Annotated in this window: 46 protein-coding genes and 1 tRNA gene; 22 read left to right on the top strand and 25 right to left on the bottom strand. The window is 67.2% G+C overall.

Annotated features, from left to right (window positions below):
• Positions 1-142 precede the first annotated feature (142 nt).
• On the bottom strand, positions 143-1,993 hold the full coding sequence (locus F6X53_RS26250) for a chloride channel protein (protein WP_151003906.1): 1,851 nt from the start codon (positions 1,991-1,993) through the stop codon (positions 143-145).
• A 133-nt stretch (positions 1,994-2,126) separates the two neighbouring features.
• Here F6X53_RS26250 and F6X53_RS26245 point away from each other — a divergent pair.
• From F6X53_RS26245 to F6X53_RS26215, 7 genes are all read left to right on the top strand, one after another.
• Positions 2,127-2,203, top strand: a tRNA-His gene (locus F6X53_RS26245).
• A gap of 282 nt (positions 2,204-2,485) precedes the next feature.
• Complete coding sequence (locus F6X53_RS26240; RefSeq protein WP_151003904.1) at positions 2,486-2,704, top strand: hypothetical protein; 219 nt, start codon at positions 2,486-2,488, stop codon at positions 2,702-2,704.
• Positions 2,705-3,013: 309 nt separating this feature from the next.
• Positions 3,014-4,171: a transglycosylase SLT domain-containing protein gene (locus F6X53_RS26235; protein ID WP_151003902.1), complete on the top strand. Its 1,158-nt coding sequence runs from the start codon at positions 3,014-3,016 to the stop codon at positions 4,169-4,171.
• A 237-nt stretch (positions 4,172-4,408) separates the two neighbouring features.
• Positions 4,409-4,948, top strand: coding sequence for a response regulator (locus tag F6X53_RS26230; RefSeq protein ID WP_151003912.1), 540 nt, complete (start codon positions 4,409-4,411; stop codon positions 4,946-4,948).
• Positions 4,949-5,108: 160 nt separating this feature from the next.
• Positions 5,109-6,029 carry a transglutaminase family protein gene (locus F6X53_RS26225; protein WP_151003900.1) on the top strand — a complete coding sequence of 307 codons (921 nt, stop codon included), beginning with the start codon at positions 5,109-5,111 and terminating at the stop codon, positions 6,027-6,029.
• Between the two features lie 132 nt (positions 6,030-6,161).
• Positions 6,162-6,980 carry a transglutaminase-like domain-containing protein gene (locus F6X53_RS26220; protein ID WP_151003898.1) on the top strand — a complete coding sequence of 273 codons (819 nt, stop codon included), beginning with the start codon at positions 6,162-6,164 and terminating at the stop codon, positions 6,978-6,980.
• A gap of 186 nt (positions 6,981-7,166) precedes the next feature.
• Entirely contained in the window at positions 7,167-7,832 is a 666-nt protein-coding gene (locus tag F6X53_RS26215; RefSeq protein WP_151003896.1) for a L,D-transpeptidase, read from the top strand.
• A 113-nt stretch (positions 7,833-7,945) separates the two neighbouring features.
• Here the strand turns inward: F6X53_RS26215 and F6X53_RS26210 are convergent, their stop codons facing one another.
• A complete protein-coding gene (locus F6X53_RS26210; RefSeq protein ID WP_151003894.1) occupies positions 7,946-8,266 on the bottom strand; it encodes a hypothetical protein in 321 nt (106 codons plus the stop codon).
• Positions 8,267-8,425: 159 nt separating this feature from the next.
• Positions 8,426-8,914, bottom strand: a complete 489-nt coding sequence (locus tag F6X53_RS26205) for a phasin (protein WP_151003892.1) — start codon at positions 8,912-8,914, stop codon at positions 8,426-8,428.
• Positions 8,915-9,119: 205 nt separating this feature from the next.
• On the opposite strand from F6X53_RS26205, the gene F6X53_RS26200 reads away from it, so the two are divergent.
• The 3 genes from F6X53_RS26200 (at position 9,120) to F6X53_RS26190 (ending at position 16,905) form a co-directional block, all read left to right on the top strand.
• On the top strand, positions 9,120-11,990 hold the full coding sequence (locus F6X53_RS26200) for a sensor histidine kinase (RefSeq protein ID WP_151003890.1): 2,871 nt from the start codon (positions 9,120-9,122) through the stop codon (positions 11,988-11,990).
• 605 nt (positions 11,991-12,595) lie between these two features.
• Positions 12,596-14,542, top strand: coding sequence for an acetate--CoA ligase (gene acs, locus F6X53_RS26195; RefSeq protein ID WP_151003888.1), 1,947 nt, complete (start codon positions 12,596-12,598; stop codon positions 14,540-14,542).
• A 608-nt stretch (positions 14,543-15,150) separates the two neighbouring features.
• Positions 15,151-16,905, top strand: a complete 1,755-nt coding sequence (locus F6X53_RS26190) for an MFS transporter (RefSeq protein ID WP_151003886.1) — start codon at positions 15,151-15,153, stop codon at positions 16,903-16,905.
• Between the two features lie 89 nt (positions 16,906-16,994).
• Here the strand turns inward: F6X53_RS26190 and purH are convergent, their stop codons facing one another.
• Both purH and F6X53_RS26180 read right to left on the bottom strand, forming a co-directional pair.
• Positions 16,995-18,593, bottom strand: a complete 1,599-nt coding sequence (purH, locus tag F6X53_RS26185) for a bifunctional phosphoribosylaminoimidazolecarboxamide formyltransferase/IMP cyclohydrolase (RefSeq protein WP_151003884.1) — start codon at positions 18,591-18,593, stop codon at positions 16,995-16,997.
• Between the two features lie 125 nt (positions 18,594-18,718).
• Positions 18,719-20,461, bottom strand: coding sequence for a heparinase II/III family protein (locus tag F6X53_RS26180; protein WP_373876013.1), 1,743 nt, complete (start codon positions 20,459-20,461; stop codon positions 18,719-18,721).
• A 317-nt stretch (positions 20,462-20,778) separates the two neighbouring features.
• Between F6X53_RS26180 and F6X53_RS26175 the strand changes: the two genes are divergently transcribed.
• Positions 20,779-21,006, top strand: a complete 228-nt coding sequence (locus tag F6X53_RS26175) for a hypothetical protein (RefSeq protein WP_151003879.1) — start codon at positions 20,779-20,781, stop codon at positions 21,004-21,006.
• Here F6X53_RS26175 and F6X53_RS26170 read toward each other — a convergent pair.
• Positions 21,003-22,373 (bottom strand): RsmB/NOP family class I SAM-dependent RNA methyltransferase, encoded by a 1,371-nt coding sequence (locus tag F6X53_RS26170; protein WP_151003877.1) that lies wholly within the window; start codon positions 22,371-22,373, stop codon positions 21,003-21,005. The genes F6X53_RS26175 and F6X53_RS26170 overlap by 4 nt on opposite strands.
• A 72-nt stretch (positions 22,374-22,445) precedes the next feature.
• Here F6X53_RS26170 and F6X53_RS26165 point away from each other — a divergent pair, with 72 nt between their 5' ends.
• Positions 22,446-22,676, top strand: coding sequence for a DUF1674 domain-containing protein (locus F6X53_RS26165; protein ID WP_151003875.1), 231 nt, complete (start codon positions 22,446-22,448; stop codon positions 22,674-22,676).
• An 85-nt stretch (positions 22,677-22,761) separates the two neighbouring features.
• Positions 22,762-23,073, top strand: coding sequence for a cupin domain-containing protein (locus F6X53_RS26160; RefSeq protein ID WP_151003873.1), 312 nt, complete (start codon positions 22,762-22,764; stop codon positions 23,071-23,073).
• Positions 23,074-23,145: 72 nt separating this feature from the next.
• Here the strand turns inward: F6X53_RS26160 and F6X53_RS26155 are convergent, their stop codons facing one another.
• On the bottom strand, positions 23,146-23,664 hold the full coding sequence (locus tag F6X53_RS26155) for a L,D-transpeptidase (RefSeq protein ID WP_151003871.1): 519 nt from the start codon (positions 23,662-23,664) through the stop codon (positions 23,146-23,148).
• A gap of 184 nt (positions 23,665-23,848) precedes the next feature.
• The gene (gene bluB / locus F6X53_RS26150) at positions 23,849-24,508 is read right to left on the bottom strand and encodes a 5,6-dimethylbenzimidazole synthase (RefSeq protein ID WP_151003910.1); all 660 of its coding nucleotides are present in this window, start codon (positions 24,506-24,508) and stop codon (positions 23,849-23,851) included.
• A 341-nt stretch (positions 24,509-24,849) separates the two neighbouring features.
• Here bluB and F6X53_RS26145 point away from each other — a divergent pair, with 341 nt between their 5' ends.
• Positions 24,850-25,224 carry a DUF2794 domain-containing protein gene (locus F6X53_RS26145; RefSeq protein WP_151003869.1) on the top strand — a complete coding sequence of 125 codons (375 nt, stop codon included), beginning with the start codon at positions 24,850-24,852 and terminating at the stop codon, positions 25,222-25,224.
• A 136-nt stretch (positions 25,225-25,360) separates the two neighbouring features.
• On the opposite strand, the gene F6X53_RS26140 is transcribed toward F6X53_RS26145, so the two are convergent.
• From F6X53_RS26140 to F6X53_RS26130, 3 genes are all read right to left on the bottom strand, one after another.
• Positions 25,361-26,128 carry a Bax inhibitor-1/YccA family protein gene (locus F6X53_RS26140; RefSeq protein ID WP_151003867.1) on the bottom strand — a complete coding sequence of 256 codons (768 nt, stop codon included), beginning with the start codon at positions 26,126-26,128 and terminating at the stop codon, positions 25,361-25,363.
• A 284-nt stretch (positions 26,129-26,412) separates the two neighbouring features.
• Positions 26,413-29,004, bottom strand: coding sequence for an ABC transporter permease (locus F6X53_RS26135; RefSeq protein WP_151003864.1), 2,592 nt, complete (start codon positions 29,002-29,004; stop codon positions 26,413-26,415).
• A gap of 44 nt (positions 29,005-29,048) precedes the next feature.
• A complete protein-coding gene (locus F6X53_RS26130; RefSeq protein WP_151003862.1) occupies positions 29,049-29,732 on the bottom strand; it encodes an ABC transporter ATP-binding protein in 684 nt (227 codons plus the stop codon).
• A gap of 115 nt (positions 29,733-29,847) precedes the next feature.
• Between F6X53_RS26130 and F6X53_RS26125 the strand changes: the two genes are divergently transcribed.
• A complete protein-coding gene (locus F6X53_RS26125) occupies positions 29,848-30,528 on the top strand; it encodes an arylesterase (RefSeq protein ID WP_151003860.1) in 681 nt (226 codons plus the stop codon).
• 34 nt (positions 30,529-30,562) lie between these two features.
• Entirely contained in the window at positions 30,563-31,102 is a 540-nt protein-coding gene (gene thpR / locus F6X53_RS26120) for an RNA 2',3'-cyclic phosphodiesterase (RefSeq protein WP_151003858.1), read from the top strand.
• A gap of 3 nt (positions 31,103-31,105) precedes the next feature.
• On the opposite strand, the gene coaA is transcribed toward thpR, so the two are convergent.
• From coaA to F6X53_RS26055, 13 genes are all read right to left on the bottom strand, one after another.
• Complete coding sequence (gene coaA, locus F6X53_RS26115; RefSeq protein WP_151003856.1) at positions 31,106-32,128, bottom strand: type I pantothenate kinase; 1,023 nt, start codon at positions 32,126-32,128, stop codon at positions 31,106-31,108.
• Positions 32,125-32,448 carry a phosphoribosyl-ATP diphosphatase gene (locus tag F6X53_RS26110; RefSeq protein ID WP_151003854.1) on the bottom strand — a complete coding sequence of 108 codons (324 nt, stop codon included), beginning with the start codon at positions 32,446-32,448 and terminating at the stop codon, positions 32,125-32,127. The genes coaA and F6X53_RS26110 overlap by 4 nt, the downstream gene beginning before the upstream one ends.
• Before the next feature lie 181 nt (positions 32,449-32,629).
• A complete protein-coding gene (hisF, locus tag F6X53_RS26105; protein WP_151003852.1) occupies positions 32,630-33,406 on the bottom strand; it encodes an imidazole glycerol phosphate synthase subunit HisF in 777 nt (258 codons plus the stop codon).
• Positions 33,407-33,430: 24 nt separating this feature from the next.
• Positions 33,431-34,174, bottom strand: a complete 744-nt coding sequence (gene hisA / locus F6X53_RS26100; protein WP_151003850.1) for a 1-(5-phosphoribosyl)-5-[(5-phosphoribosylamino)methylideneamino]imidazole-4-carboxamide isomerase — start codon at positions 34,172-34,174, stop codon at positions 33,431-33,433.
• A 43-nt stretch (positions 34,175-34,217) separates the two neighbouring features.
• Positions 34,218-34,868: an imidazole glycerol phosphate synthase subunit HisH gene (gene hisH, locus F6X53_RS26095; protein ID WP_373875931.1), complete on the bottom strand. Its 651-nt coding sequence runs from the start codon at positions 34,866-34,868 to the stop codon at positions 34,218-34,220.
• Between the two features lie 58 nt (positions 34,869-34,926).
• Positions 34,927-35,415: a DUF2628 domain-containing protein gene (locus tag F6X53_RS26090; RefSeq protein WP_151003846.1), complete on the bottom strand. Its 489-nt coding sequence runs from the start codon at positions 35,413-35,415 to the stop codon at positions 34,927-34,929.
• 105 nt (positions 35,416-35,520) lie between these two features.
• Positions 35,521-36,108: an imidazoleglycerol-phosphate dehydratase HisB gene (gene hisB / locus F6X53_RS26085; protein WP_151003908.1), complete on the bottom strand. Its 588-nt coding sequence runs from the start codon at positions 36,106-36,108 to the stop codon at positions 35,521-35,523.
• 122 nt (positions 36,109-36,230) lie between these two features.
• On the bottom strand, positions 36,231-37,106 hold the full coding sequence (locus tag F6X53_RS26080) for an S-methyl-5'-thioadenosine phosphorylase (RefSeq protein WP_151003844.1): 876 nt from the start codon (positions 37,104-37,106) through the stop codon (positions 36,231-36,233).
• A 159-nt stretch (positions 37,107-37,265) separates the two neighbouring features.
• Positions 37,266-38,165: a cytochrome c1 gene (locus F6X53_RS26075; protein ID WP_151003842.1), complete on the bottom strand. Its 900-nt coding sequence runs from the start codon at positions 38,163-38,165 to the stop codon at positions 37,266-37,268.
• A 20-nt stretch (positions 38,166-38,185) separates the two neighbouring features.
• Entirely contained in the window at positions 38,186-39,472 is a 1,287-nt protein-coding gene (locus F6X53_RS26070; protein WP_151003840.1) for a cytochrome b, read from the bottom strand.
• Between the two features lie 24 nt (positions 39,473-39,496).
• Positions 39,497-40,072 carry a ubiquinol-cytochrome c reductase iron-sulfur subunit gene (gene petA, locus F6X53_RS26065; RefSeq protein ID WP_151003838.1) on the bottom strand — a complete coding sequence of 192 codons (576 nt, stop codon included), beginning with the start codon at positions 40,070-40,072 and terminating at the stop codon, positions 39,497-39,499.
• 209 nt (positions 40,073-40,281) lie between these two features.
• On the bottom strand, positions 40,282-41,697 hold the full coding sequence (locus F6X53_RS26060; RefSeq protein ID WP_151003836.1) for an MATE family efflux transporter: 1,416 nt from the start codon (positions 41,695-41,697) through the stop codon (positions 40,282-40,284).
• Between the two features lie 107 nt (positions 41,698-41,804).
• Positions 41,805-43,688, bottom strand: coding sequence for an ABC transporter ATP-binding protein (locus tag F6X53_RS26055; RefSeq protein WP_151003834.1), 1,884 nt, complete (start codon positions 43,686-43,688; stop codon positions 41,805-41,807).
• 101 nt (positions 43,689-43,789) lie between these two features.
• Between F6X53_RS26055 and F6X53_RS26050 the strand changes: the two genes are divergently transcribed.
• From F6X53_RS26050 to F6X53_RS26040, 3 genes are all read left to right on the top strand, one after another.
• The gene (locus tag F6X53_RS26050; protein ID WP_151003832.1) at positions 43,790-44,242 is read left to right on the top strand and encodes a tRNA (cytidine(34)-2'-O)-methyltransferase; all 453 of its coding nucleotides are present in this window, start codon (positions 43,790-43,792) and stop codon (positions 44,240-44,242) included.
• A 149-nt stretch (positions 44,243-44,391) separates the two neighbouring features.
• On the top strand, positions 44,392-45,321 hold the full coding sequence (gene hemF / locus F6X53_RS26045) for an oxygen-dependent coproporphyrinogen oxidase (protein ID WP_151003830.1): 930 nt from the start codon (positions 44,392-44,394) through the stop codon (positions 45,319-45,321).
• On the top strand, positions 45,318-46,436 hold the full coding sequence (locus F6X53_RS26040) for an ATP-dependent DNA helicase (protein WP_151003828.1): 1,119 nt from the start codon (positions 45,318-45,320) through the stop codon (positions 46,434-46,436). Before hemF ends, F6X53_RS26040 begins: the two co-directional genes overlap by 4 nt.
• A 31-nt stretch (positions 46,437-46,467) precedes the next feature.
• On the opposite strand, the gene F6X53_RS26035 is transcribed toward F6X53_RS26040, so the two are convergent.
• Complete coding sequence (locus tag F6X53_RS26035; RefSeq protein WP_151003826.1) at positions 46,468-47,742, bottom strand: aspartate aminotransferase type Ic; 1,275 nt, start codon at positions 47,740-47,742, stop codon at positions 46,468-46,470.
• A 171-nt stretch (positions 47,743-47,913) separates the two neighbouring features.
• On the opposite strand from F6X53_RS26035, the gene hslV reads away from it, so the two are divergent.
• The 3 genes from hslV to hslU all read left to right on the top strand — a co-directional run bounded on the left by hslV (position 47,914) and on the right by hslU (position 51,800).
• Positions 47,914-48,450 carry an ATP-dependent protease subunit HslV gene (hslV, locus tag F6X53_RS26030; protein ID WP_373875932.1) on the top strand — a complete coding sequence of 179 codons (537 nt, stop codon included), beginning with the start codon at positions 47,914-47,916 and terminating at the stop codon, positions 48,448-48,450.
• A 78-nt stretch (positions 48,451-48,528) separates the two neighbouring features.
• Positions 48,529-50,199 (top strand): methyl-accepting chemotaxis protein, encoded by a 1,671-nt coding sequence (locus F6X53_RS26025; RefSeq protein WP_151003821.1) that lies wholly within the window; start codon positions 48,529-48,531, stop codon positions 50,197-50,199.
• A gap of 287 nt (positions 50,200-50,486) precedes the next feature.
• Positions 50,487-51,800 carry an ATP-dependent protease ATPase subunit HslU gene (gene hslU, locus F6X53_RS26020; protein ID WP_151003818.1) on the top strand — a complete coding sequence of 438 codons (1,314 nt, stop codon included), beginning with the start codon at positions 50,487-50,489 and terminating at the stop codon, positions 51,798-51,800.
• Positions 51,801-51,862: the final 62 nt, after the last annotated feature.

Raw genomic sequence — 51,862 nt, 5'->3', positions numbered from 1 at the left:
CGACACCCCCGAGCGCATGTATGCCGAGGCCGGCCTCGACGCCGACGCCATCGTGGCCCTCGTCCGAGACACCCTGCCCGAGCGCAAGGCCCGCGAGGTCAACGTCGTCAGCGTCGGCCGCCGTCCGCGCTGAGCCCCGGCCTCACACCGCCTCCCCCACCATGGCCTGGCGCTGGCGGTCGAGCTCCTCGCTGTAGCGCTTGAGCGTGTGGCTCTCGGTCAGGAGGCCGATCACCCGGCGGTCGGCCTCGCCGTCGACAACCGCCAGCGCCTCGCTCTCGGCCCGGTCGAAGGCGGCCGAGGCCTGCTTGGCGTTCATCTCGGCGGTCAGGAAGTCCTTCGGGTAGCGCAGCACGTCGGCGAGGCGCGGCTCCGCGCCGCTCTCGGCCTCCCGCGTCGCCGCGTGCGCCTCCGGCACCAGCACGATGCCGGCATAGCGGTCCTGCCCGTCGACCACGATCACCCGCGAGGGCGAGCCGAGGGGATGCGCCCTGAGGAAGGTCGCCATCGTGGTATCGAGGGGCACCGGCCGCACGTCCTTGCGCATCAGCCGCCCCACCGTGAGGTTGCGGATCCAGCCGACATCGTGGGCGGAGCGGATGCTCTCCCCGCGCAGGTGGAAACGCCAGGTGGCGAAGGAATACCCGAAGGTCTTGCGCACGGTGAGCGAGGAAGCGATCACCGCCACCAGCACGAGGCCGGTCACCGGGAAGCTCCCGGTCAGCTCGAGCGCCAGGAACGTCATGGTGAGCGGGCCGCCGATCACCGCGACGGCCAGGGCGCTCATGCCGATCACCGCGTAGGCGAGCGGCGTCAGCCCGAACACCGCGATGCCGGGCGCGATCTCGGGCGCGAGGGCGGCGAAGAGCTTGCCGGCGATCGCCCCGAGGAAGAGCGAAGCGAAGAACAGGCCGCCCCGGAAGCCCGCGCCGATCGAGATCGCCGAGGCGGTGGCCTTGGCGGCGAACAGCACCGCGAGGGCGCCCGCCCCGGGATGCAGCTCCTGCGCGCCGAGGAGCAGGTGGAGCGCGCCGTGCCCGCTCGAGAGAACCTGCGGCGAGGCCGCGAGCGCCAGGGCGCCGACGCAGAGGCCGCCGAGCGCCGGACCCGCCACCCGCGGCAGGCGGCTCGCCGCAACCCCCTGCTCCACGAGCGTCACGCCCCGCATGATCAGGATGCCGAGCAGCGCGCAGACGAGGCCGAGGGCGAGGCTCGGCAGGGTGTCGGCGCTGGTCAGCGTCGAGGTGGTGATCGCCCGGATCCCCTCGATCTCGACCAGCGGCGGCGTCGGCAACAGGGCGCGCGCCACCACGCTGCCGCAGAGCGCGGCCACCACCACCGGCGTCAGGGTGGCGATCGTGTAGGTGCCGATGATGAGCTCGAACGCGTAGAACGCGCCCGTCAGCGGCGCCCCGAAGGCGGCCGCGATCGCGGCGGCCGAGCCGCAGCCGACGAGGGTGCGCAGGTCCCCCCGCCGCATCTCGAAGGCGATGCCGAGCCGCGAGGCGATCCCGGCCGAGATCTGGGTGTAGCCGGCCTCCAGCCCCACCGAGGCGCCGCTGCCATTCGAGATCACGTTCTGGACCGAGACGTAGACGGAATCGCGCAGCGACATCCGCCCCCCATGCAGCGCGTTGGCCTCGATCGGGTCGATCACCGGGCGTTTGCGGCGCCCGCGCCAGCGCCCGGCCGCGAAGATCAGGAGCCCCAGCAGAACGCCCCCGAAGGCCGGGCCGAGCAGGAGGGCCAGAGGCGAGACCGCGTCGCTCGCGCTGAGACGGATGCCGGCGGGCAGCCGATAGATCGCCTCGCGCAGGGCCTGCGTGACGTAGCCCATGCCCGAGATCGCGACCCCCGCGAGGCAGCCCGTGAGGGCCGCGAGCAGCACGAGCCCGCTCTCGCTCGCGCGCACGAGGGACCTGAGCCGGCCGGGCGCCTGGATCAGCGTGCGTCCGGCCAGGCGGCGGCGCGGCGTCGCGCGGGTCGGCGTCATCGGCGGCGGTACGGCGGATACGAACTCACCCGCCATCCTTACGGCCCCACCGGCGCGGCCGTCCACAGCGGCGCGATCGGGTGCGAGAGGACGCTTGAAATGCCGGCGGCCCCGCGATAAACCCCGCCCCAGTGCCGCCGTAGCTCAGTTGGTTAGAGCACCAGATTGTGGATCTGGGGGTCCCCCGTTCGAGCCGGGGCGGTGGTACCATCGCGTTTTCGCGCGCGTTCCGGAATTGTCCGAAGGGTCGGCCGCCTGCCGGCCCTTTTTCGCGCGCAGTCCTTCCTGTGCGGCAGCCGACGCCGTGTCCGGATCGTTGCCCATCACCGGCCGCCGCGCGCGTGATCCTGATAGCGGATCGGCAGGGGCCGAATCCGATGGCGGTGCACGAGGCTTCGTGCGTTCGGGACCTACCGCATTGCGGGATCGAATGACGCCGGTGCGCAGTTCTCGTAGGGCTGGTTAAGGTTGCCGGCGCGGGAGGATCGTCGCATGTCGATGTCGCTCGAGATTGCGGTCACGGAGGTCGAGGCGTCGGCGCGCGCCGCGCGGGACGCGATCGATGCGCGCCTGGCCCGGCTGCCCGAGGACCAGCGGCCCGATTTCTGGCGGATCGTCTCCATCATCTATGCCCGCGGCATCGCGTATGCGGAGCCGGCCGCGCCGGCGCCCGCGCCGACGCCCGCGCCGATCGTCGAGCTCGCCGCCTGAGACGGGGGCGCCGAGCCGAGACCCGGCGGACGGGGTGATCGCGGAGCGAGCAAACGCCGCCGGAAAGACTGCGCGATCCTGACAACACGTGGTGGATCCGGCGCTGCGCCGGCCCGGTTCTCGGGCCCCGAGAGAATCGGCGCGCTGTCGCGCCGGGGTGACACCACGCGGGCGCCGAAGCGGGCGCCGCATTTTGCCCACAACCGTCACGCGGAGGCCACAACCTCGGCCGTGTTGTCGCCACATCTGTCAAGATACAACGGGCTCGTCGGCGTCGTTAACGGCGCGTGAAGGGGCTTCGGGTCACAGATGCAGGGTCGCACCGTAGGGTCGTCTCGGAACGCTTCCGCCGCCGCGCGCTTCGGCGCGGGACCGGCCGCTCGTCATTCGGCGCCTCGCAACGACGCCCTCACGGTCACCCCGAAGGTCGGGCGCCAGCACGGCAGCCGCCCTGCCCTCACCCGCTCGATCCTGTCCATGTCGCTGCTCGCGGGCGGCCTCAGCGCGGTGCTGATCGGGTCGGGCGTCGAGCTCGGCAAGATCGGGCTGGAGCAGGCGGTGCCCTCCGCCCAGGCCGCCACCGAGCTGGTGATGCCCCGCCCCCGGGTCCAGACCAGCGCCGTGCCGATCCTCGCCCCGCCCCCCGCCGTGCTGACGGCCTCGGCCGCCTTCGCGCCGGTCCACGACCTCGACACCGAACTCGGCTCCAACGCGGTCGACCGGGTCTCCTACGATTTCCTCCTGTCCGAGAGCGCGGTCGGCGACCCGAACGACATCATCGAATTCGGGCCGATGAAGATCCGCCGCCACCTGGTCCAGACCATCGTCAAGGCGGCCCAGGCCGTTCAGACCGATCCGGTGCTGCTGATGGCGGTGGCCGACAAGGAATCGAGCTTCATCACCGCCGTTCAGGCCAAGACCTCCTCGGCCACCGGCCTCTACCAGTTCATCGAGCGCACCTGGCTCGGCGTGGTGCGGGATTTCGGCGGCAAGTACGGCCTCGCCCAGGACGCGGCCCTCGTCGTCAACGACCCCAACGACAAGCCCTCGGTCAGCGACCCGTCCGAGCGCGCCCGCATCCTCGAATTGCGCCGCGACCCCTATCTCTCGGCCCTGATGGCCGGCGAGATGCTGAAGCGCGACGCTGGCCGCATCGCCCTGCGGATCGGGCGGGAGCTCTCCCTCGGCGAGGTCTACCTCGCCCACTTCCTCGGGCCCGACGATGCCGAGGCGTTCCTCGCCAAGGTCGTGGACAAGCCCAAGGCCGCCGCGGCGCAGCTGCTGCCCGGCCCGGCCCGGGCGAACCGTTCCATCTTCTTCGCCGCGGGCCGCGGGCGCCGCAAGGCGGCGAGCCTCTCGGTGGCCCAGGTCCACGAGAAGTTCGAGGCGATGATGAGCGCCCGCGGCGCGCGCTACCGCGACGTCCGGGCGGTCTCGGGCGTCATGGCCTACGCGGCGGCCGACTGACGGCCACGGGCCGACTGACAGCCGGCAGCCGACGAGCGGCCGCCCGAGTTGCGGAACGGCACCGTTTCACCGCCAGCGCGCAACTGACGGCCGCTTGCCGACTTTTCTCCAGGGACGAACGCGCATCCGCGCGGGTTCGGGTGGGCAGATCGGGGGCAGCGTTCGATGATCGCGAAGCATGACGGATCGGAGATCGACGGCCGCGGCAAGCGGCCGGCCGAGACGCTGACGCCCGGCATTCCCCTCGACCAGATCGGCCAGACCCTCGCGTCCTTCTACGACGCTCTGGTGGCCGAGGGCATTCCCGAGCATCTCGCGAGCCTCGTTCGCCAGGTTCGGCAATCGGAGACCGATTACGCCGCCGGCAGCGCCGCGCCCGCCCCCCAGGAGAGCGAACGGACCAACCGCCTCGCCCTCGTGGTCGAGGACGATCCACAGGTCCGCGCCCTCGCGGAGGCGCTCCTGGAGGAGACCGAGCTCGGCGTCATCGGCTGCGACAGCGCCGAGGCGGCCCTCAACGTTCTGCAGGCCCGCGGCGGCGAGGTGGCCCTCGTCTTCGCGGATGTGCGGCTCGCCGGGCAGATGGACGGGCTGCAACTCGCCCGCGCCGTCTCCACCCTGTGGCCGCGGGCGCGCCTCGTGATCACCTCCGGGCAGCCGGTGGCGCGCCCCGAGGTGCCGGCCGAGGCCGTGTTCATCCCAAAACCCTGGCGCGCCCTCGACGTCCTCGTCGAGGCCGAGCGCGCGGCCTGCACGCCAAAACCGCCCCTGCGGTGATCCCCGGCTGGCAGGTTCCAAGGGCCGGCACCGGTCTTCCGGCACGACGCTCAAGGCTCCCGCGGCCCCGCCCCGATTCCCGCCCCGGCACAATCCTCGACGGGCCTGCCTCTTGCATCCGGGCTGCGTTGCCGCGCCGGGCCGCGGCGGAGCCCGACCCTTGCCGATCCTGTCCGTCCACCACGTCACGACCTACCGCTACCGGCAGCCCGTCGCCTTCGGGGAGCACCGGATCATGTTCCGGCCCCGGGACAGCTACGATCAGCGCCTGATCGACACCAGCCTGACGATCGAGCCGCCGCCGAAATCCCTGCGCTGGCTGTTCGACGTGTTCGGCAATTGCGTGGCGGTGGCGACCTTCGAGGGCCGGGCGACGACGCTCTGCTTCACCTGCGGCATCACCCTCGACCACACCCCCGAGCACATCCCGGTCTTCCCCCTGGCGCCCCACGCGACCCATTATCCCTTCGGCTACGGCGCCGAGGACATGCCGGACCTGATCCGGACCATCGAGCGCCAGTATCCCGACCCGCGCCACGAGGTCGATGCCTGGGCCCGCAGCTTCATCCCGGCCGAGGGGCGCATCCCGACCCAGGAGCTCCTGGCCGCCATCACCCGCAGCGTGCGGCAGACCTTCACCTACCACGCCCGCAGCGAGAAGGGCGTGCAGGATCCCGTCACCACCCTGCGGATCCGGCGCGGTAGCTGCCGCGACTTCGCGGTGCTGATGATGGAAGGCGTCCGGGCCCTCGGCATGGCGGCCCGGTTCGTCTCCGGCTACCTCTACAACCCGCGCGGCGACCGCGAGCGGCACGTGGGCGGCGGCTCGACCCATGCCTGGCTGCAGGTCTACCTGCCCGGGGCGGGGTGGGTGGAGTTCGACCCCACCAACGGCATCGTGGGCAACCGCGACCTGATCCGCGTCGCGGTGGCGCGCGACGCCCGCCAGGCCGTGCCGCTGCACGGGTCCTTCTTCGGATTTCCCGCCGACGACCTCGGCATGCGCGTCGAGGTCGACGTGGTGGAGATCGATCCGGCGCAGGCGCGCTCCCGTGCGCCCGCCTTGCTGCCGACCCGCTGACGCGCCAGATTCGGCGCCGTCGCGACCCCGCCGGCCGAGCCCCTCGACGGATCCTCGGCCTAAGCCCACGAGGTGTCCCCGGCGCGACGGCCTCGCGGCAGGGGCTCCCCATCCAGAGAGGCGTTGCCCGCCATGAAGATCAGGACCGGGTTCGACATCGCCTTCGAGGCGCCGCAGCCGACGCCGATGATCCTGGCGCTGAGCGTGCACCCCTCGCGCATGCCGGACGTGCTGACCTCCTCTGAGCTCCACTTCGACCCGCCGATTCCGAGCCAGGCGTTCCGCGACGGCTTCGACAACATCTGCACCCGCATCGTCACGCCGCCCGGGCGCCTGACGATCTCGGCCGATTTCACGGTCCAGGATAGCGGCCGGCCCGACGAGGTCGCCCCGGATGCCCGACAGATCGCCGTCCAGGATCTGCCCGATGAGGTCCTGGTCTTCCTGCTCGGCTCCCGCTACTGCGACACCGACAAGCTCTCCGAGACGGCCTGGTCGCTGTTCGGCACCACGCGCGAGGGCTGGTCCCGGGTCCAGGCCATCGTCGACTACGTCCACGAGCGCATCCGCTTCGACTATCAGCGCGCCGACGCCACCCGCACCGCCTGGGACGGCTTCATGCAGCGCCACGGCGTCTGCCGCGACTTCGCGCATCTGGCCGTCGCCTTCTGCCGCTGCATGAACATCCCGGCCCGCTACTGCACCGGCTATCTCGGCGATATCGGCATCGCGCCGGTGCCGGACCCGATGGATTTCTCGGCCTGGTTCGAGGTCTATCTCGACGGGCCTCAGGGGCCGCGTTGGTACACCTTCGATGCCCGCCACAACACGCCGCGGATCGGCCGCATCCTGATGGCTCGCGGGCGGGACGCCACCGACGTCGCCATCACGACGAATTTCGGTTTCACCCACCTCGCCCGCTTCGACGTGCACACCGACGCGGTCGCCTGAGCGAAAATGCGGAATCGCTCATGATTTGTTCCATGGGCGAGGCCCTAGAGGCCGTACGTTCCCGCACTGCGGCGGGCGTTTCGGCCTTCCGTCCTGCGCGGTGATCCAAAATCTTCGATGCCGGTGGAACCGCCAGCCTATGCTTACGCTTGTATAGCAAAGGTTACTGCACAGGTAGGCTCCACGATGAAGACCCTTGCTAGCGCATTCGCGGGCATCCTCGGTGTCTGTGTTCTTGCCGCGTCCCCCGCGATGGCGGCCTCGTCCTACGACCCCTTCGGCGCGAGCAGCGCCGACGATTATTACGCGGGCGACGATCAGCCCTACGGCTATCAGCGCAGCCCGAGCCAGGGCTACTATCCGCAAGGCTACGGACAAGGTGTCCAGGCCGCGCCGCAAGCTCAGGTCCAGCCGATCCCGCGCGAGCTCGTGCAGTTCAACGCCAACTACAAGCCCGGCACCATCGTGGTCTCCACCGCCGAGCGCCGCCTCTACTTCGTGCTCCCGAACGGCGAGGCCATTCGCTACGGCGTCGGCGTCGGCCGGCCCGGATTTACTTGGTCGGGCGTCAAGACCGTGACGGCCAAGCGCGAGTGGCCGTCCTGGACCCCGCCGGCCGCCATGATCGCCCGCCGTCCCGACCTGCCGCGCTACATGGCTGGCGGAATCGAGAATCCGCTCGGTGCCCGCGCCATGTATATCGGCAACACCGAGTATCGCATCCACGGCTCCAACGAGCCGGACACGATCGGGCAGGCGGTCTCCTCGGGCTGCATCCGGATGACCAACGACGATGTCACCGACCTCTACGAGCGTGTGAAGGTCGGCGCCAAAGTCGTTGTGATGAATTGAGTTTCTGATTTCAAAACTTGAGGGCTCTTGTTGAGAGCCTGAATGAAAAGGCCGCGCCATCCTGCTGATGGAGCGGCCTTTTTCATGTCATTCACGATGCGAGCCACGCCCCCTCAGGGAACGACCCGGCCGATGGCGGTCTGCGGCGTGCTGAAGGAGGCGATCGGCAGGTCGCAGAAGCAGCGCGCGCCGAGCGGCCTGGGGCCGGGCAGCGGGCAGGAATAGGGCTGCGGACCGCTCAGTCCTTGCTGGACTGCGTCGCAATTCAGTCCTGCTGCCCGCCTCGGGGCAGGACGCGCCCGCTCTTCGTAATAGCCTCGGCGCGGCGGCGGACGATCGTAACCCTCGTCGTCATACTGCGCATGCGCGGTCTGCGATCCCAACGCGCCGGCGAGGATCACGGCGGCAAAGCCGATTCGATAGGCGGGTCGCATGGCAATTCGTCCTCTTGGATGCCGGGGTCCCACTTCGCGCGGGCCGGGCTCTGCCATTTCCGGCAATGCGGGCGAAAACGAGACGGCCCGCCCCGCGCTCTGCGGAACGGGCCATTCGTGTCGTCAGCCAGAGCCGGCCGGAGGCCGGCGTGCCGCGCCTCAGGAATTGGTGTTGCGCGCAGCCTGCTCGGCGTCCTGCGCGGTCTGACGAGCCGCATCGGTGCCCTGATCCATCGCCTTGCGGGCGTGGTCGGCACTCTCCTGCATCACGGACTTGGCCTTCTCGGCGCCCTGCTGAATCGCCGTCTGGGCGAGACCGCCGAACTCCTTGGCCTGAGCCTGGATCGCTGCGAACTGCGTCCGCACGAATTCGGCTTGATGCTGCATGGCTTCCTGAATGTCGCGGGAGCGCACGAGCTTCTGGGCGAGATCGAAAGCGGCGTTCACATTCTGCTCCGCATACTCGAACCCGCGGGAGGAGATGTCTTGAGCATTGGTCCGGGCGGCTTCGGCCGAACCCTGAACCGTGTCCGCCGTGCGACGCGCCGCACCGATGAAGCTGTCGAACGCCTTACGGGCCTGATCGACGCTCTTCTCGGCGAAGTCCCGCATCTCGCCCGGCACCTCATAATTGGGGGTATTGCTCATGTTCGTCTCCTCTCGTTCTTCGGTGTTGATGCATCGTTGTGCGCTGCACAATAACACACCTGCCGGCCTATGCCACCCTGGCCGGGGGCATTAAGGTTGACATGACGTAAACGTGTGACGGGCTCTTGAAGTGTCCAGCGCCACGAGGCAGTCCGGCCTACAATAAGGTCTCGGTAACGAAGTTTTTTCAACGATACGGGTCCGGATGACCGACGGCGGGGCTGAGGCTGCAATTTTGGAGGATCACGAGGCGGTTCATGCCGCGTTGCAGTTGTGGGCGCACGATTCCCAGTTGCGGAACCTCCTCACGGATGCCGATGCCGCCTATCTCGTGCTCGGGCACGCCGGAACACGCCTCCTCCACGCCTCAGCCGGTGCCCGAGGCCTCGCCGCCGGGCTGACACCCTCGGACGCCGACCGGACGCTACCGGGGTGGCTGAGCTCGCAGATCGACCGGCTCGGCGACTTTGCCGACAGGCCTCGGCTCGCACGCCTGCGTCTCGACGATCGCTGGATCGCCGCCCCGACGACGTGCCTTCTGGCGCGTCGTGCGATCGGCGATGACGCCTTGTTGCTCGTCGTCTTGATGGAGAAGGCACCCGGTCTGCGCGCGCGGGCGTTGCGACAGGGCCGGGCCGCAAGTCTGCATGACGCCGGCCGTAACACCGTCCGGCCTGCGGAAACGGATGTGCCACCTGCCCCGCCCCTCCTGCAGCAACCTGCTTCGGCGGAGGCCGCCGTGGGGGATCGCTTCGTCTGGCGTACCGACCACCGCGAGATTGTTGCGGAGATCTCCGGGAAAGGCGCTGACAAGGTTCGGACAATGCTGGCCGGCCGAAGCTGGAAATCCCTGGCGGCTGAAGGCCACCTCGCGGGAGCTGCGCCTTTGCTCACCGCCATCGCCGAACGCCAGACCTTCCGGGCGATCCCGGTCATTCTCGTAGATGGTGGAGGGCAGCACCGGTTCGAGCTTGACCTGTCTGGATCGCCTCGGGCACGCGCTGGCCAGCCCTTCGCGGGCTATGCGGGTTTTGGCCTGATTCGGGCGGTCTCCGTACCGAGTCCTCCACCTGCATTGCCTCGAAACGCGCCAGACCTCATTTCTTTCGGTATGGCAACGCTCGATCAGCAGGCGGCAGATGCGAGCGAGCCTGCCCCTCGGTCCGATGGAGAGGATGCTCCCGTACGGGCTAGCACCTTGGCGCCTGCAGCCCTGACCCTTGCGGCGCTTTCCCTTGTCGCTCTTGTGCCGGCGGCCCGCTTCGGGCTGACCTGGACCTCAGGAAGCCGAACGATTCCGGCCAATCGCCGCCGCGAGCGGGAGCCTGTGTCGCACGAAGGGGATGCTCCGGCGGCGGTCATCGAAGCTGCCGATCGCGCGCGCGAGAACGCGCAAGCCGCCATCGCGGATGCGCAACCGGATCTCACGCTCAACGAGCACGCAGCCTTCCGTGAGATTGCGCGTGCGCTCGGTGCCCGCTTCGAGGGCGACGAGCCTTTCCTGGCGCAGGACGCGGCTCTAGCCACAAGGGGAGCCGGTGGAGCGGTCATGCCCTTCCCGGTGCCGCGCCCGATCGATGCCCGAAGCGCCGAGCCGAACCGGACCGAGGTCGCGGCTCTCCTTGCCGGCTTGCCGGTCGCGCTTCTCGTCGCCCGCGGGGACTCGATTCTCTACGCCAACCGCTCCCTCCTCGATCTTGCGGGTTTCAGCGACCTCGCCGATCTGGAGGCACGAGGCGGCATGCCTGTCCTCTTCAAGGGCCTGCCACCGCGTCTGCACGTCGGACCTGCCGCCGACATGGCTGGGCAGACGACCGGGCCCGTCGCGCTCATGACGCGCGATGGTGGCAGCCGCGAGATCGACCTGGCCGCGTTTGCCGTGGAATGGGACGAAATGCCGGCGGAAGGTCTCCTGATTCGGGAGACCCGTGGCGACGATCCCGCCCGCCAACTCGCGGCCGAGCGCGTCGCGCAGACGTTCCGCGAAGCCCACGCCGCCGAAGCGCGCACCGCACTCGATGCCCTCGACGACGGCGTTCTGACGCTCGATGCTGCCGACCGGATCGTGACCGTCAATCGGGCGGCAGCGGCCTTCCTCGATTGCGCGGCGCGCGAGGTGGTCGGTAGCAATTTCATCGGATTGTTCGATCCAGACAGCGTCATCGCGGTGCGGGCTGGTCTGCAGGCGCCGGGAGGCCCCGCGCGCGAAGTCACCGTGCGCGGAGCGACCGGAGCGCCGAGGCTCTCGTTGCGCGTCGTGCGAAGCGACGGGGAAGGAAGCCGGATCGCGATTTTGCGCGGCCTTGGGACCGACCTCAACACCGTCGATCCGGTCGAAAATGAGCGCGGCTCCGCTGACGTTGCGGGGAGTTGGAAGGCGGACTTTCTCGCGAAGGTCAGCCACGAGATTCGGACGCCGATGAACGGCATCCTGGGTTTTGCCGACGTGATGCTCAAGGAGCAATTCGGTCCGATCGGCACGGATCGCTATCGGGATTACCTGCGCGACATCCATGCTTCGGGCGAGCAGGTCCTCGCTCTGGTCAATGATCTCGTCGATCTCGCTCGGATCGAGGCTGGGCGGTTCGAACTGGCCTTCGGCCCTGTCTCTCTCAACGATCTCGTTTCGAGTTGCGTGACGTTGCTTCAGCCGCAGGCGGCCCGCAACCGAATCGTCGTTCGGACGAGCTTTGCGGCCGACGCGACGATGCTGTTGGTCGATGAACGGTCGATGCGCCAGGCAGCACTCAACATCATCGCGAACGCTATCAAGTTCACGGAGGCCGGCGGTCAGGTGATCGTCTCCACGACAATCGCGGAGCGGGGCGAGGTTGCGTTGCGAGTGCGCGACACAGGCATCGGCATGACCACCGACGAGATCGAAGCAGCCCTCGAGCCCTTTCGCGAGGTGTCAGTTTCCGGCCCACGCAAGGGCGGCGGCACAGGTCTCGGCCTGCCGCTGACGAAAGCGCTCGTCGAAGCCAATTACGGCCGCTTCCGGATCACCAGCCGAAAGGACGGAGGAACACTCGTCGAGATGATGTTTCCGGCGGCCCGACAGGCGAGAAGCGCCTGAGTGAAACCTGCCTCTGTCGACCTTTCCGAGAAGACGGACGTGGCCAGAGTGGCTTGTGGCTTGGCGGGAGACCCAGATCGCCAGCGCCTCCGCGGCTCACAGGTTTTGAGACAGAGGCAGCGCTCTGTCAGAACGGCTCGCGCGTATCTTGCGGGAAGAACGGCCTCTCCGACGAGAGGTGGCTTCGATGATGATCCGGGTCACTTTTTGCATCGGAACCGATGCCGCAAATGAGCAGAGATGTCCTGAAGCTGGACGCGGCCCTGCGAGAATCTGTTCAAGGCGCCATGCCACTTTCGGCGACGATACGGAATCCGGTCGGTTCCTGAGCCCTTTTCGATTATGGCGGAGGGACGCGCTCGGCTGGTCGCGAGGCTTGTGGTTTGGCATGCCAAAGCATTACCGCCGAAGGATAATTCCAGTCCTCCAGTTCCCTTGACAGGGGTGGTGCGTGACGCATAGCACCCATTCGTTGCGTTCAACCGTTGTTCCACATCGGCGAGCGCTTGCCGTCAGGTTCTGGCTGCGATTAAGAAAAGTCTCGGAAGTCTCGGCTGCGCGGGCAAACCGCGATACGATCGGGCACCACTCAGGGAAGAAGCGTGATGGACGAGAAGGTAGTCGAGGTTCGTGATGCCTGGCGTCAAGGGGCACATGTCGACAATGCCCGGTACCTCGAGATGTACAAGGCGTCCGTGGGCGATGCCGCGGCGTTCTGGGCGGAGCACGGCCGGCGCATCGATTGGATGACGCCCTTCACCACGGTGAAGAATACGAGCTTCGAGCCGGGCAACATCTCCATCAAGTGGTTCGAGGATGGCCGGACCAACGTCGCGTATAATTGCGTCGATCGCCATCTCGAGACCCGCGGCGATCAGACCGCGATCATCTGGGAAGGCGACGACCCGAACGAGTCCAAGCACATCACCTATCGGGAACTGCACGCGCAAGTGTGCCGGATGGCGAACGTGCTGCGCAATCGCGGGGTCTCGAAGGGGGATCGAGTCACGATCTACCTTCCGATGATCCCGGAGGCGGCCTACGCCATGCTCGCCTGCGCGCGGCTCGGAGCGATCCATTCCATCGTCTTTGGCGGCTTCTCCCCGGATTCCCTCGCGGGCCGCATCGAAGGTTGTGCATCGAAGGTGGTGATCACCGCCGACGAAGGTCTGCGCGGTGGCCGCAAGGTCGCGCTGAAGGCCAATGTCGATGCGGCGATCCAGCGGCTCGGCACGGAGGTCGTCGATCACGTCATCGTCGTGCGCCGTACCGGATCGGATGTTCCGATGGAGCCGGGCCGCGATGTCTATTACGACGAAGCCGCGGAGCAGGTGACCGACGAATGCCCGGCCGAGGCGGTCGAGGCCGAGCACCCGCTCTTCATCCTCTACACGTCAGGCTCCACCGGGCAGCCGAAGGGCGTCGTCCACACAACGGGCGGCTACCTCGTCTACGCCTCGATGACGCATCAATACGTCTTCGATTATCGCGAGGGGGAGGTCTACTGGTGCACGGCCGATGTCGGCTGGGTCACGGGCCACAGCTACATCGTCTATGGTCCGCTCGCCAACGGCGCGACGACCCTGATGTTCGAAGGCATCCCGACATATCCCTCCAATTCGCGCTTCTGGGAGGTCATCGATAAGCACAACGTCAACATCTTCTACACCGCGCCGACGGCCATCCGCTCCCTGATGGGCGGCGGTGAGGGCCCGGTGAAGAAGACCTCGCGCGCCTCCCTTCGCGTGCTCGGCTCCGTGGGTGAGCCGATCAACCCGGAAGCCTGGGATTGGTACTTCAAGGTCGTTGGCGATTCGCGCTGTCCCATCGTCGACACCTGGTGGCAGACGGAGACCGGCGGCATCCTGATCACGCCTCTGCCGGGTGCCACGAACCTCAAGCCGGGCTCCGCCACACGGCCCTTCTTCGGGGTTCAGCCGATCGTGGTCGATGCCGAGGGCAAGACGCTCGAGGGACCCTGTGAGGGCAACCTCTGCATCAAGGATTCCTGGCCCGGCCAGATGCGGACCGTCTACGGCGATCACGAGCGCTTCGAGCAGACCTATTTCTCGACCTATCCGGGCAACTATTTCACCGGGGACGGATGCCGCCGGGATGCGGACGGCTTTTACTGGATTACCGGTCGCGTGGACGACGTGATCAACGTCTCGGGCCACCGGATGGGCACGGCGGAGGTCGAATCCTCTCTGGTGGCTCACGCGAAGGTCGCTGAGGCTGCCGTGGTGGGTTACCCCCATGACCTCAAGGGTCAGGGTATCTACGCCTACGTCACCCTCAACGAGGGTGAAGAAGGTTCGGATGCGCTGCGCAAGGAGCTCGTCGCTTGGGTCCGCAAGGATATCGGGCCGATCGCCTCGCCGGACCTGATCCAGTTCGCTCCGGGGCTGCCCAAGACTCGGTCGGGCAAGATCATGCGCCGGATCCTGCGCAAGATCGCCGAGAACGAGTTCTCATCCCTCGGCGACACCTCGACGCTCGCCGAGCCCGCAGTGGTGGATGATCTGATCGAGAATCGACAGAACCGTCGCTGATCCGCACGGGTCCAAGGACCGGGCGTGACGAGCCGGCGCCCGGTCTTTCAACATCAATGGAGCCTGCGCGTAGGATTGGGCGGGCGGGCTCCTCGGCTGAAGCCCGATTGTCTCCGCAAGGCTTGCCTCAGCGCGCTCAAGACCGGACATGGTGGCCCGATTTTCGAGAATCACCGCACTCCTAACTTCTGATCGCAATAACGTCTCAGATTTCGACTTCCAGTTCGGTGAATTTATCGCACACAGGGGCGGCATCGAGCGTTGTCGTAAGGCTGCGAGCGATGTCTCGAACCAGTGTGAAGCGATTGAGCTAAATCTGCCAAGACGTGTCAGCGCGTGCTGCTGGACTACCCAGCATTATTGAGCCGCACTGGAATACAAATCCTGTCATTAATAACACCTACGTCGTTTTTGCGCGCTGGCGCCACTTGGGTGCCGACCTGACTTGCGCTAGCGTCGCGTGTCCATCCGAGCATGGAGATGACCAGGACGGTCTGCCCAGTTCGGCCGAAGGATTGAACAAGAACAGGCCGGATCGCGTCCAGACGCTATCCGTAGCCGGCGCCGGGACCTCCGGCGACCGGTCATAATCGTGTGGAGGAACCATTATGACAGTGGGAACCGCGGTGCCGCGGGCGGATGAAGCGGCAAGACCCATGACGTCCAGCGAAAAGCGAGTGATCCTCGCATCGTCGCTCGGCACCGTCTTCGAGTGGTATGATTTCTATCTCTACGGATCTCTTGCTGCCATCATCGGCGCTCAATTCTTCTCGGTCTATCCTGAGGCGACGCGCAACATCTTCGCGTTGCTGGCCTTCGCGGCGGGCTTCCTCGTCCGGCCCTTCGGCGCTCTGGTGTTCGGCCGCCTGGGTGACATGGTCGGACGGAAGTACACCTTCCTCATCACGATCCTCATCATGGGTATCTCGACCTTCTGCGTCGGTCTGCTGCCCTCCTACACGACGCTCAATGCCTACGGTATCGGCTGGGTCGCCCCGGTGACGCTGCTCGGCCTGCGCATGCTGCAGGGCCTCGCGCTCGGCGGTGAGTATGGTGGCGCCGCGGTCTACGTGGCCGAACATGCTCCGCGCGGACGACGCGGGTTCTACACGGCCTTCATTCAGACGACGGCGACGCTCGGGCTTCTGCTCTCCCTGATCATCATCCTGTCGACGCAGGGCTACGTGAACAGCGCCTACGCGCCGACCGTCGTGACGAATGCTGACGGCACCACCACCACGCTGACGGCCTTCCAGGTCTGGGGCTGGCGCATCCCGTTCCTCGTCTCCGTCGCGCTTCTCGCTATTTCGGTCTGGATCCGGCTTCAGATGCATGAAAGCCCGGCCTTCCAGAAGATGAAGGCGGAAGGCACGCAGTCGAAGGCTCCTCTCTCGGAGGCTTTCGGACAATGGCGCAATGCCAAGTGGGCACTTCTCGCACTGCTCGGCCTCACAGCCGGTCAGGCCGTCGTGTGGTACACGGGTCAGTTCTATGCCCTGTTCTTCATCCAGAGCATCCTGAAGGTCGATCAGTTTACGGCCAACGTCATGATTGCTTGGTCGCTGATCCTGGGCACCGGCGGGTTCCTGTTCTTCGGCAGCCTGTCGGATCGGATCGGCCGTAAGCCGATCATCCTCGGCGGCTGCCTGATCGCGGCCCTGACCTACTTCCCGCTGTTCAACCTGCTCACCGCCAACGCCAATCCGGCACTCCACGAAGCTCAGGCTCGCGTGGCTGTCGTGGTCAAGACCAACCCTGCGGAGTGCTCGTTCCAGTTCAATCCGGTCGGCACGGCGAAGTTCACCAAGGAGTGTGATATCGCCAAGGCGCTTCTTGCCCGGAGCGCTGTGTCCTACCGGACCGAGGCGGTACCGGCCGGTTCGCCGACGGTGGTGAACGTCGCCGGCAAGGACTTCCCGGTCTCCGATGCGACCTTCGCCAAGTCCGTCACCGCGGCGTTGACCGAGGCCGGATACCCTGCGGCGAACAACCCGACCATCATCAAGGCCTCGAACCCGATCGATATCTTCTCAGGCCAGAAGCTCGCGGTGGTCGGTATCCTGACCATTCTCGTCCTCTACGTGACGATGGTCTACGGTCCGATCGCGGCCGCACTGGTGGAGCTGTTCCCCACCCGTATCCGCTATACCTCGATGTCCTTGCCCTATCACATCGGCAATGGCTGGTTCGGCGGCCTGTTGCCGGCAACGGCCTTCGCGATGGTGGCCCAGACCGGCGACATCTATTTCGGTCTCTGGTACCCGATCGTGATCGCCCTGGTGACCTTCGTCATCGGTCTCATCTTCATTCCCGAGACCAAGGATCGCGACATCTTCACCTTCGACGACCAGCCCGCGCGCTGACGTCAAGGCCCCGGCGAAACAAGAAGGCCCCGCCAACCGGCGGGGCCTTTCCTTTTGATGCATCGAAGCGGAGAACGCCGTGAACCGGTTCAATGCCGGAAGTGGCGGTGCCCTGTGAAGACCATGGCGAGACCGGCCTCGTCGGCAGCGCGGATCACGTCGTCGTCGCGCATGGAGCCGCCGGGTTGGATCACGGCCGTGGCGCCGGCTTCAACTGCCGTCAGGAGGCCGTCCGCAAAGGGGAAGAATGCGTCCGAGGCCACGACCGAGCCCAGAGCGAGGCTCTCGGAGAGGCCTAGGCGCTTGGCGCCCTCGGCGGCCTTCCAGGCCGCGATGCGCGAGGAATCGACCCGCGACATCTGCCCGGCCCCGATCCCGATCGTCGCCCCATCCTTGGCGTAGACGATCGCATTCGACTTCACATGCTTGGCGACCCGGTAGGCAAAGCGCAGATCCGCGTATTCCTGCTCCGTCGGCGCGCGTTTCGTGACGACATTGAGTGGCATGTCGTCGACGACCGCGTTGTCGCGACCCTGCACGAGCAGGCCGCCCGAGAGACTGCGCACAGTCTCGCCCGGCGCGCGCGGGTCCGGCAGGCTGCCGGCGATGAGAAGGCGAAGGTTCTTTTTCGCCGCGACGATCGCCCTCGCCTCCTCGGACGCGTCGGGTGCGATGATCACTTCCGTGAAGATCTCGACGATCCGGCGGGCGGCTTCCGCGTCGAGGGTGCGATTCAACGCGACGATTCCGCCAAATGCCGATGTCGGATCGCAGGTCAGTGCCCGTTCATAGGCGGCGAGCGGATCGTTGCCCTCCGCGACGCCGCAGGGATTGGCGTGCTTGATGATCGCGACCGCCGCCGTCCTGACGGGATCGAATTCCGCCACGCATTCGTAGGCCGCATCCGTGTCGTTGAGGTTGTTGAAGGAAAGTTCCTTGCCTTGGAGCTGCTGGGCGCTCGCCACACCGGCCCGCACGATGCCGGGGGCTCTGTAGAAGGCCGCCGGCTGGTGCGGATTTTCGCCGTAGCGGAGCCCCTGCGCGAGGTTGCCCCCGAAGGCGCGGTAGGCCGGCGTGGCGGCCACCCCGATCTCTCCGGCGAGCCAGTTCGCGATGGCTGCGTCGTAGGCAGCCGTGCGGGCGTACGCCTTCTGGGCCAAGCGCCGCCGCGTTTCTCCGCAGAGCGTACCGCTGCCGCTCTCGAGTTCGGAAAGGAGTGCCTGATAATCCGAGACATCGGTGACGACCGCGACATCGGCGTGGTTCTTGGCGGCTGCACGGATCATCGCCGGCCCGCCGACATCGATGTTCTCCACACATTCCGCATAGGGCTTGCCTGCGGCGATCGTCGCCTCGAAGGGGTAGAGATTGACGACCAGGAGATCGATGGCTCCGATCCCGTGCGCCGCGAGCGCCGCCTGGTGCTCCGGGTTGTCCCGGATTGCCAGGAGGCCGCCATGCACCGCCGGGTGGAGTGTCTTGACGCGCCCGTCCATCATCTCCGGAAAGCCGGTCAGGTCCGCGACCTCGGTCACCGGGAGTCCCGCCTCGCTCAAGGTCCGGTGCGTTCCGCCGGTCGAGACGAGATCGATGCCGCGCGCATTCAGGGCGCGGGCGAAATCGACGAGGCCCGCTTTGTCCGAAACGGAAAGGAGCGCGCGGGTCACCCGCACTTTGTCATGGGGCATCAGTCGTTCGTCCTGGCAATCGCGAGGTTTCGCCGGCGCGGTAACATGAATCCGGGCAAGCGGGCCAGGGTGGGGTGGACCAGGAGGCGACGGCCAGAGCCCTTTGTGCGGATGTTGGCCCGGGCTCAGGCTCCCGGACCCATCCGGCGCGCGAATGACCAGCGCACCTGGGTGGTCTCCTCGACGCGCAGGTGCAGCACGATCTGATCAGTGCGCCGCGCCCCCGAGAGTCCTGCGAAGTAGACGCTTTCCTCGATCGCGATCGCGGCGCCCTCGGCTTGGAATTCCCAGACCTCGCCGAGAGGTGACGTCAGCGTCAAGTCGTCGGTGGCCTCGCCCCGAACCACGATGGCAGGATGGAGGTGGAAGCGGATCGCGACGTCCTGTGCCCTGTGGCGGCCCTTGCCTGTCCGCACGAACGCATCCTCGCCATCGAGCCGTCCGGCAGCGCCCGACAACTGCCATCTGCGCTCATGCACGATGCCGAAATCCTCGGCGTATCCGTCGTGGCGGGCGGCCAGGATGCGGGCCTCCCCCGCATCGGTGCGCTCCGCTTTCACGTCGCCGGGACCGCGCAGAATGACTGAGCCGAGGCGGCGGCACAGCCATTCCGCGGCGAAGCGTTCGCCCCACCAGCCCCCGCCGACGAGGAAGCGGCAGGAAGAGGTGTTGGCGATCGTGGCCGTCGAGTGTGCGGTGGTGCTGCGTGCGAGGCGTCGCAACTCCGCCCCACTCGCCGGCAGGCCGCAATTGAGGACGATTCGCTGCGGGCCGCTCGACATCTCGAAGGAGAGGCAGCCTGCCGCGGCGTTGCGGGAAAAGGGCAGCGGAGGTGGCGCACCCACATCGGCCACCACGACGATCCGTCCGCTCTCCAGTCGCTCGTAGCCTGAATTCGGCGCGTGCGACATCGGCTGCGCCATCGTGCCGTCATAGACCAGGAGGGTGGCGAGGTGGTCCGCGGCTGTCGCCCCCATGCCGTTGAAATGACTTAAGGACGCGTCGGCGTGGCGCAGGAGTCTGAGGAGCGGCAGCATCCGGTCGATGGCGCGGAGCAACGCCTCTGGCGGGTCGACGCTGCGGCTCAGATAGCTCTGACGCAGGGGCAGGAGATCGAGCAGCAGCTCCATGGCGAAACGCGGATCGCGGCTGCGATGGCCGCCATCGGGCATGATCTGTCGATCGAGTTCCCGCGAGAGAATCCGGGTCGCGCGCCGGAGGATCGGCTCGATCCCTTCACAGCACAGACCAGCGTAGCAGAGCGCCACCGCCGCACTCAGCCGCCCTTGCGGAGGCAAACCCCTGCGGAGCTCCCGCTCCAACTCGCGAGCGGATCTGCCGATGGTCTTAAGGAACGACTGGTAGAAGGTTCGGTCAGCCCCCTCCAGCACCAAGGGCGACTGGCTGAGGAACGAGATCAGGCGCCGGGCGGCGACCGGAGTGGAGCGCGCAAGGTTCGGATCGCCCCGGCCCGCCATGAAGTCGGCGACGAAAGCACGGGCATTCGCACGGGCAAGGGCCGTGTCGGCGGCACGCAGGTGCCTGAGCCAGCCGAAGCCGTAGAGAATGTCGGCCCATTCCGGCGAGGGCGGCGTGTAGTCGAACGGCGAGCGTCCGCTCACCGCGAGCGAACGGCCGGCGAAGACGAAGAGCCCGGAATAGATATCGTCCGCGAAGGTCGCATCGCTGGTGCGCAGATCCTGAGGCGCGATGACAAGGCCCGTCACCCGGACACGAGCGAGGATATCGGGCGACGATGTCAGCCGTGCCGATGCACCGCGCATCGACCGCGCGATTTCGCGTCCGACGAGCCGATACAAGCGCCAGCGATCAGGCCCCCAACGCACGTAATCTCCCCGCCGGGCCATCGCGCCCGAATGCGCCCGGCCCGTTTTCACAGCGAACGAAGCTAGAGTGGGCCTCTTAACCATCGGTTAAGCATATGCCCAGTGGGCGGGGATGATTGTGCCGGTCAGGTCCTGCGCCACCGGCTCGATCCGACGGTTCGCGGTTGTGCTCTCAAAGGCAGATGTCCGGAGCATGTGGAGAGCGGTGATTGCGGGGACAACGAAGACAGAATCGCGGCCCGTAGCCGGCAATCTCTTGATCCACCTAAGACATTTACCCGTCAGGGCTTTCTCTCGGTTACCGTGATCAGCGTTCGTCACCGGGACACCGAACGATCATGCGTTTCGACCTCAGCGAAGACCCAACGGGCCTGTGGTTCTGGACCCTGTCCGATGACCGCTCCGGCGCCGTGGTCTGCTCACCATCGCGCTTTCGGACGCAGGTCCAAGCCTATGCCGACATCGCAGCCTTCAAGGCGTCCGTCTCGGGCGCCGGGGTGCTCATCGGCGATCGGCCCAAACGGCGTGAGCGGGACGACGGAAGCGGGCAACTCGGCCTCCTCTAACCCGCGCGCCGCTTGAGCCGAGTCGCGAAGAACCCGTCGAGACCCCCGCGCTCCGTCACTCCGTTGCCGTCGAGATGGGCCGGGAGCGTGCGGAGATCTCCGTTCCGATCAATCAGTTCGCCGAGCCCGCCGACCTCGTTCAGCATCACCGGAAGGCGCTCGTAATCGCCGTTGCGCGCCAGGAAGGCAGCAACCTGCTGCTCCCCTTCCTCCGGCTCGAGCGAACAGGTGCAGTAGAGAAGCCGCCCCCCCGGTCTCACCAAGAGAGCGGCCCGGTCGAGGAGGCGCGATTGGAGCGATGCGAGCCGTGCGATATCGGGCTCGGCTTTTGTCCAGGCGACGTCCGGATGCCGACGGATCGTGCCGGTGGCCGAGCACGGCGCATCGAGGAGCACCGCATCGAACGTGCCCTCGCCCGTCATCTTCAACGCGTCGCCAACCTGGATATCCGCACTCAGCCCGAGCCGGGTCAGATTCTGCCGCAGGCGCTCCAGCCGTGGCGCCGAGCGGTCGATGGCGGTGACATGTGCGCCGCGAGCGGCGAGTTGGGCAGTCTTGCCGCCCGGTGCTGCGCAGAGGTCGGCGACGCGCTCGCCGGGCGCGACATCGAGGAGCCGGGCCGGGATCGCGGCGGCCGCGTCCTGCACCCACCATTCCCCCTCGGCGTAGCCCGACAGGTCCACGACGGATGTCCGCGTATCGCGCAAGCGCAAAGAACCGATCGGCAGGGGATCCGCCCCAAGGCGCTCGGCCCAGGCCTGCATCTCCCCGCGCACGCTGAGATCGATCGCGGCGCCCCTCAGATGTGCCCTCGCGATCGCCTGAGCCAGATCCGGCCCATAGGCCGCGCGCCAGCGCGTCGCGAGCCAGAGCGGGGTGTTGTTCTCCAAGGGGTCCGTCGCCTCAGCCAGGACGGCGTCCCGCTCGCGCACGATTCGGCGCAGCACGGCATTGACCAGACCGGCCAGGTGCTGGGCTTGCGGATCGGCTTTGGCCAACCGGACAGCGAGGTCGACGGCGGCATGATCGGGCACGTTCAGATCGACGATCTGAGCCGCGCCCGTGGCAAGGAGCGCGAGAAGGCGCGGCTCCTCGGGCAGCCCCTGCGCCAGCCGCGCGGCCAGCGCACGCTTCAGGAAGCCGAAGCGACGGAAGGTGACCGTCGCGATGGCGCGCGCCAGAGCCGCGTCGGCCGGCTCGAGTTGGGCGTTCCGCCCCGCCTGCTCAAGAGCATCTTCGAGCGCGAAGGCACGGTTCTTCCCGATCAGATCGGCCACCGCGTTCTGCGCAACCCTGCGAGCCGCGAGGCCCGCCACATCGCCATCGACGGCAGGACCCTGGCCGCCCACATTGCGGCGTGTCGCCATGAAACATACTTTCCCGTGGTCACCGGCGGATATGCCGGATCACCTCCATGCCCTTTCACCTGAGCGGACACGATGCAAGACCCGATCGAGCCTGGCGACGCCGTCGAGACCGCTGCCGCATCACCGGCGCGTCCTTTGACACCTGCTGCCAAGCGGGCATTGGCCGAGGCCGCCGAACGGCGTGCCGCCGTGGATGCGCACGCCGCCGGGATTGCCGCGAAGGGCGAGCGGCTTGGTCGTGGCGGGCTGGAGCCGGTGCGCTACGATGATTGGGAGGTGAAGGGCATCGCCGTCGATTTCTGATCGCCGGCGTCGATCGATCAACGCAGGAACGTCCGCCCGGCAATGCTGTTGGGCCCTCAGTCAGGCAGATGAGGGAGACCCGACCATGACAACGAAAATCTCGAGCAAAGCGGCTCCGGCAGGACCGCAGGGCGAAGTCAAACTCGCCGCCGGCGAGAGGCTCTCCATGCGGATGTGGCGCGACGAACCCCCGACCGAACACAAGCCGAGCGGGAGCCGGCCCTACGAGACCGTAGGATATGTCATCTCTGGTCGGGCCGAACTGACGCTGAGCGGAGAGACCGTCAGGCTTGAGCCCGGCGATTCCTGGCTCGTGCCGGCCGGAACTGAGCACACCTACAAGATTCTTGAGGCCTTCACGGCTGTCGAAGCCACCGCTCCCCCCGCGTCTTCCTAGTGCGGCTCGGCTACCCGATCGACGACGCTGTTGCGATGGCCTGCCGAGCGGCAGGCCATCGGACTCCGCGGCTCAGCGGATCATGTAGACCTGTGTGCCGACGGAGACGCGGTCGTACAGATCGACGATGTCCTGATTGTACATGCGGACGCAGCCGTAGGACGCGTAAGTGCCGACCGAACTCGGCCGGTTCGTTCCATGGATCGCGTATTCACCACCCGCCAGCGTCATGGCGGCCACGCCCATGGGATTGCGCGGCGAGCCGCCGGCGATGAGATTCGGGATGCGTGGATTGTCACGCTTGACCTCGCGCGGTGGTGACCAGGCGGGCTGAACATATTTCCCGTCGATCTGCGTGGCACCGACCCACTGCTTCCCGGGGCGCCCGACCGCGACCGGGTATCGGATCGCTGTGCCGTCGCCGTTGACGAGGTAGAGGCGCCGCTCGGAAATCCGGATCACCACCGACCCCGGCGAAATCGACCCCTCGTGAAAGGGCACCATCTCGCGCGCATGGCTGGGGGCGATCGCTCCCAACCCGACGAGCACCGCCCCTGCGGCAACTGCTCCCCATCCCTTCTGCCCGAACATCGGATCGTCCTCGAAAGCGTGACCTTACGCATGTCGATAATCCACGGCGAAGGTTGCTGTTCCGGTCGAAGCAGAGTGTCGGGTGAATTTGCCCACTACGACTGATTGTTTCGGTAAAAACTGCGCAGAACGCCTCGATCGAAGGTCACGCATTCCGCAAACCAAAATGTAACCTTGATCGCCGTCAGCGCTCGATCAAGCGCGATGCGTCCTCGCTGCGCCCCTGCCAGCCGTGACGCTCAAGTTCCGGGTCGAGATGTTCCTCGACGGGGTAGCCGACGCATAGATAGGCGACGAGGTGCCATGCATCTGCGACCTCCAGGACGGTCTTCACGCGATCTGGTTCCAAGATCGAGACCCAGCCGACGCCGAGCCCGTACGCCCGGGCGGCGAGCCAGAATCCCTGAACCGCGCCCACCACGGAGTAGCGCAGCATCTCAGGCATCGTCCTGCGTCCGAGCCCGTGCCCGGATTCCGTCGCCTCGTCGCAAAAGACCGCAAGATGCACCGGGGCTTCACGCAATCCTTCAAGCTTCAGGCGGCGATAGAGCTCGCGGCGTGCGTCCGTGTAGCGCGTGCCCGCATCCGCGTTGCAGCGCTCGAAACTCGCCAGGATTGCGCCGCGCCGGTCCGCATCGGACACGCGCACGAAACGCCAGGGATGACTGTTGCCCACCGAGGGGCTGAGATTCGCAAGGGCGAGACAGGCCCGCAACGCCGCCTCGTCGACGGGATCTTGGCGAAAGCGCCGCACATCCCGGCGCCATGCGAATAGGTCGCCAAGCGTTGCGCGGAAACAATCGTCGAAGGAGGGCACAGAGCAACGATCCGGACACGAAAGCACGTGTCTTAGCCGGTTCCGCCGGGGCGCGCAGAAAAAAGGCCGCTCCGAAGAGGCGGCCTGAAGTCCTTGGGTCTCGAAACCTCTGGAATGTCGGTCGGTGCGTAGCGGCTCGGCGTCCGAGGGCTGGGGAGCTCGGGTTTCGGACGCGAACCGGACACTGTCCAACGAGGTTCGGGAGTTGTTGTGTCGTCGCAACAAGGCTCGCGAAAGGCGCTAAAGCGGCAAAACCGTGGTGGTTTGTTTCTGGGGCGTGGCCGTGGTGCCCTAGACAGCGCCCTTGCGACCCGGCGCGGCGCGGCCCATCATTCGGCTAACCGAAGCTGCCCGACGATGGAGCGACGATGAGCGAGAGGACGAGTGCCGAGCCCCGCCCGAATGATTCAGCGGCCCATGTGGTCCCCTTCCCGGCCTCTTCGCCAGGTCCCCAAGTTTCCTTCAACCGCGACGAACTCCGGACGATCTTCAATCTCTACGGACGCATGGTTTCCGACGGCGAGTGGCGCGATTACGCACTCGATTTCCGCCGGGACAAGGCGGTCTTCTCGATCTATCGCCGGACGTCGGAGATGCCGCTCTACCGGGTCGAGAAGGATCCCAAACTCGCCCGGCGACAGGGCGCCTACGCCGTCGTCGCGGCGAGCGGCCTTGTCTTGAAGCGTGGAACCGATCTCGGTCGGGTGCTGGCCGTTTTGGAGAAGCCGCTGCGGATCGTCTGACGCCGCTCACGCGCTCCACAGCGGTGTCGGCGACGATCCTGGACTTGAACCGGGCAGCCCGCACAGATGGTCATGCCATAGAAAAAGGCCCCGGCGCTCGACGCCGGGGCCTTTCTTCTCGAAACGATGTCGTCGCTTAGCGGCGGTCGCCCATCAGCGAGAGCATGAACTGGAACATGTTGATGAAGTCGAGATAGAGCGTCAGCGCGCCGTTCACCGACATCTTGGCCGCGACCTCTCCGTCGCCACCGCCGTAGAGATACATCTCCTTCAGCTTCTGCGTGTCGTAGGCGGTCAGACCGGCGAAGATGCCGACGCCCAGGAGCGAGATCGCCCATTGCAGGCCGGAGGACTGCAGGAAGATGTTGACCAGCGATGCGATGATCAGGCCGATCAGGCCCATGATCAGGAACGAGCCCATGCCGGACAGGCTACGCTTGGTGGTGTAGCCATAGAGGCTCAAGCCACCGAATGTCGCTGCCGTGATGAAGAACACCCGAACCACGCTGGCCCCCGTGAACACGAGGAGCAGTGTCGACATCGAGGCGCCCATCACCGCCGCGAAGGCGAAGAAGGTCAGGCGCGCGGATGCGGCCGACATTCGGTCCATCCGCATCGAGAAGACGAAAATGAACGCCAGCGGGGCGAGCATGAGCACCCATTTGAGGGGGCTGTTGTAGAGCATCTGACCGAACGGGGTCAGGGCGAGCCGGCCCGTCTCGGTCTGCGCCGTCGCGGCCATGTTCAGCCCGAGCGCGACGAGGCCCGAGATGCCGAGGCCGACGACCATGTTGTTGTAGACGCCGAGCATGAAGGCCCGCAGCCCCTGGTCGACCTCGACCTGGGTGCCCGCGTAGCCGGGGGCTTGCGCGCCGTACCGGAAGGGAGAGTTGTCGAATGCCATGGGAGTTTCCTTTGGAAGCTCTCTCAGCGTGCTGTTGGGAACGAGGCTCACGCACAACCTCTGGCGCCGTCGCGAGCGCCTCGGCTCCAAATATGTTGCGTTGCGCGCCCAGGCACAAGAGGCCAGCCGAGCTTGCGGGTGCGGTTTTTCAGGGCGGAAGTGCGGTATTTTCTTCGATAAATCAGGGATTAAATCGGGTTAACCCTGCATTTGGCGCAAATTCGACTGAGCCATTATCGCTCGGCCGCCGTTTCGTGCGAAACGGGACAACCGGTAACGTGATCCTAAAACTGCCTGAGGTAGGGGGCGGGCTTCTGCCCCAGGATACGCCACGTTCCAGCGAGTCCCAGGATGACGGCGAAGATTACGGCAAGGCCCGCGGCGGCGAGCGCACCCGTAAGGTCGAGTGTGAATTCCAGACGCATGACTTTGGTCACGATCACCCAGCCCGCAAGCGTGCCGGCCAGAAGCCCGAAGAGGGCCGTGACGAGCCCGAGGGCACCGTATTCGAGGCTGTACGCCGCGAGCAGCCGTCCGCGGCTGGCCCCGAGAACTTTGAGGACGACGGCATCGTACAGGCGGGCTCTGTGACCGGCCGCGATCGCGCCGGCAAGTACGAACAGGCTCGCGATCACCGCGATGCCGCTCGCACCGCGGATCGCGAGAACCAGCTTTCCGACGAGATCGCTCACGGTCTCAAGAGCGTCCTTCACCCTTACGCTTGTGACCGAGGGAAAGCTGCGGGCGACATCGCGCAGGATCGCGTTCTCGGCCTTCGGATCGCCGGCGCCTGACAGGGTCAGGGTCGCGAGGTCCGAATGGGGCGCCCCGCGGAAGGTGCCCGGTGAGAACACCATTACGAAGTTGATGCCGAGTGACCGCCACTCGACCTTGCGGAGGTTCGCGATCCGGGCAGTCAGGTTGCGCCCGAGCACGTTGACGGTCACGCTGCTGCCGACGACGAGACCGAGGCTGCGTCCGAGTTCCGCATCGAACGAGACGAGAGGAGTTCGCGCCTCCTCCGCGCTCCACCAGGTGCCTGCCACGAGGGTCGAGCCCTCCGGCATGTCCTCCGCGTAGGTGATGCCGCGGTCGCCATCGAGCACCCAGGCCGCGTCCTCCGGAGGCTTGATCTTGTCCACCGGCACGCCGTTCAGCGCCACGATGCGACCGCGCATCATCGGCACCCGCTCGATCTTGCCGCCGGGCGCGGCTTGGCCGAGGAAGGTGTGAAACGCATCCGCCTCGGCGGCCGGGATATCGAGGAAGAACAGGTTCGGAGCGTGTGCCGGCAGGGTGCTGGTCAGGGTTCGCCGGACATTGGCGTCGATTAAGCTCAGAGTGACCAGGAGGGTCACGCCGAGGCCCAGAGACAGGACGATGGCCGGCGTCAGGGCTCCGGGACGGTGGAGATTGGCGAGTGCCATCCGCGGCGCGGCGCGCTTCGGCCGCGGCAGACGCCGTGCGCCCGCCATCAGCCCGAATCCCACCAGGCGTAGCAGCCCGAACGCGATACCCGCGGCGGTGATGAAGATCAAAGCTACCCGGCGGTCGAACGCGGTGAAGAGAGCGAGACCGATCAGCGCCGCGAGGGCACCCGCGAGGACGAGCCGGTATCGGAGCCGAACCTGTTGCCCAGACGGATCGACGGTGTCGCGAAACAGACCCGAGACGGGAATGTCGTGAGCACGCCCGAGGGGCGTGATGGCGAAGGCGAGTGCGGTGATAAGACCATAAGCGGTCGCGAGGGCGAGTTCGCCCGGGGCGAGCGTGGGATTGAGGGGCAGCGGGAGATCGTTTCGGAACAGCGCGTCGAGCATGAAGGGCAGACTCGCTCCGATGGCGAGCCCGATCGCGGTCCCGAAGCCCGCAATCAGCATCACCTGCGTGAGGTAGAGGGTCACCACCTGGGAGCCCGGCGCTCCGACGCTTTTCAGAGTCGCAATTGAGCTGCGCTTGCGCTCGACGAAGGCGTGGACGGCGTTCGCCACACCGACACCGCCCACGATCAGGGCGGTGAGCCCGACCAGCGTCAGAAATTGCGTGAAACGCTCGATGCTCTTGGCAAAGCGCGGATCGGCGTTGGCGCGCGAGCGCATCTCCCAACCTGCATCCGGCGCCGCCTTGGCGATCCGCTCCGCCATGGCAATGAGGTCGGCGTCGCTCGAACCCGGCACCTGCAGGCGGTAGCTCCAGCGGTTCAGGCTTCCCGGCTGAATGAGCCCGGTGCTGCGGAGGGCAGCCCGCGAGATGATGAGGCGAGGACCGAACCCGATGCCGTTGGCGATGCGGTCAGGCTCAGACAGGAGGCTCGCCCGTATGGTGAAGGGCCGGCCCGCGAGGGTGATCCTGTCGCCGACTTTGAGGTCGAGACGCGTCAGGAGAGCCGGATCGCTCACCGCTCCGAAGACTCCATCGCGCTCCGCGAGAAGGTTCTCCAACGGCACCTGCGGCTCGGTGATGACTTCGCCCGCAGCCGGGTACCGCTGGTCGACGGCCTTCAGCTCGACCAGGGCCGCGCCCTTTTCGCCTGCGAGGGCCATCGCGCGCAGGGTCGCGATCACATCCACCCGGCCCTCGGCATCGAGGGCGGCGCGTTCCGTCTGACTCGCCTCCCGGTTGATCAGAGAGTAGCTGAGATCAGCCCCGAGTATGCGTCGGCCCTCACGCCCGAGCCCGTCCGAGAGCGAACGCGAGATCGATGCGACGCCGGCGATCGCCGCGACGCCGAGCGCGATGCAGGCGAGAAAGACCGCGAAGCCCGCAAGGCCGCCGCGCAACTCCCGCAAGGCGAGACGCAAGGTCAGCGGAAGCCGCGCGAAGGTGATGGGCGCGCGTCGCTCGGGCTCGGCCGTCTGCGGAAGGGTGCCGTGCATTCAGATGTCCGATGCCGGGTGCGCGTGCACGGGAAGCGGGCTCGTCACGCGCTCACCGCGGTCTCGATGCGGCCGGAGCGCAGGCGCACCGTGCGGTCACAGAGCTTGGCGAGACCCGGATCGTGGGTGACGAGCACCAGGGTGACCCCGCGATCACGCTTCAGTGCGAAGAGGAGATCGACGATCTGCCGCCCGGTCGCTTCGTCGAGGTTGCCGGTGGGTTCGTCCGCCACGAGGATGGCCGGATCGGGTGCGAGCGCGCGTGCGATGGCGACGCGCTGCTGCTCGCCGCCGGAAAGCTGCGCCGGATAATGATGCAGGCGATGGCCGAGGCCGACGGCGCCGAGCTCGGCCTCGGCACGGAGATGGGCATCGGGTTTGTCCGCGAGTTCGAGCGGAAGTGCCACGTTCTCGAGGGCCGTCATGGTCGGAACGAGATGGAAGGCCTGAAACACGATTCCGATCCGTCGTCCGCGGAAACGCGCGAGCGCATCCTCGTCGAGTCTGCCCAGATCCGCGCCCTCGATGAAGACCGCGCCGGAATCGGGCCGCTCCAATCCCGCCATGACCATCAGCAGCGTCGACTTGCCGGAACCCGACGGGCCGACGAGACCGACGGCTTCGCCGCTGTCAACATCGAGCGAAATACCGCGCAGGACATGGACGCGGGCCGCTCCACGCCCGAGGCTGAGGTCGACTTGAGATAAGGCAATGGCCTTGCCGGACATCAACGGGAAACCGATCTGTGCGCAGGAGCGGGCATCGAACGAGGGTCAGGGTTGGTGGCGAATGATTCAGTGCGCATTGGCACGTCTCGCGGCGCGTGTCGCCGGCTTCGGCCAAATGGTGGGGCGAAAGCTGCCACGCCATGATGGCCGCCTCACGGCATCGCTCCTCGCGCTCTTTGCCGCACTCGTCCTGATGGAATCCCCTGCCCGGGCGTCGCCGGACCAACGCCCACTCAACCTCGTGGCCTTCGGCGACAGTCTCACGGCGGGCTTCAGGCTGCCCGCAGATGCGGCGTTCCCGGCTGTTTTGGAGCGCACCCTGAAGGCGAAAGGATACGCCGTCACGGTGGCCAATGCGGGAGTCTCCGGTGACACGACGACCGGGGGGCTCGACCGGCTCGAATGGTCGGTGCCCGATGGGACGGACGGGGTCATCCTCGAACTCGGTGCCAACGACATGTTGCGGGGCACCGACCCTGGCGTCACGAAGAAGGCCCTCGACACCATCGTGAGCCGCCTCAAGGCACGGGGCATCCCGGTTCTGATGGCGGGCATGCGGGCTTCCACCAATCTCGGCCCCGACTTCATCAGCCGCTTCGACGCGATCTACCCGAGCCTGTCGGAGCAATACGGCCTCGTCCTGTACCCGTTCTTTCTCGAAGGCATCGCCGGGAACCGTTCATTCAACCTCGAGGACGGGATGCATCCCAATGTGAGCGGCGTGGAGAGGATCGTCGTCGGCATCCTGCCCACGGTCGAGAACTTCCTGCAGCAAATCCGGGGCGGCCCGCGTTAGGGATTTGCTTCCGATCGAATTTTAACGCGGACCGATGCCACGCCTTTTCACCGGATTGGAAATCCCGCCCGAGATCGGTGCGGCGCTGGCGCGTTTCCGTGGCGGCATCCCGGGGGCCCGCTGGGTCGAGCCGACCGATTACCACATCACGCTTCGTTTCCTCGGTGACGTCCCGGAGGATTTCGCCGCCGATCTCTGCGAAGCTCTGGCAGAGACCCGAGCGCGCGATCCCGTCGAGGTCATTCTGGATGGTCTCGGGTGCTTCGGTAGCGACAAACCCCGTGCGGTGCTGGCGAGCGTCGCGAGCAATACCGCCCTGGCTGATCTTCAAGCGGAGCAGGAACGCATCTGCCGCCGCGCCGGTGCGGAGCCGGAGCGGCGCAAGTTCACGCCCCACGTCACCCTCGCGCGCCTGCGCCGGGAGGCGACGCCCGAAGCGGTCGCCATGTACCTGACGCAGGCTGGAATCTTCGACCCGCTTCGCTTCAGCGTGAGCCGGATTGCACTGTTCTCGGCGCGGGACTCGGTCGGAGGCGGCCCCTACGTCATCGAAGCCGTGTTCCCGTTCGCCTGACCGCTAGAGGCGCCGGAGTGCGACGCTCTCGATGCGGTGGCTCGCACCCTTGGCGAGAATCAGGCTCGCCCGCTGGCGCGTCGGCAATATGTTCTCGCGCAGGTTTGGCAGGTTGATCGTCGTCCAGAGGTGGTCGGCGATCTTGAGGGCTTCCGCCTCCGGCACTTCGGCGTATTTGGCGAAATAGGAGCGCGGATCACGAAAGGCCGTCTGCCGCAGCTTCATGAAGCGGGTGACGTACCAGCGATGCAGGTCGTCCTCGTGGCCATCGAGGTAGATCGAGAAATCGAAGAAATCCGACACGAACGGAATCGCCGTACCGTCGCGGGGAAGACGCGCGGGCTGCAGCACGTTCAAGCCCTCGACGATCAGGATATCGGGCGATTCGACCACGCGCTCCTCGCCCGGAACCCGGTCGTAGACGAGATGCGAGTAGAGCGGGGCGGTGACTCGCTTATGGCCCGCCTTGATGTCGTGAAGGAACTGCAGCAGCGCGGCTGTGTCGTAGCTCTCCGGAAAGCCCTTGCGCTCCATCGCGCCGTGGCGCGAGAGCTCGGCATTGGGCAGCAGAAACCCATCGGTGGTGACGAGATCGACCTTCGGGGTGTTCGGCCAGCGGGCGAGCAAGGCCTTGAGCACGCGCGCCGTCGTCGACTTGCCGACCGCTACCGAACCCGCGAGCCCGATGATGTACGGGACCTTGGTCTCCCGTTCCGCCATCAGGAAGCGCTGGGTCGCTTTGAAAAGGCCCTGCGTGGCCGCAACATACAGGGACAACAGGCGTGACAGCGGCAGGTAGATCGCCACCACTTCCTCGACCGAGATCGGATCGTTGAGCGATTGCAGCCGCTCGATATCCTCGATCGTCAGCGTGAGCGGCGTGTCGGCGCGCAGCTGGGCCCATTCCTCGCGGCGGAAGAGCCGATAGGGCGAAAGGCTCTCCGGCCCCTGTCCGGTGACCGGATCCTGGCCCGGCCCTGGATCGGGCTCGGGAAGCGGCGTCGGCCCGCCCGTCCGGCCGCTCACGTCTCGCGCCTCGCTGCCTTCTCGGCGAGGCCGCTCTGGGCCGTGCGGCGCGCCAGCTCCGCCATCACCTCATCGAGCTCGACCCCACCGGCACGCAACAGGACCACGAGATGGTAGAGGACATCGGCTGCCTCCGAGACGAGGCCCGCCCGGTCCCCCTGGACGGCCGCAATCGCGGCCTCGATTGCCTCTTCTCCAAGCTTCTTCGCCGGCTTGGCCGGGCCTCCCGCGAGGAGCTTTGCCGTGTAGGATTGGTCGGGCGGCGCCTCGGCGCGGGCGGCGACCAAGTCGACGAGGTCGCTGAGCGTGAAATCGATCATGCGGTGCTAAGGCCCTCTCCGACGAAACGGCCCCATCTCTCCTAATGTGTCGCTTCGTCTTGCCGCGAGCCCGGGCGGCGAGATGCCGAAAATACCAGGCGCGCCGAAGCGCCGTTTGAGGCAGTGAACCTGCGTCAACGCCGACTAGCGAGCAAGTCGGACGCCTGACAATTGTTATCCTTTACACATCGAGCCGCATGAAGAGACCCGCGGCCGCCATGTGAGCCTTCGCTTCTGCGATGCTGGCTTCCCCGAAATGGAAGATCGAAGCGGCCAGGACGGCACTTGCTCCACCCTGCGCCACACCGGCCACCAGATCATCGAGGCCGCCGACGCCGCCAGAGGCGATCACCGGCACGGGTACGGCCTCCGAGATGGCGCGCATGAGCGCGAGGTCGTAGCCGGACCGGGTTCCATCCCGATCCATCGAGGTCACGAGGAGTTCGCCGGCCCCCTTCGCCGTCACAATGCGGGCGAATGCGATCGCGTCGATCCCCGTGGGGGTGCGGCCGCCATGCGTGAAGATCTGCCATTCCTCCGGCTCGCCGGGCGCCGAGGTGCGCTTGGCATCGATCGCGACGACGATGCACTGGTTGCCGAACTTCTCCGCCGCACGCGCGACGAAGTCCGGATCCTTCACGGCCGCCGTGTTGATCGAGACCTTGTCGGCGCCCGCGAGCAGAAGGGTGCGAATATCCTCAACGGTGCGGACGCCGCCGCCCACCGTGAGCGGCATGAAGCAGGCTTCCGCCGTGCGGCTCACCACGTCGAGCAGCGTGCCGCGCGCCTCGTGGCTTGCCGTGATGTCGAGGAAGCAGAGTTCGTCGGCGCCCGCCGCATCGTAGGCCTTGGCGGATTCGACGGGATCCCCGGCATCACGCAGCTCAAGGAACTGCACGCCCTTGACGACACGGCCGTCCTTGACATCGAGGCAGGGGATGATGCGGGTCTTCAGCAAGGACGTGGTCCCTTCCGATCTGGATCAGGCCCGTGAGCCCCCGGCCCGGCGGATGGCGGCGAGGGCCGCCGCCGGATCGATCCGGCCGTCGTAGAGCGCGCGGCCCGTGATGGCACCGGCGAGCAGCGCGCAATCGGGCTCGAGCAGCCGGTGCACGTCATCGATGGAAGCGAGACCGCCGGAGGCGATCACCGGGATGCTCACGGCCTTGGCCAGGGCCAGCGTCATCTCGATGTTGAGGCCTTTGAGAATGCCGTCGCGGGCGATGTCCGTGTAGATGATGGCGGCGACGCCCGCATCCTCGAAGCGCCGGCCGAGCTCCTCCGCGGTCATGCTCGACGTTTGCGCCCAGCCCTCGACGGCCACGCGCCCATCCTTGGCGTCGATGCCGACAGCGATTTTGCCGGGATGCAGGCGGGCCGCCTCGCGCACGAAGGCAGGGTCGCGCACGGCCGCGGTGCCGATGATGACCCGGCTGACGCCCTTGGCGAGCCACGCCTCGACGGTCTTCATCTCCCGGATGCCGCCGCCGAGCTGCACCGGCAAGCTGACCCGCGCCAGGATCGCATCGACTGCGGCCGCGTTCATCGGAGCACCCGCGAAGGCCCCATCGAGATCGACCACGTGCAGCCAGGAGAAGCCCTGAGCCTCGAAGGTCGCAGCCTGCGCGGCCGGATCGTCATTGAACACGACGGCCTGCTCCATGTCCCCCTGCACGAGGCGGACGCAACGCCCTTCCTTCAGATCGATGGCCGGAAACAGGATCACGCGGGATACTCGCCTCAGAGTACGGGAAGCTGGGACCGATCGGTCAGGGGCGCCAGCGCAGGAAATTCGCGATCAGCGCCAATCCGAGGCGCTGGCTCTTCTCCGGATGGAATTGCGTCCCGGCGAGGTTGTCCCGTCCGACGATCGCCGTCACCGGCCCACCGTACTCGCTATGCGCGACGACATCGCCCGGGCGATCCGCCTTGAGGGCGTAGCTGTGCACGAAATAGGCGTGGATGCCATCCTCGCCCGTCGGGATTCCATCGAGGAGCGCGTGCGGTCGCTCAGGGGCCAGCGTGTTCCAGCCCATATGCGGGACCTTGAGCGCGGGATCAGCCGGCCGGATCGGCCCGACATCGCCCGGGATCCAACCGAGGCCCGATGTCACCTCGTATTCGAGTCCTCGGCTCGCCATCAGCTGCATGCCGACGCAGATGCCCAGGAACGGGCGCCCACGGCCCTGCACGGCCTCCGACATGGCCTCGACCATACCCGGCACTGCATCGAGCCCACGACGACAATCCGCGTAGGCGCCGACACCCGGCAGAACCACCCGATCCGCCCCCCGCACGATCTCGGGATCGCTCGTGACGAGGATCCGCGTGTCATGCAGCCCAGCCTCGCGGGCGGCACGCTCGAACGCCTTGGCTGCCGAGTGCAAGTTCCCGGAGCCGTAATCGATGATCGCGACCATTTCCTGCGTCACGACTGGCCTGCCTCACTCATTCCAATGTCGTCCAGGATCAGCCGTCTCACCGGCGACCCTCGTTGAACGGGAACAAGCCGATGACCGGCTCGCTCGGTCGGCTCGCCGCCCCCGCGAAAGCGGCCGGCGCCAGGGTGCGCGGAGCCGATGCGGGATCGAGCCAGCGCGTCATCGCCTTGGTCTCCGCTTCCGCGGCATCGCGCGCGACGACCGCGTCGCGGACCGGGCGGCCCCTGCGGGCCAAGGTCCAGCGACGCAGGCTCGAAGCTTCGAGGCCGATCAGGATGGAGAGCAGGAGCGTGACGAGGAAACCCATGAACGGCGACAGGCCGAGAGCATGTCCGGCGAATGCCGCGGCGGCGAGGCCGATCAGGACACCGATCCCGGCAATCCAGAGCCGATGATAGAAGAACCACAGGACCGTGAACGCGAATGCCGCCCAGGAAAATCCGTCCGGGACGAGCTGCGCCCGATCAAGCTCGTGCGACTCGCCCGCGCGAGCATCCCGCGGCAGATGGAGCGTGTAGCTTCGCATCCTCGTCACTCCCTTCCGTAAGCTCCCGGCCGCCGACCGGCTGGCCGATCCCGCAACGCCGCGTTCAGGAGCCTGGTCCGCCTTCCCAAGGCACACCAGCTGCCTTCAGAGTGTACCTTTCGTCGACGGTACGCGTCCTTCTTCCCGCGGATCGATGGACACCGCCTTCCGCAAGGTGCGGGCCAGCCCCTTGAAGCAGCTCTCCGCGATATGGTGAGCGTTGTCACCGTACAGCGTCTCGACATGCAGGGTGATCCCCGCGTTCATCGCGAAGGCCTGAAACCACTCGCGCACGAGCTCGGTATCGAACTGCCCGATCTTCTCGACCCGGAATTCCGTGCGGAAGACGAGGAAGGGGCGGCCCGAAATGTCGATGGCGATGCGCGTCAACGCCTCGTCCATCGGCAGGTGAATGTCGGCGTAGCGCGCGATACCGCGCTTTTCGCCCAACGCCTTGGCGAAAGCCTGGCCGAGCGCGATACCGGCATCTTCCGTGGTGTGGTGCTGATCGACATGCAGGTCGCCATCGACCTTCACTTCGAGGTCGAATAGCCCGTGGCGGGCGAACAATTCCAGCATGTGATCGAGGAAGCCGACGCCGGTGGCGATCGCGGCCTTCCCGGTCCCGTCAAGGTCGATCGAGACGGTGACGTCGGTCTCTGCCGTCCGACGGCTGATACTGGCCGCGCGCATCACTGGTTTCGCTTCTCGTTCGGGCCGAAGGCGGCCGAAGCCGCCTTCTAGTGCGGATTTCGCCGTTGGGGGAAGGGTTTCCGTCAAGAAAACGCGTTGTCCCCGCTTGCAGGCGGTGCCGGTCAGCCGCGCAGGACGCGTCCGGCCACCGCGTCGAGCTTGGCGATCAGTGCGGGATCGCGGTGCTGTGGGGCCGTCATGATGGCGCCCTCCAGGGCTCGATCCGATCCGGCCGGACAGGCCTCGCGCTCACGCGGAAAATCGCGCGCGATGCGGGCAACGAGCCGCGCTGCCTTGTCGGCGTTCGCCCGGGCGACCGCGATGACGGCAGCGACGTCGACCGCGTCGTGGCCCGGATGCCAGCAATCGAAATCCGTCACCATCGCGATCGTCGCGTAGGTAATCTCGGCCTCACGTGCGAGCTTGGCCTCCGGCATGTTCGTCATGCCGATGACGTCATAGCCGAGGCTCTTGTAGGTCTTGGACTCCGCGAGCGTCGAGAATTGCGGGCCTTCCATGCAGACATACGTTCCGCCGCGATGGACCGGAATGTCCTCGACCTCGGCGGCTGCCGCGATCCGCCTCTGCAGTGCCGGACCAACCGGGTGGGCCAGCGACACGTGGGCGACGCAGCCATTCCCGAAGAACGACGAGGGGCGCCCATGCGTACGGTCGACGAATTGGTCGACGAGGACGAAGAGGCCGGGGTGCAGTTCGTTGCGGAACGAGCCGCAGGCGGAGAGCGCGATGAGATCGGTGACGCCTGCCCGCTTCAAGGCATCGATATTGGCCCGGTAATCGATTCCGGACGGGGAGAGACGGTGGCCGCGACCGTGGCGGGCGAGGAAGACGACCTTGGTCTCACCGATCCGGCCGATCCGCAGCGCGTCCGACGGCTCGCCCCAAGGCGAGCTGATCCGCTCCTCCCGCACATCCTCCAAGCCCGGCAGATCGTAGACACCGGAACCGCCCATCACACCGAGCACGGCTGCCGTCATGGGGTACTCCTTCGGTTCGAACATCGACGTCACGCGTCGCCGGGCAGCGCTACCACGATCGAGGCCGGACGTACCGGACCCGCCCAGACGTGAACGGGCCCCGCGAAGGGGCCCGTTCGGTCTCATATGCGGCGAATGCTTCGCCTGGTTCGATCTGGCTCAGTAGGTCTTATGAAGTTCCGGCTGCAGGCCGTGAACCTCGCCGCCGACATCCGCCCAGACCCGCTTCTTCACGTAATAGAGCAGGCCCGAGAGCAGGATGAGGAACAGAATCACCCGGAAGCCCAGAGCCTTGCGGGCCTCCAGATGCGGCTCGGCCGCCCAGGCCATGAAGGCTGCGACGTCCCTGGAATACTGGTCGACGGTCTCCGGGACGACGGGTTCACCCTTGTCGTTCTTGGCGTAGGTCACCTGGCCGTCGCTGAGAGGCTTCGGCATGGCGATGAGGTGGCCCGGATAATAGGTGTTGTAGTAGGTTCCGGCCGGAACTTCCTTGCCCTCAGACGGATCCTCGTAGCCGTTCAGAAGTGCGTGGATGTAGTCCACGCCCTGCTCGGAATAGCCCATGAAGGGCAGCGCGTCGAAGACGAACCAGGGAAAGCCCCGCTCGAAGGTGCGCGCCTTGGCGAGAACCGAGAAGTCGGGGGGGGCCTTGCCGCCATTGGCGGAGGCTGCGGCCTGATCGTTCGGGAAGGGCGGCGGGAAGGTATCGGCCGCGCGGCCCGGGCGCTCGAACATTTCCCCGGCGTCGTTCGGGCCGTCCTTGACCTGATAGGTCGCGGCAAGCGCCCTGACCTGCCCTGCCGAGTAGTCCGGCCCGCCGGGCTCGGCAAGGTTGCGGAAGCTGACCAGCTTCATGCTGTGGCAGCTCGAGCAGACCTCCTTGTAGACCTGGAAGCCGCGCTGAAGCTGAGCCTGATCGAACTTGCCGAAAACGCCGGCGAAGCTCCACTTCACCCGCGGGGGCTGCGGGCTTCCGTGGGCATCCTCGGCAGAGGCCGCCGCGGTGCCCAGCAGGACCGCGAGAAGGGAGGCGGCGAGGAGTCGTGTGGCTTTCATGGTTCTTGAGACCCTTGCCCTCAGCCCTTGGTCGTCGGCGCCGCCGCGGCGCCAGTCGGTAATCCCGATCCGCTTACCTGCTTGCCCGGGCCCGTGACGCTTTCCAGGATCGAGCCCGGCAGCGCCTTGGGGGTCTCGAACAGACCGACCAGTGGCATCACGATGAGGAAGTGGGCGAAGTAATAGGCCGTGCAGATGCGTGCCGCGAGCACGTAGCCGCCTTCCGGAGGCTTGGCACCGAGCCAGCCGAGCACGACACAGACGATCAGGAACACCCAGAAGAACTGGCGGTAGATCGGCCGGTAGTTGCAGGAGCGGACACGCGAAGTATCGAGCCAGGGCGCGAAGGCGAGGATCAGCACCGCGCCGAACATCAGGATCACGCCGCCGAGCTTGTCCGGCACCGCCCGCAGGATCGCGTAGAACGGCAGAAAGTACCATTCGGGGACGATGTGGGCCGGGGTCACGGCAGGATTGGCCGGGACGTAGTTGTCGGCGTGACCGAGATAGTTCGGCTGATAGAAGATGAACCAGGCGAACAGGATCATGAAGACGACGGTGGCGAACACGTCCTTGATCGTCGCGTAGGGCGTGAACGGCACCGCATCCTTGCCGGACTTGATCGGTATGCCCGTCGGGTTGTTCTGACCGGTGACGTGCAGCGCCCAGACGTGGAGCACGACGACGCCCGCGATCATGAAGGGCAGCAGATAATGCAGCGAGAAGAAGCGGTTGATGGTCGGGTTGCCGACCGAGTAGCCGCCCCAGAGCAGGCTCTGGATGGTGTCGCCGACGACCGGAATCGCCGCCAGAATGTTCGTGATGACGGTGGCGCCCCAGAAGCTCATCTGGCCCCACGGCAGGGTGTAGCCGAGGAAGGCGGTCGCCATCATCAGAAGATAGATGATCACGCCGAGGATGTAGAGCACCTCGCGCGGGGCCTTGTACGACCCGTAGTAGAGGTTGCGGAAGATGTGGACGTAGACGGCCACGAAGAACATCGAGGCGCCGTTCGCATGGGCGTAGCGCAGCAGCCAGCCATAATTCACGTCGCGCATGATGTGCTCGACGGAGTTGAAGGCGGCGGTGGCCGAGGGCTCGTAATGCATCGCGAGCCAGACGCCCGTGATGATCTGCGAGGCGAGCATCGCGATCAGGATCGCCCCGAAGGTCCAGAAATAGTTCAGGTTGCGCGGCACCGGGAAGGCCACGAAGGACGAATGGACGAGGCCGACGATCGGCAAGCGTGACTCGAACCACTTCGCGAGGCGGCTCTTCGGCACATAGGTCGTCGCGTGTGCGCTCATGGGGCTAACCCGCTTCTCGAGTGATCAGGCCGCGGCCTTGCCGCCCTCTTCGCCGATCCGGATCTTGGTGTCCGACTGGAAGGCGTAGGGGGGAACGGGCAGGTTCGTCGGGGCGGGGCCGCGGCGGACGCGACCGGAGGTATCGTAGAGCGAGCCGTGGCAAGGGCAGGACCACCCCTCGTACTGGCCCTGGTGACCGATGGGCACGCAGCCGAGATGGGTGCAATTGCCGTAGACCACGAGCCACTTGGCATGGCCTTCCTTGACGCGGGCCGAATCGGGCTGCGGATCGATCAGCTCGGACATCTTCACGTCCTGAGCCTCCTTGATCTCCTTCTCCGAGCGGCTGCGCACGAAGATCAGCTTGCCACGCCAGAAGACGTTGATGATCTGACCTTCCTGGATCGGGGCCAGATCGACCTCGATGGGGGCGCCGGCCGCGATCGTCGCGGCATCAGGCGCCATCGAGGCGATGAAGGGCCATGCGACAGCGCCCGCGCCGACCGCGAGCCCCGCACCGGTCGCGAGGAACAGGAAATCGCGACGGGTGCCTTCGGCCCCATGCGGGGTGGCATCGCCGGTGGCCGCGGTGTTCGCCAAGGCTCAAACTCCAAGCATGCGGACATCTAGGTCCCGAGCACGCCGAAGCCGGCGCCGGTCCCCCAGGGGCTGTCGAGGATATGCCAGCCCGCGTAGGACCGAAGCATTATCGTTCTAAGGTGTGCAATGCGACCGCGCGTCGCCCGAAGTCAAGCTGACCGCCGCGACCGCGTTGCACAAACCCGATGATTGTTTCTCGCCCGCTTCGCTCACGACAGGGCCGGCATCCGCCTTCCGGTGAGCCGGCGCCACCGCGCCACCAGAAGGATCGCGACCACGAACAGGGCTGCGCAGAAACCGATCCAGATGCCGTAGCCCTGGAGTCGCAGGCCCCAGGCGAGGCCGATCCCCGTCGGTACCCCGATGCCCCAATATCCGAAGAGCGCGATCAGCATCGGCACCCGTGTGTCCTGGAGGCCGCGCAACATTCCTAGGGTCACGGACTGGACGCCGTCCGCGATGGCGAAGAGCGCGGCGAGTCCGAGGAATCCGATCGCGAAGGGAAGAACCGCGGCATTCCTGGCGTCATCGAGGTCGAGAAAGAGCCCGATCATGGCGCGCGGAAGGCTCAATTGTCCCACGGCGCAGAGGGCCATGAAGCCGAAGCCGAGTCCCAGCGCCACCCAGCCCGCATGGCGCAAGGCTTCGCCGTCGCGCGCGCCGTAGGCGAGGCCGACCCGCACGGTCGCGGCTTGAGCGATGCCGTTCGGCACCATGAAGCAGAGAGCGGCGATCTGAATGATGACGGCATGTGCGGCGAGTTGGGCCGTACCGAACAGGCCCATGCCGAGCACGGCCGCCTCGAAGAGGCCAGCCTCCGCAAGCCCGGTTGCCGCCATCGGGAGACCGAGGCGGAAGACCGATGCGAGTCGCTTGGCGTCGAAGCGCCAAACGCGCCGCAGCAGCTGGTAGGGACGCAGCGCTTTGTCAACGATCACGATCAAACAGAGGACTGCGACGCTGAACATCGACGCGAGAGTCGTCGCGAGGCCGACGCCCACGAGCCCGATTCCGAGCCTGCCGGGTCCTTCGAAGGCAAGCCAGAGCGCCAAACCGACATTGACCGGCAGCGCCGCGATGCTGACCAATAGGGGCCAGCCCGGCCGTTCCAGGGCGGAGAGGCTGGCGCGCAGCACCATGAACAGCAGTGCCGGTCCCATCGACCATTGGAGCGCCCGCATGTAGGCACCAGCCGCGGCCGCCAGTTCCGCCGGCTCGCCGATGGCGGTCAGGATCGGGCCCGTGTGCCACAGGAGGAGCATCAAGGGGATTGTCACCAGCGTGGCCGCCCGCAGACCGGCACGCACGGTGCGGCGCACCTCGTCCGTGGCGTTTCGGTCCTGTCCGATCGCGCCCGCGATCAGGGGTGACACGGCCGCCGTGAGGCCAATGCCGAAGATGAACAGGACGAAGTAGAGGCTCGTCGCGAGGGCTCCTGCCGCCACCTCTGCCGCCCCTAGGCGGCCGAGCAGGATCACGTCGGTCGCCATCAGCCCGTGCTGGGCGAGGTTGGTCAGGACGAGAGGCGCCGCCAGCGCCAGCGTTGCGCCCAGCTCACCGATGAGCGGGCCGCCAAAGGGAGTCCATCCTCGCGCGGCGGGCGCCGCGAGGCCAAGTGGCGTCATGATCGTCTTGATCCTGGCTGCGGGATGCGGTGCGGGGCAAGGCCGGTCACCGCGCGAGATCCGCCGATGCACCCCTTGACCGGATTTCTGACTGGAGGCGAGGAGCCCTACCGCGCGACCGTGTCGGAAATCCGGCCCTGCGGTTCGTTTGAGCTCACGTCGCCGAGGAAGCCCCCCGATTGTCGCGCCCACAGCCGCGCGTAGAGGCCGCCGGTTCGGACCAGCTCGGCATGCGTGCCCTCCTCCACGATGCGACCTTCGTCGATGACGATGAGCCGATCGAGAGCCGCGATCGTCGAGAGACGATGCGCGATGGCCAGGACGGTCTTGCCTTGCATCAGGGTGTCGAGGGATTCCTGGATCGCCGCCTCGACCTGACTGTCCAGGGCGGACGTCGCCTCGTCGAGAATCAGGATCGGCGCATCCTTGAGGATGACGCGCGCGATGGCGATGCGCTGACGTTGGCCGCCGGAAAGCTTGACGCCGCGCTCACCCACCTGGGCGTCGTAGCCGCGGCGCCCCTTGTGGTCGACCAGGTCGCGGATGAATTCATCCGCATGGGCCAAGCGCGCCGCGCGCTCGATCTCATCCTGGGTGGCGTCCGGCCGCCCATAGGCAATGTTGTCACGGATCGAGCGATGCAGAAGCGAGGTATCCTGCGTCACCATGGCGACGGCGCTGCGCAGGGAAGCCTGCGTGACGCGCGCGATGTCCTGATCGTCGACCAGGATGCGGCCGCCCTCGAGATCGTGCAACCGTAGGAGGAGCGCTGTGATCGTGGTCTTGCCCGCTCCACTGACCCCGACGAGGCCCACCTTCTCGCCCGGCGGGATCGTCAGGTTCAGGTCCTCGATGATGTTGGCGTCGCCACGGCCATAGTGGAAGCTGACATGCTCGAACCGGATGCCCCCGCCGCTGACCGCAAGAATTCCTGCATCGGGCACATCCGTGATGGCGTGCGGCCGGGCGATGGTCTGCATGCTCTCCTGGATCACCCCGACATTCTCGAACACGCCGCGAACGGTCTGCATCACCCAGCCCGACATCGCGATGAGACGCAGCACGAGCGCAAGCCCGGCCGCCGCTTCGCCGGTGGTCATGCCGGCACGCTGCCACAGGAGAAAGCTCACCCCACCCGTCGCGAGGAGGAGCAGGCTGTTCATGATCCCGAGCAGCGTCGTGGTGAAGGTGACGAGGCGGAACTGGTGGAGATAAGCACGGGTGTGAATGTCCACGGCGTCGCGGACGGCAGCACGCTCCTCGCGGTCGCGGGCAAAGAGCTTGACGGTGAGGATGTTGGTGTAGCTGTCCACCACGCGCCCGATGAGGGTCGAGCGGGTATCGGCGGTGGCATGCGAGCGCCTGCGGGCACGGGGCACGAACCAGCGCGTCAGGACCGCGTAGGCGACGACCCAGACGAGGACCGGCAAGGCGAGCCACGGCGAGATCGAGCCGAACAGCACGACCGCCGTCACGGCGTAGATCGCCACGTAGAGGAGCGTGTCGATGAAAACGACGGCAAGCTCCCGCACCGCGGGCCCGACCTGAACCACCCGGTTCGCGAGTCGCCCGGCGAAGTCCGCCTGGAAGTACGAGAGCGAGTGCCCGAGGGTGTAGAGATGGGTGCGCCAGCGGATCTGGTTCGTGGATTGCGGGACCACGAGTTGGTTCGAAAATACCTCGTGAAGCCAGATCGCGACCGGGCGCACGACGAGCACCAGAACGACGGAAAGAGCGATGGCGACGCCGTGCTCCTGCAGCACGTTCGCGCGATCGGCGGTGTTCATCAGGTCGATAAACCATCGCATCAGGAGGTAGAGCGAGGCCTCGATTGTTCCGGCGACGATCGAGATCAGGAGCAGCACGACGAGGGCTGCCCGTATCGGCCGAAGGTAGAAATTGGCGAAGCCCAGCACGGTCTTCGGCGGCATTCTCCCTTCGTCGAAAGGCGCGAACGGATCGATGCGGCGCTCGAGCCAATCGAGGAACATGAGTGATTCCGGAATCTGGGTTGAGGCTCTCGATGTAGGTGCCCTTGACGGGCTGCCAACCGGGGAGCGATGCCGCAGGCTCAACCCCGAGATGCGTCCGGATGCTCCGCCTCGCCCTGTATCAGCCCGACATTCCGCAGAATACCGGCACGATGCTGCGCATGGCGGCCTGCCTTGGCGTCAGCGTCGAGATCATCGAGCCTGCGGGATTTGACGTTTCGGATCGTCATCTGCGCCGCTCGGCCCTCGACTATCTCGATCACGTCACGATCACGCGACACCGCTCCTGGGAGGCCTTCGCGGCATGGCGCCGCGAGAACGGGACCCGCCTCGTCCTGGCGACGACCCGCGGGGCCCTCCCCTACACCGACCTCGCGTTCCGACGTGGCGATTGCATCCTGGTCGGCCGCGAATCCGCCGGTGTGCCGGAGGTGGTTCACGCGGCGGCCGATGCCCGCGTCGTGGTGCCGATCCGCGAAGGCATGCGCTCCCTGAATGTGGCGGTCGCCGCCGCGATGATCCTCGGCGAGGGTCTTCGGCAGATCAGCCTGTGACACCCGCTCGCCAAAGAGGCCGGGATTCGGCGGATCCGCCGCGGCGCCCACGTTTGACGACGATCCACATTCCGGCGCCTGTCGGTGCGGCCCGGCGGTCGTTCGTCCAGAATTGACGCGCTCTGCGCCCAATGGGAAAGCCTTCGCGCATGACGATTCCGAACCCGACCCCGAGTCCCCTGCCCTCCGAGGCCGACCTCGCCGCCCTGAAGAGCGAGGCCGCTGCCTGGTTCTCGACCCTGCGCGACCGGATCGTCGTCGCGCTGGAGGATCTGGAAGACGAGGCGACCGGCCCCTTCCATCCGGATGCGCCGACGGAGCCTGGCCGGTTCGAGAAGACGCCCTGGACCCGAACCGACCATACGGGTGGCCATGGCGGCGGCGGCACCATGGCGATGCTCAAGGGTCGCGTCTTCGAGAAGGCGGGCGTCCACATCTCCACGGTTCACGGCGAGTTCGCGCCGGAATTTCGCGCTCAGATGCCCGGCGCCGCGGAGGATCCCCGCTTCTTCGCCACCGGCATCTCGCTGATCGCGCATCCGTGGAACCCGAACGCGCCCACCGTCCACATGAACACCCGCTTCGTCGTCACAACCAAGGCGTGGTTCGGGGGCGGTGCCGACCTGACCCCCGTCCTGGAGCGCCGGCGCACCCAGGACGACCCGGATTCGCAAGCCTTCCACGCCGCCCTGCGGGAGGCCTGCGAGGCGCACGCGCCCGCGGCGGATTACGCCCGCTACAAGGCGTGGTGCGACGAGTACTTCCACCTCAAGCACCGCAACGAACCCCGCGGCATCGGCGGCATCTTCTACGATTATCACTGGACCGGTGAGCCCCAGGCGGATCTCGCCTTCACCCGTGAAGTCGGTGGGGCCTTCCTCAAGGCCTATCCGCCGATCATGCGCGCCAATGCCGAAACGCCCTGGACGGAGGCGGACCGCCTGGAGCAGCAGGTTCGGCGCGGCCGCTACGTGGAATTCAACCTGCTCTACGACCGCGGCACGATTTTCGGCCTGAAGACCGGAGGCAACGTCGCCTCGATCTTGTCCTCCCTGCCGCCCACCGTCCGCTGGCCGTGACCGAGACGCTGCCGACCCGGTTCGCGCCGCAGCAGGATGCGGCGCTGAAGGCGATCAGTGCCTGGCGCAAGGGCGGGGACGCGCAGGTCTTCCGCCTGTTCGGCTATGCCGGCACGGGAAAGACCACGCTGGCGCGGCGCATCGCGGACGACGTCGACGGCGCCGTCGTTTTTGGCGCCTTCACGGGTAAGGCCGCATCGGTGATGCGCCAGAAGGGCTGCCACGACGCGGCGACGATCCACAGCCTGATCTATCGGACCAAGGAGACCGAGGAGGGCGGGCCCGCCTTCACGCTCAATCGCTCCGGGCCGGCCGCGAAGGCGGAGCTGATCATCATCGACGAGTGCTCGATGGTCGATTCAGACCTCGGGCACGATCTCCTGTCCTTCGACAAGCCGGTCCTCGTGCTCGGCGACCCCGCCCAGCTTCCGCCCGTGCGCGGCGGCGGCTTCTTCACGGAAGCCGAGCCCGACGTGATGCTGACGGAGGTGCACCGGCAGGCCGCCGACGACCCGATCGTCCGCATGGCGATGACGATCCGCGAGGGGGGCAGACTCGACCTCGGCACCTACGGGCAGAGCCGCGTCGTCTCGCGCCGCGCCATCGATCCCGCCATGGTTTTGGAATCCGATCAGGTGCTGGTCGGTCTCAACAAGACGCGCCGGCTCTACAACAACCGCATCCGGGAATTGGCGGGGCAGACCGACCCGATGCCGGCGGTGGGCGAGAAGCTCGTCTGCCTCAGGAACGATCGCACCAAGGGCCTTCTGAACGGCTCGACCTGGACCGTGCAGGCTCTGCGCACACCGCCGCGTCCCGACACGATCCGCCTTGACGTGGTGCCGGAGGACGATCCGGCCCTGCGCCGGCGCCCCATCGATATCAAGGTGCTGCGTGCGGTGATCGAGGGCTCCGAGGAGGAGATCCCGGCCTTCCTGCGCCGCGAGACCGATGAGTTCACCTACGGCTACGCCCTCACCGTGCACAAGGCGCAGGGCTCGCAATGGGACAAGGTGGTGCTGTTCGACGAGTCCTATGCCTTCCGCGAGCACCGGGCGCGCTGGCTCTATACGGGCCTGACCCGGGCGGCCCAGGCGATCACCGTCGTGGTCTAGGCGGCGGCCGATCCTGCCCCATCGCGCGGCATCACGCCGGACCCGTCTCGCAGGCGGCGAGCAGGGTGCAGAGCGCCACCGCCTCGGCGGCCTTGCGGACCTCGGCAAGGCTCGGGAAGGTCGGCGCGATGCGCAGGGTACGATCGTGCGGATCCCGCCCGTAGGGGTGCGTGGCGCCGGCCGGCGTCAGAGCAATACCGGCCTCCTTGGCCAGCGCGACCACGCGGCGCGCCGTCCCGTCCTGCACCTCCAGCGTGACGAAGTAGCCGCCCTTCGGGTTGCTCCAGCGCGCAACCTCGAGCCCACTGAGGCGGGCCGCGAAGGCCTCCGCGACGGCGGCGAATTTCGGGGCGATCAAGTCGCGGTGCCGCTCCATATGGGCCGCGATTCCCGCATCGTCGCGCAGGAAGCGGACATGGCGGAGCTGGTTGAGCTTGTCCGGACCGATGCTGCGTCGCCCGGCCTGGGTGAGATACCAGCGCAGGTTGTCGAGAGACGAGGCCCAGAGCGCGAGGCCGGCGCCCGCGAGGGTGACCTTCGAGGTCGAGGCGAAGACGATCGGCCGGTCCGGGTGGCCGGCCTCCGCGCAGGCGTCGAGGATGTTGGGCAGCGCCGGCCGCTCCGCGGTGAGGTGGTGCACCGCGTAGGCGTTGTCCCAGAAGATGCGGAAGTCGGGCGCGGCCGCTCGCATCGCGGCGAGCCGCCGGACGGTGTCGGCACCGTAGGTCTCGCCGCTCGGGTTCGAATATTGCGGCACGCACCAGATGCCCTTGACGGCCGGGTCGGCGACCGCCCGCTCCACGGCGTCCATATCCGGCCCGGCGCCGGTCATCGCGACCGGGATCATGCGGATGCCGAAGCCCTCGCAGAGGGCGAAATGGCGGTCGTAGCCCGGAACCGGGCAGAGGAAAGCGATCGGCTCCTCCTTGGACCACGGGCCGCGCCCACCCGGCAGGCCCTTGAGCAGGGCGTACACGAGGGTATCGTGCATCAGGGCGAGGCTCGAATTATTCGCGACCACGATCTGTCCGGGTGGCGCCCCCATGAGGCTCGAGAACAGCGCCCGGGTCTCGGGAAGACCCTGCAGGTTGCCGTAGTTGCGCGCGTCGGTTCCATCCTCGGCGGTGGTGTCGCGGTTGCCCGGCAGGGCGAGCATCGCGGCGGCAAGGTCGAGCTGCTCCGGCGCCGGCTTGCCGCGGGTCATGTCCAGCGTGAGCTTCTCCGACCGCAGGGCCTCGTATTCCCGGCGCAGCCCGGCGCGCAGATCCTCCAGGGCGGCGGGCGACAATTCGGACAGCGGCGGCATGGCGCGTCTCCTGCGGTACGTCCGCGTGCGGTCCCTGCCCTTCGGGTGCGAAACGGCGCCCGTCAAGCGCCCCGGTGGCATTCGGCACGGCGAGCGCTTACCTCCGGCCCGGGCGCGCCGCGCCCGGATGCATGGGAGACAGACTTGGCAGAGCACGACGCCCCCCCGCGGATGCACGCGACCACGATCCTGATGGTGCGCAAGAACGGGCGCGTCGTGATCGGCGGCGACGGGCAGGTCAGCCTCGGGCAGACCATCGTGAAGGGCAATGCCCGCAAGGTTCGCCGCCTGGCCAAGGGCTCGGTCATCGGCGGCTTCGCCGGCGCCACCGCGGATGCCTTCACGCTGTTCGAGCGCCTCGAGGCCAAGCTCGAGCAATATCCCGGACAGCTCACCCGGGCCTGTGTCGAACTCACCAAGGATTGGCGCACGGACCGCTACCTGCGCCGCCTCGAGGCGATGATGCTGGTCGCCGACAAGGACGTGAGCCTGCTCCTGTCCGGCGCCGGTGACGTGCTTGAGCCGGAAGGCGGCGTGATGGCGATCGGGTCCGGCGGCAATTACGCCCTGGCCGCCGCGCGGGCACTGGAGGACGGTGCCGATGATGCGGAGACGATCGTGCGCAAGGCGATGCGGATTGCGGCGGAGATCTGCGTCTACACGAACGAAAACCTCGTAATCGAGTCGCTCGACAGCGCGCCTGCCTAAATTCGGTTCAGCCGTTAACTTCGTTTTGAGCATCGTATTGCAACGTCTGCCGCGAGCAATTCGCCTTCAGGTTGCAAAATGCAGATCAGAACGAAGATACTGGGTTTCATCGGGGCCTGCAGCCTCGTGACGCTTGTCGTGGCCGGTGTCAGCATCGCCACGTTGCGAACCTTCAACGACGCGATCACCGAGGTGAAGCTCGCCTCGACGCGGGCGCTGAACGGCGCCAACCTCAATCGGCTCGTGACCGAGGTTGTGGTTGAGTCGCGCGGAATCTACGCGGCAACCGACACTGCGGACGCGAAGAAATACGCCGATGGCGTCGTGAAGAGCCTCGCGGCGATGAACGCCCTTCTGAAGGACTGGGCGCCCCTGGTGGCGCCCTCCGAGCGCGCGACCTTCGAGCAGGCCGTGAAGGATGCGGGTGCGTTCACGACCCTGCGGACCGAGCTCGCCCGGCGCGGGGTCGAGGTCTCCCCGAAGGCCGCGGCCGATCTCGGCTTCAACGAGGATAACCGCGTCAACCGGCGTGCCTTCCAGAACGGCGTCGATCTCCTGGTGGCGCGTAGCCGCGCCGAGGTCGAAGCGATCGACCGGGCCACGGACGCCCTCTACCAGGAGCGCCTGACCCTCCTGCTGGCGCTGGCGCTCGGCGGGGCGCTGGCCTGCGTGCTGATCGGCGGCCTCGTCGGGCACCGGCAGATCGCCCGTCCCCTCGGGGCGGTCTCGGGTGCGATCCGGCGGCTGGCCGAGGGCGACCACAACCTCCCCGACGTGAAGCCGAGCCGCGACGAGATCGGGGCGATCTGGCAGAGCATGCGGGTCTTCGCGGGCTCGATGCGGGAGACGGCGGAGCTGCGCCGCAGCCAGGATCAGGCCGGGTTCGAGGCGAGCGCCCGCAAGCGCGCCGAGATGGGGGATCTCGCCGACCGCTTCCAGGGCAGCGTCGGCGGCCTCGTGCAGGATCTCTCCGGGGCCGCGGTCGAGATGGAGCAGACCGCCCGCACCATGGCGGCCAATGCCGAGCAGACGAACCAGCAATCGAGCGCCGTGATGTCGGCGGCCAACGAGACCTCGATGAACGTCCAGGCGGTTGCGACCGCCACGGAGGAACTGGCCGCGACCGCCAACGAGATCGGGTCCCAGGTATCCCAGACGTCGGCCGCAGCCGCCGGGGCCGTCGAGAGCGCCCGGCGCACCAACGAGCGGGTCCAGATGCTCGCCCGCAGCGCCGCCAATATCGGGGAGGTCGTGGCGCTGATCTCGAACATCGCGGGCCAGACCAACCTGCTGGCGCTCAACGCCACGATCGAGGCGGCCCGCGCCGGCGAGGCGGGACGGGGCTTCGCGGTGGTGGCGAGCGAGGTCAAGGAGCTCGCCTCACAGACCGCGAAGGCCACCGACGAGATCACCGCCCAGATCGCCACCATCCAGCAGGCGACCCGCGAGACGGTGGGGGCCATCGAGGAGATCAGCGACACGATCGGCACCGTCCACCAGATCGCGCTCGGCGTCGCCGCCGCGGTCGAGGAGCAGCAGGTGGCGACCCAGGAGATCGCCCGCAGCGTCAACGATGCGGCGCGGGGCACCCAGCGGGTCACCGAGAGCATGGCGCAGGTCCAGCGGGCCGCCCTCCAGGCCGGGGCCGGCGCCTCCCAGGTGCTGGCGGCGGCGGGCCATCTCGCCCGCCAATCGGCGAGCCTCGGGAACGAGGTCGAGGGCTTCGTCGGCGGGGTCCGGGCCGCCTGAGACCCGGCAGAGCACAACCGAGCGTGGAACAACCCGGCAGCCCCTGCCGGGTTTTTTCATGCCGGTTTCCCGCCCATATTCCTGCCGGACCGGCGGAAGAAATCATGCACGATCGGCCGGTTTCGGCGCCCGCGCCCGGCATGGAAATGTTCCGCCTCCGGCGCGGCGTCCCGGGCCGGGAGGTGCCCTCGTGGCGGCCTCCCGACCGGTTGCGCCTCTTGCGTCCGGGGCGTCGTGACACCATTCCGGGGTGACGTCACGAGGCCACAAGCCCTGCCGGGAGCGCGATGACCACCTTTTCCCCCCGCGAGATCGTCTCCGAACTCGACCGCTTCATCGTGGGCCAGCACGATGCCAAGCGCGCCGTCGCGATCGCGCTGCGCAATCGCTGGCGGCGCCAGCAGTTGACGGGCCCGCTCCGCGAGGAGGTGGCGCCCAAGAACATCCTGATGATCGGCCCGACGGGCTGCGGCAAGACCGAGATCGCCCGGCGCCTCGCCCGGCTCGCGGGCGCGCCCTTCCTCAAGATCGAGGCCACCAAGTTCACCGAGGTCGGCTATGTCGGGCGCGACGTCGAGCAGATCGTGCGCGACCTCGTGGAGGTGGCGATCGGCCTGACCCGCGAGGAGAAGCGCCGCAGCGTGAAGGCCAAGGCGGAGGCCGCGGCCGAGAACCGGATCCTCGACGCCCTGGTCGGCCCGACCGCGAGCCCGGCGACGCGCGACAGCTTCCGGCGCAAGCTCCGTGCGAGCGAGCTCGACGACAAGGAGGTCGAGATCGAGATCGCCGCCCCGGGGCCCGCCGGCCTGCCGATGTTCGAGATCCCGGGCATGCCGGGCGCCTCGATGGGGGCGATCAATCTCGGCGACATGCTGGGCAAAGCCTTCGGGGGCTCCAAGGGCAAGCCGCGCCGCATCACCGTCCGGGATGCCTACGCGCCCCTGCTCGCCGAGGAATCCGACAAGCTCGTCGATGCCGACGCCCTGATCCAGGAGGCGATCCGCGAGGTCGAGGATAACGGCATCGTCTTCCTCGACGAGATCGACAAGATCTGCGCCCGCGAGGGCCGCTCCTCGGCCGACGTCTCCCGCGAGGGCGTGCAGCGCGACCTCCTGCCCCTCATCGAGGGCACCACGGTGGCGACGAAGCACGGGCCGGTGAAGACCGACCACGTGCTCTTCATCGCGTCCGGCGCCTTCCACGTCTCGAAACCCGCCGACCTCCTGCCCGAATTGCAGGGCCGGCTCCCGATCCGGGTCGAGCTGAACCCCCTCACGGTCGAGGATTTCAAGCAGATCCTGACCAGCACCGAGGCGAGCCTCCTCAAGCAGACGGTCGCCCTGATGGAGACGGAGGGGGTCACCCTCGCCTTCACGGAGGATGCCGTCGACGCGCTCGCCCGCGTCGCCGTCGAGGTGAACGGCTCGGTGGAGAATATCGGCGCCCGCCGCCTCCAGACCGTGCTGGAGCGCGTCATCGACGAGATCTCCTTCACGGCCACCGACCGCTCGGGCGAGACGGTGACGATCGACGCCGCCTACGTGCGCGACCGGGTCGAGAGCCTCGCGGCGAATGCCGATCTCAGCCGGTTCATCCTCTAGAGCCGCGCCCGATCGCGTTGCAACGGGCTGGAAAACAGGCAGCCCCGGTCCGGTTCGGCGCG

Source organism: Methylobacterium soli, assembly GCF_008806385.1.
Lineage (GTDB): Bacteria > Pseudomonadota > Alphaproteobacteria > Rhizobiales > Beijerinckiaceae > Methylobacterium > Methylobacterium soli.
This window is presented reverse-complemented; position numbering and strand designations above follow the sequence as displayed.

Excerpts from the sequence above, each read along its gene's own strand:
- hisH (WP_373875931.1), bottom strand. The coding sequence starts at position 34,868 with ATGGTCGCGATCATCGATTACGGCTCCGGGAACTTGCACTCGGCAGCC.
- F6X53_RS26075 (WP_151003842.1), bottom strand. The coding sequence starts at position 38,165 with ATGAAAGCCACACGACTCCTCGCCGCCTCCCTTCTCGCGGTCCTGCTG.
- F6X53_RS26170 (WP_151003877.1), bottom strand. The coding sequence starts at position 22,373 with ATGGCGACACGCCGCAATGTGGGCGGCCAGGGTCCTGCCGTCGATGGC.
- F6X53_RS26070 (WP_151003840.1), bottom strand. The coding sequence starts at position 39,472 with ATGAGCGCACACGCGACGACCTATGTGCCGAAGAGCCGCCTCGCGAAG.
- F6X53_RS26165 (WP_151003875.1), top strand. The coding sequence starts at position 22,446 with ATGCAAGACCCGATCGAGCCTGGCGACGCCGTCGAGACCGCTGCCGCA.
- F6X53_RS26145 (WP_151003869.1), top strand. The coding sequence starts at position 24,850 with ATGAGCGAGAGGACGAGTGCCGAGCCCCGCCCGAATGATTCAGCGGCC.
- F6X53_RS26025 (WP_151003821.1), top strand. The coding sequence starts at position 48,529 with ATGCAGATCAGAACGAAGATACTGGGTTTCATCGGGGCCTGCAGCCTC.
- hslV (WP_373875932.1), top strand. The coding sequence starts at position 47,914 with ATGCACGCGACCACGATCCTGATGGTGCGCAAGAACGGGCGCGTCGTG.
- thpR (WP_151003858.1), top strand. The coding sequence starts at position 30,563 with ATGCCACGCCTTTTCACCGGATTGGAAATCCCGCCCGAGATCGGTGCG.
- F6X53_RS26130 (WP_151003862.1), bottom strand. The coding sequence starts at position 29,732 with ATGTCCGGCAAGGCCATTGCCTTATCTCAAGTCGACCTCAGCCTCGGG.
- acs (WP_151003888.1), top strand. The coding sequence starts at position 12,596 with ATGGACGAGAAGGTAGTCGAGGTTCGTGATGCCTGGCGTCAAGGGGCA.
- F6X53_RS26140 (WP_151003867.1), bottom strand. The coding sequence starts at position 26,128 with ATGGCATTCGACAACTCTCCCTTCCGGTACGGCGCGCAAGCCCCCGGC.
- F6X53_RS26215 (WP_151003896.1), top strand. The coding sequence starts at position 7,167 with ATGAAGACCCTTGCTAGCGCATTCGCGGGCATCCTCGGTGTCTGTGTT.
- F6X53_RS26110 (WP_151003854.1), bottom strand. The coding sequence starts at position 32,448 with ATGATCGATTTCACGCTCAGCGACCTCGTCGACTTGGTCGCCGCCCGC.
- purH (WP_151003884.1), bottom strand. The coding sequence starts at position 18,593 with ATGCCCCATGACAAAGTGCGGGTGACCCGCGCGCTCCTTTCCGTTTCG.
- F6X53_RS26090 (WP_151003846.1), bottom strand. The coding sequence starts at position 35,415 with ATGCGAAGCTACACGCTCCATCTGCCGCGGGATGCTCGCGCGGGCGAG.
- F6X53_RS26200 (WP_151003890.1), top strand. The coding sequence starts at position 9,120 with ATGACCGACGGCGGGGCTGAGGCTGCAATTTTGGAGGATCACGAGGCG.
- F6X53_RS26180 (WP_373876013.1), bottom strand. The coding sequence starts at position 20,461 with ATGGCCCGGCGGGGAGATTACGTGCGTTGGGGGCCTGATCGCTGGCGC.
- hisB (WP_151003908.1), bottom strand. The coding sequence starts at position 36,108 with ATGCGCGCGGCCAGTATCAGCCGTCGGACGGCAGAGACCGACGTCACC.
- F6X53_RS26175 (WP_151003879.1), top strand. The coding sequence starts at position 20,779 with ATGCGTTTCGACCTCAGCGAAGACCCAACGGGCCTGTGGTTCTGGACC.
- F6X53_RS26235 (WP_151003902.1), top strand. The coding sequence starts at position 3,014 with ATGCAGGGTCGCACCGTAGGGTCGTCTCGGAACGCTTCCGCCGCCGCG.
- F6X53_RS26125 (WP_151003860.1), top strand. The coding sequence starts at position 29,848 with ATGGTGGGGCGAAAGCTGCCACGCCATGATGGCCGCCTCACGGCATCG.
- hemF (WP_151003830.1), top strand. The coding sequence starts at position 44,392 with ATGACGATTCCGAACCCGACCCCGAGTCCCCTGCCCTCCGAGGCCGAC.
- F6X53_RS26240 (WP_151003904.1), top strand. The coding sequence starts at position 2,486 with ATGTCGATGTCGCTCGAGATTGCGGTCACGGAGGTCGAGGCGTCGGCG.
- F6X53_RS26250 (WP_151003906.1), bottom strand. The coding sequence starts at position 1,993 with ATGACGCCGACCCGCGCGACGCCGCGCCGCCGCCTGGCCGGACGCACG.
- F6X53_RS26050 (WP_151003832.1), top strand. The coding sequence starts at position 43,790 with ATGCTCCGCCTCGCCCTGTATCAGCCCGACATTCCGCAGAATACCGGC.
- F6X53_RS26160 (WP_151003873.1), top strand. The coding sequence starts at position 22,762 with ATGACAACGAAAATCTCGAGCAAAGCGGCTCCGGCAGGACCGCAGGGC.
- F6X53_RS26060 (WP_151003836.1), bottom strand. The coding sequence starts at position 41,697 with ATGACGCCACTTGGCCTCGCGGCGCCCGCCGCGCGAGGATGGACTCCC.
- F6X53_RS26035 (WP_151003826.1), bottom strand. The coding sequence starts at position 47,742 with ATGCCGCCGCTGTCCGAATTGTCGCCCGCCGCCCTGGAGGATCTGCGC.
- F6X53_RS26155 (WP_151003871.1), bottom strand. The coding sequence starts at position 23,664 with ATGTTCGGGCAGAAGGGATGGGGAGCAGTTGCCGCAGGGGCGGTGCTC.
- F6X53_RS26210 (WP_151003894.1), bottom strand. The coding sequence starts at position 8,266 with ATGCGACCCGCCTATCGAATCGGCTTTGCCGCCGTGATCCTCGCCGGC.
- F6X53_RS26080 (WP_151003844.1), bottom strand. The coding sequence starts at position 37,106 with ATGACGGCAGCCGTGCTCGGTGTGATGGGCGGTTCCGGTGTCTACGAT.
- F6X53_RS26135 (WP_151003864.1), bottom strand. The coding sequence starts at position 29,004 with ATGCACGGCACCCTTCCGCAGACGGCCGAGCCCGAGCGACGCGCGCCC.
- F6X53_RS26220 (WP_151003898.1), top strand. The coding sequence starts at position 6,162 with ATGAAGATCAGGACCGGGTTCGACATCGCCTTCGAGGCGCCGCAGCCG.
- F6X53_RS26190 (WP_151003886.1), top strand. The coding sequence starts at position 15,151 with ATGACAGTGGGAACCGCGGTGCCGCGGGCGGATGAAGCGGCAAGACCC.
- F6X53_RS26055 (WP_151003834.1), bottom strand. The coding sequence starts at position 43,688 with ATGTTCCTCGATTGGCTCGAGCGCCGCATCGATCCGTTCGCGCCTTTC.
- hslU (WP_151003818.1), top strand. The coding sequence starts at position 50,487 with ATGACCACCTTTTCCCCCCGCGAGATCGTCTCCGAACTCGACCGCTTC.
- F6X53_RS26205 (WP_151003892.1), bottom strand. The coding sequence starts at position 8,914 with ATGAGCAATACCCCCAATTATGAGGTGCCGGGCGAGATGCGGGACTTC.